The 56,709-nt window shown below is 40.1% G+C and carries 66 protein-coding genes, 1 tRNA gene and 2 pseudogenes (2 of these 69 only partly in view); 56 read left to right on the top strand and 13 right to left on the bottom strand.

The genetic code is table 11. From position 1 onward, the window contains the following. The 6 genes from rlmKL to rmf form a co-directional block, all read left to right on the top strand. Positions 1-440 carry the final stretch of a bifunctional 23S rRNA (guanine(2069)-N(7))-methyltransferase RlmK/23S rRNA (guanine(2445)-N(2))-methyltransferase RlmL gene (gene rlmKL, locus PSF31_RS07540; protein WP_096864219.1) on the top strand. The gene continues 1,669 nt to the left of window position 1, outside the view, so 440 of the gene's 2,109 nt are visible here — the last part of the coding sequence; the start codon falls outside the window, past its left edge; its stop codon occupies positions 438-440. An 11-nt stretch (positions 441-451) separates the two neighbouring features. After that, positions 452-2,359 carry an ABC transporter ATP-binding protein gene (locus PSF31_RS07535; protein ID WP_096864218.1) on the top strand — a complete coding sequence of 636 codons (1,908 nt, stop codon included), beginning with the start codon at positions 452-454 and terminating at the stop codon, positions 2,357-2,359. Between the two features lie 30 nt (positions 2,360-2,389). Beyond that, positions 2,390-3,664 carry a membrane integrity-associated transporter subunit PqiA gene (gene pqiA / locus PSF31_RS07530; protein WP_071585858.1) on the top strand — a complete coding sequence of 425 codons (1,275 nt, stop codon included), beginning with the start codon at positions 2,390-2,392 and terminating at the stop codon, positions 3,662-3,664. After that, positions 3,661-5,310, top strand: a complete 1,650-nt coding sequence (pqiB, locus tag PSF31_RS07525) for an intermembrane transport protein PqiB (protein WP_004256135.1) — start codon at positions 3,661-3,663, stop codon at positions 5,308-5,310. The genes pqiA and pqiB overlap by 4 nt, the downstream gene beginning before the upstream one ends. After that, the gene (gene pqiC, locus PSF31_RS07520; protein ID WP_096864217.1) at positions 5,310-5,864 is read left to right on the top strand and encodes a membrane integrity-associated transporter subunit PqiC; all 555 of its coding nucleotides are present in this window, start codon (positions 5,310-5,312) and stop codon (positions 5,862-5,864) included. Before pqiB ends, pqiC begins: the two co-directional genes overlap by 1 nt. A 350-nt stretch (positions 5,865-6,214) precedes the next feature. Further along, the gene (rmf, locus tag PSF31_RS07515) at positions 6,215-6,385 is read left to right on the top strand and encodes a ribosome modulation factor (protein WP_004256131.1); all 171 of its coding nucleotides are present in this window, start codon (positions 6,215-6,217) and stop codon (positions 6,383-6,385) included. 129 nt (positions 6,386-6,514) lie between these two features. On the opposite strand, the gene fabA is transcribed toward rmf, so the two are convergent. The 3 genes from fabA to PSF31_RS07500 form a co-directional block, all read right to left on the bottom strand. Next, entirely contained in the window at positions 6,515-7,033 is a 519-nt protein-coding gene (gene fabA, locus PSF31_RS07510; RefSeq protein WP_004256129.1) for a bifunctional 3-hydroxydecanoyl-ACP dehydratase/trans-2-decenoyl-ACP isomerase, read from the bottom strand. 96 nt (positions 7,034-7,129) lie between these two features. Further along, on the bottom strand, positions 7,130-8,866 hold the full coding sequence (locus PSF31_RS07505) for an AAA family ATPase (protein ID WP_096864216.1): 1,737 nt from the start codon (positions 8,864-8,866) through the stop codon (positions 7,130-7,132). Between the two features lie 208 nt (positions 8,867-9,074). Continuing rightward, complete coding sequence (locus PSF31_RS07500; RefSeq protein WP_071585857.1) at positions 9,075-9,251, bottom strand: GhoT/OrtT family toxin; 177 nt, start codon at positions 9,249-9,251, stop codon at positions 9,075-9,077. A gap of 173 nt (positions 9,252-9,424) precedes the next feature. Here PSF31_RS07500 and matP point away from each other — a divergent pair, with 173 nt between their 5' ends. Beyond that, positions 9,425-9,892: a macrodomain Ter protein MatP gene (gene matP / locus PSF31_RS07495; RefSeq protein WP_004256123.1), complete on the top strand. Its 468-nt coding sequence runs from the start codon at positions 9,425-9,427 to the stop codon at positions 9,890-9,892. A 171-nt stretch (positions 9,893-10,063) separates the two neighbouring features. Here the strand turns inward: matP and ompA are convergent, their stop codons facing one another. Then, positions 10,064-11,155, bottom strand: a complete 1,092-nt coding sequence (gene ompA / locus PSF31_RS07490; protein WP_004256113.1) for a porin OmpA — start codon at positions 11,153-11,155, stop codon at positions 10,064-10,066. 355 nt (positions 11,156-11,510) lie between these two features. Next, positions 11,511-12,032, bottom strand: coding sequence for an SOS-induced cell division inhibitor SulA (gene sulA, locus PSF31_RS07485; RefSeq protein WP_036957904.1), 522 nt, complete (start codon positions 12,030-12,032; stop codon positions 11,511-11,513). 231 nt (positions 12,033-12,263) lie between these two features. Between sulA and PSF31_RS07480 the strand changes: the two genes are divergently transcribed. After that, complete coding sequence (locus PSF31_RS07480; RefSeq protein ID WP_096864215.1) at positions 12,264-12,878, top strand: TfoX/Sxy family DNA transformation protein; 615 nt, start codon at positions 12,264-12,266, stop codon at positions 12,876-12,878. Between the two features lie 95 nt (positions 12,879-12,973). Here PSF31_RS07480 and yccS read toward each other — a convergent pair whose 3' ends face one another. Next, on the bottom strand, positions 12,974-15,124 hold the full coding sequence (gene yccS, locus PSF31_RS07475; RefSeq protein WP_176489303.1) for a YccS family putative transporter: 2,151 nt from the start codon (positions 15,122-15,124) through the stop codon (positions 12,974-12,976). A gap of 122 nt (positions 15,125-15,246) precedes the next feature. On the opposite strand from yccS, the gene helD reads away from it, so the two are divergent. Further along, entirely contained in the window at positions 15,247-17,298 is a 2,052-nt protein-coding gene (gene helD / locus PSF31_RS07470) for a DNA helicase IV (RefSeq protein WP_094960709.1), read from the top strand. Positions 17,299-17,354: 56 nt separating this feature from the next. Here the strand turns inward: helD and PSF31_RS07465 are convergent, their stop codons facing one another. Further along, on the bottom strand, positions 17,355-17,813 hold the full coding sequence (locus tag PSF31_RS07465; protein WP_004256102.1) for a methylglyoxal synthase: 459 nt from the start codon (positions 17,811-17,813) through the stop codon (positions 17,355-17,357). Between the two features lie 114 nt (positions 17,814-17,927). Here PSF31_RS07465 and PSF31_RS07460 point away from each other — a divergent pair, with 114 nt between their 5' ends. Further along, a complete protein-coding gene (locus PSF31_RS07460; protein ID WP_096864214.1) occupies positions 17,928-18,341 on the top strand; it encodes a CoA-binding protein in 414 nt (137 codons plus the stop codon). Between the two features lie 83 nt (positions 18,342-18,424). Here PSF31_RS07460 and hspQ read toward each other — a convergent pair whose 3' ends face one another. Beyond that, complete coding sequence (hspQ, locus tag PSF31_RS07455) at positions 18,425-18,745, bottom strand: heat shock protein HspQ (RefSeq protein WP_004256095.1); 321 nt, start codon at positions 18,743-18,745, stop codon at positions 18,425-18,427. A gap of 220 nt (positions 18,746-18,965) precedes the next feature. Between hspQ and PSF31_RS07450 the strand changes: the two genes are divergently transcribed. Further along, positions 18,966-19,244: an acylphosphatase gene (locus PSF31_RS07450; protein ID WP_004256093.1), complete on the top strand. Its 279-nt coding sequence runs from the start codon at positions 18,966-18,968 to the stop codon at positions 19,242-19,244. Between the two features lie 7 nt (positions 19,245-19,251). Here the strand turns inward: PSF31_RS07450 and PSF31_RS07445 are convergent, their stop codons facing one another. Next, positions 19,252-19,581 (bottom strand): TusE/DsrC/DsvC family sulfur relay protein, encoded by a 330-nt coding sequence (locus PSF31_RS07445; protein WP_004256090.1) that lies wholly within the window; start codon positions 19,579-19,581, stop codon positions 19,252-19,254. Between the two features lie 182 nt (positions 19,582-19,763). Between PSF31_RS07445 and PSF31_RS07440 the strand changes: the two genes are divergently transcribed. The 27 genes from PSF31_RS07440 to PSF31_RS07305 all read left to right on the top strand — a co-directional run bounded on the left by PSF31_RS07440 (position 19,764) and on the right by PSF31_RS07305 (position 37,928). Further along, a tRNA-Ser gene (locus PSF31_RS07440) sits at positions 19,764-19,851 on the top strand. A gap of 164 nt (positions 19,852-20,015) precedes the next feature. Beyond that, the gene (locus PSF31_RS07435; RefSeq protein ID WP_008915269.1) at positions 20,016-21,227 is read left to right on the top strand and encodes a tyrosine-type recombinase/integrase; all 1,212 of its coding nucleotides are present in this window, start codon (positions 20,016-20,018) and stop codon (positions 21,225-21,227) included. Positions 21,228-21,437: 210 nt separating this feature from the next. Next, the gene (locus tag PSF31_RS07430; protein WP_210844481.1) at positions 21,438-22,184 is read left to right on the top strand and encodes a hypothetical protein; all 747 of its coding nucleotides are present in this window, start codon (positions 21,438-21,440) and stop codon (positions 22,182-22,184) included. Positions 22,185-22,392: 208 nt separating this feature from the next. Continuing rightward, the gene (locus tag PSF31_RS07425) at positions 22,393-22,611 is read left to right on the top strand and encodes a helix-turn-helix transcriptional regulator (RefSeq protein ID WP_210844482.1); all 219 of its coding nucleotides are present in this window, start codon (positions 22,393-22,395) and stop codon (positions 22,609-22,611) included. Continuing rightward, positions 22,611-23,006: a hypothetical protein gene (locus PSF31_RS07420; protein ID WP_210844483.1), complete on the top strand. Its 396-nt coding sequence runs from the start codon at positions 22,611-22,613 to the stop codon at positions 23,004-23,006. The genes PSF31_RS07425 and PSF31_RS07420 overlap by 1 nt, the downstream gene beginning before the upstream one ends. Positions 23,007-23,018: 12 nt before the next feature. Continuing rightward, complete coding sequence (locus PSF31_RS07415) at positions 23,019-23,615, top strand: BRO-N domain-containing protein (RefSeq protein WP_210844484.1); 597 nt, start codon at positions 23,019-23,021, stop codon at positions 23,613-23,615. Further along, entirely contained in the window at positions 23,615-24,793 is a 1,179-nt protein-coding gene (locus PSF31_RS21095; RefSeq protein ID WP_442959848.1) for a host cell division inhibitor Icd-like protein, read from the top strand. Before PSF31_RS07415 ends, PSF31_RS21095 begins: the two co-directional genes overlap by 1 nt. Further along, the gene (locus tag PSF31_RS07400) at positions 24,786-24,959 is read left to right on the top strand and encodes a DUF4222 domain-containing protein (protein ID WP_137019081.1); all 174 of its coding nucleotides are present in this window, start codon (positions 24,786-24,788) and stop codon (positions 24,957-24,959) included. Before PSF31_RS21095 ends, PSF31_RS07400 begins: the two co-directional genes overlap by 8 nt. A gap of 2 nt (positions 24,960-24,961) precedes the next feature. Next, positions 24,962-25,156 carry a hypothetical protein gene (locus tag PSF31_RS07395; protein ID WP_195698535.1) on the top strand — a complete coding sequence of 65 codons (195 nt, stop codon included), beginning with the start codon at positions 24,962-24,964 and terminating at the stop codon, positions 25,154-25,156. Beyond that, positions 25,153-25,314 carry a hypothetical protein gene (locus PSF31_RS07390; protein ID WP_004255433.1) on the top strand — a complete coding sequence of 54 codons (162 nt, stop codon included), beginning with the start codon at positions 25,153-25,155 and terminating at the stop codon, positions 25,312-25,314. The genes PSF31_RS07395 and PSF31_RS07390 overlap by 4 nt, the downstream gene beginning before the upstream one ends. After that, positions 25,311-25,490, top strand: a complete 180-nt coding sequence (locus PSF31_RS07385) for a hypothetical protein (protein ID WP_004255431.1) — start codon at positions 25,311-25,313, stop codon at positions 25,488-25,490. Before PSF31_RS07390 ends, PSF31_RS07385 begins: the two co-directional genes overlap by 4 nt. Continuing rightward, the gene (locus PSF31_RS07380) at positions 25,487-25,696 is read left to right on the top strand and encodes a hypothetical protein (RefSeq protein WP_105880952.1); all 210 of its coding nucleotides are present in this window, start codon (positions 25,487-25,489) and stop codon (positions 25,694-25,696) included. Before PSF31_RS07385 ends, PSF31_RS07380 begins: the two co-directional genes overlap by 4 nt. Beyond that, positions 25,693-26,277 (top strand): ORF6N domain-containing protein, encoded by a 585-nt coding sequence (locus PSF31_RS07375; protein WP_181488334.1) that lies wholly within the window; start codon positions 25,693-25,695, stop codon positions 26,275-26,277. The genes PSF31_RS07380 and PSF31_RS07375 overlap by 4 nt, the downstream gene beginning before the upstream one ends. Beyond that, positions 26,274-26,447: a hypothetical protein gene (locus PSF31_RS07370; RefSeq protein ID WP_004255426.1), complete on the top strand. Its 174-nt coding sequence runs from the start codon at positions 26,274-26,276 to the stop codon at positions 26,445-26,447. Before PSF31_RS07375 ends, PSF31_RS07370 begins: the two co-directional genes overlap by 4 nt. Continuing rightward, on the top strand, positions 26,447-26,641 hold the full coding sequence (locus PSF31_RS07365; RefSeq protein ID WP_267722131.1) for a hypothetical protein: 195 nt from the start codon (positions 26,447-26,449) through the stop codon (positions 26,639-26,641). The genes PSF31_RS07370 and PSF31_RS07365 overlap by 1 nt, the downstream gene beginning before the upstream one ends. Beyond that, the gene (locus PSF31_RS07360; RefSeq protein WP_267722133.1) at positions 26,641-27,255 is read left to right on the top strand and encodes a hypothetical protein; all 615 of its coding nucleotides are present in this window, start codon (positions 26,641-26,643) and stop codon (positions 27,253-27,255) included. The genes PSF31_RS07365 and PSF31_RS07360 overlap by 1 nt, the downstream gene beginning before the upstream one ends. A gap of 58 nt (positions 27,256-27,313) precedes the next feature. Beyond that, on the top strand, positions 27,314-27,688 hold the full coding sequence (locus PSF31_RS07355) for a hypothetical protein (RefSeq protein WP_137021871.1): 375 nt from the start codon (positions 27,314-27,316) through the stop codon (positions 27,686-27,688). Further along, entirely contained in the window at positions 27,675-30,410 is a 2,736-nt protein-coding gene (locus PSF31_RS07350) for a TOPRIM and DUF927 domain-containing protein (RefSeq protein WP_272683188.1), read from the top strand. The genes PSF31_RS07355 and PSF31_RS07350 overlap by 14 nt, the downstream gene beginning before the upstream one ends. A 408-nt stretch (positions 30,411-30,818) precedes the next feature. After that, complete coding sequence (locus tag PSF31_RS07345; RefSeq protein ID WP_272683187.1) at positions 30,819-31,271, top strand: ProQ/FinO family protein; 453 nt, start codon at positions 30,819-30,821, stop codon at positions 31,269-31,271. A gap of 76 nt (positions 31,272-31,347) precedes the next feature. Next, positions 31,348-31,944, top strand: coding sequence for a hypothetical protein (locus PSF31_RS07340; RefSeq protein ID WP_272683186.1), 597 nt, complete (start codon positions 31,348-31,350; stop codon positions 31,942-31,944). Between the two features lie 86 nt (positions 31,945-32,030). After that, positions 32,031-32,540, top strand: coding sequence for a hypothetical protein (locus PSF31_RS07335; protein WP_004906510.1), 510 nt, complete (start codon positions 32,031-32,033; stop codon positions 32,538-32,540). A gap of 181 nt (positions 32,541-32,721) precedes the next feature. Further along, entirely contained in the window at positions 32,722-32,895 is a 174-nt protein-coding gene (locus PSF31_RS07330; RefSeq protein WP_004255410.1) for a hypothetical protein, read from the top strand. After that, positions 32,895-33,233: a hypothetical protein gene (locus PSF31_RS07325; RefSeq protein ID WP_272683185.1), complete on the top strand. Its 339-nt coding sequence runs from the start codon at positions 32,895-32,897 to the stop codon at positions 33,231-33,233. The genes PSF31_RS07330 and PSF31_RS07325 overlap by 1 nt, the downstream gene beginning before the upstream one ends. Positions 33,234-33,246: 13 nt before the next feature. Continuing rightward, entirely contained in the window at positions 33,247-36,573 is a 3,327-nt protein-coding gene (locus PSF31_RS07320) for a hypothetical protein (RefSeq protein ID WP_272683184.1), read from the top strand. A 46-nt stretch (positions 36,574-36,619) separates the two neighbouring features. Next, positions 36,620-36,985, top strand: a complete 366-nt coding sequence (locus PSF31_RS07315) for an HK97 gp10 family phage protein (RefSeq protein WP_172767319.1) — start codon at positions 36,620-36,622, stop codon at positions 36,983-36,985. 39 nt (positions 36,986-37,024) lie between these two features. Further along, the gene (locus PSF31_RS07310) at positions 37,025-37,216 is read left to right on the top strand and encodes a toxin-antitoxin system protein (RefSeq protein WP_137019101.1); all 192 of its coding nucleotides are present in this window, start codon (positions 37,025-37,027) and stop codon (positions 37,214-37,216) included. A gap of 163 nt (positions 37,217-37,379) precedes the next feature. Then, the gene (locus PSF31_RS07305; protein WP_247047443.1) at positions 37,380-37,928 is read left to right on the top strand and encodes a hypothetical protein; all 549 of its coding nucleotides are present in this window, start codon (positions 37,380-37,382) and stop codon (positions 37,926-37,928) included. A gap of 293 nt (positions 37,929-38,221) precedes the next feature. On the opposite strand, the gene PSF31_RS07300 is transcribed toward PSF31_RS07305, so the two are convergent. Together PSF31_RS07300 and PSF31_RS07295 are read right to left on the bottom strand one after the other, a co-directional pair. Then, positions 38,222-38,590: a hypothetical protein gene (locus PSF31_RS07300; RefSeq protein WP_105880965.1), complete on the bottom strand. Its 369-nt coding sequence runs from the start codon at positions 38,588-38,590 to the stop codon at positions 38,222-38,224. Positions 38,591-38,672: 82 nt separating this feature from the next. Next, entirely contained in the window at positions 38,673-39,089 is a 417-nt protein-coding gene (locus PSF31_RS07295) for a hypothetical protein (protein WP_247047441.1), read from the bottom strand. 974 nt (positions 39,090-40,063) lie between these two features. Here PSF31_RS07295 and PSF31_RS07290 point away from each other — a divergent pair. The 4 genes and pseudogenes from PSF31_RS07290 to PSF31_RS07275 form a co-directional block, all read left to right on the top strand. Further along, the gene (locus tag PSF31_RS07290) at positions 40,064-40,252 is read left to right on the top strand and encodes a hypothetical protein (RefSeq protein WP_272683183.1); all 189 of its coding nucleotides are present in this window, start codon (positions 40,064-40,066) and stop codon (positions 40,250-40,252) included. A 409-nt stretch (positions 40,253-40,661) separates the two neighbouring features. Beyond that, entirely contained in the window at positions 40,662-41,234 is a 573-nt protein-coding gene (locus PSF31_RS07285) for a cytochrome b/b6 domain-containing protein (protein WP_272683182.1), read from the top strand. A 664-nt stretch (positions 41,235-41,898) separates the two neighbouring features. Further along, positions 41,899-42,186, top strand: a complete 288-nt coding sequence (locus PSF31_RS07280) for a hypothetical protein (protein ID WP_191901885.1) — start codon at positions 41,899-41,901, stop codon at positions 42,184-42,186. A 695-nt stretch (positions 42,187-42,881) separates the two neighbouring features. Continuing rightward, positions 42,882-43,058: pseudogene (locus PSF31_RS07275) on the top strand (Arm DNA-binding domain-containing protein); the annotation flags it as partial. A 76-nt stretch (positions 43,059-43,134) separates the two neighbouring features. Here the strand turns inward: PSF31_RS07275 and PSF31_RS07270 are convergent. Then, positions 43,135-43,254, bottom strand: coding sequence for a DUF3944 domain-containing protein (locus tag PSF31_RS07270; RefSeq protein ID WP_377145485.1), 120 nt, complete (start codon positions 43,252-43,254; stop codon positions 43,135-43,137). Between the two features lie 299 nt (positions 43,255-43,553). Here PSF31_RS07270 and PSF31_RS07265 point away from each other — a divergent pair, with 299 nt between their 5' ends. From PSF31_RS07265 to PSF31_RS07195, 14 genes and pseudogenes are all read left to right on the top strand, one after another. After that, a complete protein-coding gene (locus PSF31_RS07265) occupies positions 43,554-44,018 on the top strand; it encodes a hypothetical protein (RefSeq protein ID WP_096864213.1) in 465 nt (154 codons plus the stop codon). Positions 44,019-44,223: 205 nt separating this feature from the next. Next, a complete protein-coding gene (locus PSF31_RS07260) occupies positions 44,224-44,799 on the top strand; it encodes a YcxB family protein (protein WP_094960735.1) in 576 nt (191 codons plus the stop codon). A 614-nt stretch (positions 44,800-45,413) separates the two neighbouring features. Next, on the top strand, positions 45,414-45,932 hold the full coding sequence (locus tag PSF31_RS07255; protein WP_004250011.1) for an Hcp family type VI secretion system effector: 519 nt from the start codon (positions 45,414-45,416) through the stop codon (positions 45,930-45,932). An 84-nt stretch (positions 45,933-46,016) separates the two neighbouring features. Then, positions 46,017-48,206 (top strand): type VI secretion system Vgr family protein, encoded by a 2,190-nt coding sequence (locus tag PSF31_RS07250; protein ID WP_096864212.1) that lies wholly within the window; start codon positions 46,017-46,019, stop codon positions 48,204-48,206. 2 nt (positions 48,207-48,208) lie between these two features. Next, positions 48,209-48,739 carry a DUF6484 domain-containing protein gene (locus PSF31_RS07245; RefSeq protein WP_094960737.1) on the top strand — a complete coding sequence of 177 codons (531 nt, stop codon included), beginning with the start codon at positions 48,209-48,211 and terminating at the stop codon, positions 48,737-48,739. 14 nt (positions 48,740-48,753) lie between these two features. Then, on the top strand, positions 48,754-49,806 hold the full coding sequence (locus PSF31_RS07240; RefSeq protein ID WP_096864211.1) for a DUF2169 family type VI secretion system accessory protein: 1,053 nt from the start codon (positions 48,754-48,756) through the stop codon (positions 49,804-49,806). 1 nt (position 49,807) lies between these two features. Further along, on the top strand, positions 49,808-50,827 hold the full coding sequence (locus PSF31_RS07235; protein WP_096864210.1) for a 3-oxoacyl-ACP synthase: 1,020 nt from the start codon (positions 49,808-49,810) through the stop codon (positions 50,825-50,827). Further along, positions 50,828-52,411 carry a PAAR-like domain-containing protein gene (locus PSF31_RS07230; RefSeq protein ID WP_140170760.1) on the top strand — a complete coding sequence of 528 codons (1,584 nt, stop codon included), beginning with the start codon at positions 50,828-50,830 and terminating at the stop codon, positions 52,409-52,411. Continuing rightward, complete coding sequence (locus PSF31_RS07225; protein WP_096864207.1) at positions 52,411-53,373, top strand: hypothetical protein; 963 nt, start codon at positions 52,411-52,413, stop codon at positions 53,371-53,373. The genes PSF31_RS07230 and PSF31_RS07225 overlap by 1 nt, the downstream gene beginning before the upstream one ends. Before the next feature lie 25 nt (positions 53,374-53,398). Continuing rightward, positions 53,399-54,688, top strand: coding sequence for a HEAT repeat domain-containing protein (locus PSF31_RS07220; protein WP_096864296.1), 1,290 nt, complete (start codon positions 53,399-53,401; stop codon positions 54,686-54,688). Continuing rightward, positions 54,681-55,073 (top strand): thioredoxin family protein, encoded by a 393-nt coding sequence (locus tag PSF31_RS07215; protein ID WP_094960742.1) that lies wholly within the window; start codon positions 54,681-54,683, stop codon positions 55,071-55,073. The genes PSF31_RS07220 and PSF31_RS07215 overlap by 8 nt, the downstream gene beginning before the upstream one ends. Positions 55,074-55,167: 94 nt before the next feature. After that, positions 55,168-55,430: pseudogene (locus PSF31_RS07210) on the top strand (GAD-like domain-containing protein); the annotation flags it as partial. Positions 55,431-55,490: 60 nt separating this feature from the next. Continuing rightward, positions 55,491-55,790, top strand: a complete 300-nt coding sequence (locus tag PSF31_RS07200; protein ID WP_232062972.1) for a T6SS immunity protein Tdi1 domain-containing protein — start codon at positions 55,491-55,493, stop codon at positions 55,788-55,790. Between the two features lie 18 nt (positions 55,791-55,808). After that, complete coding sequence (locus tag PSF31_RS07195; RefSeq protein WP_096864206.1) at positions 55,809-55,988, top strand: GAD-like domain-containing protein; 180 nt, start codon at positions 55,809-55,811, stop codon at positions 55,986-55,988. 501 nt (positions 55,989-56,489) lie between these two features. On the opposite strand, the gene PSF31_RS07190 is transcribed toward PSF31_RS07195, so the two are convergent. Continuing rightward, positions 56,490-56,709 carry the 3' end of a type VI secretion system baseplate subunit TssF gene (locus tag PSF31_RS07190; protein ID WP_094960745.1) on the bottom strand. It continues 1,517 nt past the right edge of the window, so the window shows 220 of its 1,737 coding nt (coding positions 1,518-1,737); its start codon lies beyond the right edge, outside the window — the gene reads right to left on this strand; it ends in the stop codon at positions 56,490-56,492.

Here is a 56,709-nt window from a genome sequence, read left to right as displayed (position 1 = left end):
TTGGCGGCGCGAAAAGCACCACTTCCGTAGATATGTCACGCACTTATCTTGAGTGGGCTGAGAAAAACCTACAAGCGAATGGGCTAACAGGTCGTCAGCATCGTTTAATTCAAGCGGATTGCTTGAGTTGGCTGGCGAATAGCCGGGAACAATTTGATTTGATCTTTATTGATCCCCCAACATTTTCAAATTCAAAACGCATGGATGGTACGTTTGACGTACAACGAGATCATATCCAATTGATTACCCACCTAAAGCGGTTATTACGCCGTGGTGGAACCGTAATGTTTTCTAATAACAAACGCGGTTTTAAAATGGATCTTGAAGCAATTAAAGAATTAGGATTACAAGCACAAGAAATCACAGCGAAAACACTGTCAGAAGATTTTGCTCGTAACCGCCAAATACATAACTGCTGGCTAATTAGCCACGCAGAGTAAGGATAGAATCAATGGCTTTAATTAATTTGTCGGGTGCATACCTTTCGTTTAGTGATGCCCCATTACTGGATAATACCGAAATTCATATCGAAGATAACGAACGTGTATGTTTGGTTGGTCGCAATGGTGCGGGTAAATCAACGTTAATGCGTGTGTTAACGAAAGAACAGCCGTTAGATGATGGCCAATTGGTTTATGAGCAAGATTTAGTTGTTGCACGCTTGCAGCAAGACCCACCGCGTAATATTGAAGGCACTATTTTTGATTTTGTGGCTGAAGGTGTTGCAGAACAGGCTCAGTACCTCAAAGATTATCACCATGTTGCAAAAGAGGTCGAAACCGACCCGAGTGAAAAAAATCTAAATAGATTGGCTGAATTGCAAGAGGTGTTAGATAACCGTAATTTATGGTTATTGGACTCTCGTATCAGTGATGTGCTGAAAAAACTCGGTTTACCTGCAGATGCAGAACTGTCTTCACTATCAGGGGGTTGGCTTCGTAAAGCAGCTTTGGGCCGTGCGTTAGTGAGTAATCCACGAGTACTATTTTTAGATGAGCCAACCAACCACTTAGATATAGAAACAATTCTTTGGCTGGAAAACTTCTTAAAAGATTTCCAAGGCAGCATCGTATTTATCTCCCATGACCGTTCGTTTATCCGTAATATGGCAACACGTATTATTGATTTAGACCGTGGGCAGCTGTCTTCTTGGCCGGGTAATTATGATGACTACTTGGTGAATAAAGAAGAAGCATTGCGTGTTGAAGAGATGCAAAATGCAGAATTCGACCGTAAATTAGCCCAAGAAGAGACGTGGATCCGCCAAGGTATTAAAGCGCGACGTACTCGTAACGAAGGTCGTGTTCGTGCGCTGAAAGCGCTACGCGTAGAGCGTTCAGAGCGTCGTGAAGTGATGGGCACAGCGAAAATGCAAGTGGGTGAAGCAGCCCGTTCTGGCAAAATTGTGTTCGAAATGGAAAATGTGAATTACCAGATTGATAATAAAGTACTGGTAAAAGATTTTTCAGCTCAAGTATTACGTGGCGATAAAATCGCGCTAGTTGGGCCAAACGGTTGTGGTAAAACAACATTATTGCGCTTAATGCTAGGGGATTTACAAGCAGATAGCGGACGAGTTCATTGTGGGACCAAGTTGGAAGTTGCTTATTTCGACCAGCACCGTGCGGCATTGGACCCAGATAAAACCGTGATGGATAACTTGGCAGAAGGCAAACAAGAAGTCATGGTCAATGGCAAGCCACGCCATGTTTTAGGCTACTTACAAGATTTTATGTTTCCACCAAAACGTGCGATGACTCCTGTTAGGGCGCTTTCAGGTGGTGAGCGTAACCGCTTGTTGCTTGCACGTTTATTCCTAAAACCAAGTAACTTATTGATCCTCGATGAACCGACTAACGACCTTGATGTCGAAACCTTAGAATTACTCGAAGAGCTAGTTGATGGTTACCAAGGAACGGTTTTATTGGTTAGCCATGACCGAGAGTTTGTTGATAACAGTGTGACAGAATGTTGGATCTTCGAAGGTAATGGGGTTATTAAGCGTTTTGCGGGCGGATATTACGATGCTCAGCAGCAAAAAGCACAAACAGTGAGTTTGAAAGCAGAACAAACGGGTAAAGTGACTGCCCAAGATAAACAGACGAAACCGAAAGAAACGGTAAAACGGTCAAATAAGCTCAGTTATAATTTATTACGTGAATTGGAACAATTGCCAGCAAAATTGGAACAACTTGAAAGTGAAATTGAAACATTGCAAACTCAAGTTGGTGATGCCGATTTTTTCAATCAACCACATGATGTAACAGAAAAAACGCTGAGTCAGCTAGCTGCAAAAGAAGCTGAACTAGAGCAAGCATTTGACCGTTGGCAAGAGCTAGAATTGCTGAAAAATGGCTAATTACGTTTTAATTAAAGGAGCAAATACACTTTGTGCAACCATGCGTCTCATGAACATGTGCTTTGTCCTCAGTGTGACATGTTGGTTGCAGTTCCTGAGTTGGAACAAGGGAGCAAGGCAACGTGTCCACGCTGCGAAACCACATTGGTCTCAAAGTGGCGATATCCGTATAAGCAGCCGGCAGCATATGCATTTAGTGCATTAATTATGCTGTTTGTTGCCTGCTTGTTCCCTTTTGTTAAGATGGGCGCCGCAGGGATTGAAAATGAAATTTCGCTATTCCAAATCATTGAAATTATAGCAACCACGCGTTATAGCGGTCTGGCACTATTTTTTCTATTCTTTTCATTGATTATTCCTGCATTTTGCATGGTCACCATTATCCTTTTAGGGTTGCAAGTTCATATTCCTAAAGGTATTAAAGTGGTGATCACCCGTATACTGTTCCAAATGAAAGCGTGGTGTATGGCTGAGATTTTTCTAGCGGGGGTCTTAGTCAGTTTTGTTAAATTGATAGCTTACGGCGATATTGGCATCGGGTTAAGCTTTTTACCTTATTGCGCGTACTGCATGCTGCAAGTAAGGGCTTTTCAATGCTTAGATCGTCACTGGCTATGGAACAGAATTGAAGCGGCTCCGAAATTAGATAAGCCGTTAATCGTGGGCCAGACGGGTATTAAACAAGATGTACGTTTATGTCTTGTGTGTACGGCGATTTTACCTGCCGAACAATCAAAATGCCCACGTTGTCACTCCCATGGTAGTGTACGGAAAAACCAAAGTTTACAATGGACTTTGGCACTTTTAGTGACATCAATTATGTTGTATATCCCTGCTAACGTACTGCCAATGATGACCACAAATACGTTGGGAACCGCATTAAACTCGACCATTATTGACGGAGTCATTTTGTTGTGGGAAGACGGGTCATATCCTGTTGCCATGGTGATTTTTGTGGCCAGTATCATGGTGCCTACATTGAAAATGATAGGAATTGCATGGCTTTGCCTAGATTCCAAGGGGTACGGTAATCGTGACCCACATCGTATGCATTTTATTTATGAGTTGGTGGAATATGTTGGTCGTTGGTCAATGATAGATGTATTTGTTATCACTATTTTAGCCTCTTTGGTTCAAATGGGGCAGTTGATGAATATTGTCCCTGCGATGGGGATTATTTTCTTTGGTGTGGTTGTTATTCTCACAATGTTTGCAGCGATGACCTTTGACCCTAGATTAACTTGGGATCGCTGTGAAAGAAAAAATGCAGTAAATACTGTTGAACAAGAAGGAGTCATCGGGTGACTGAAAAAGAAACACCGCAGGCCAATGCCAAAATTAGCAAGCTAAAAAGTTGGTCGCCTGTATGGGTGATCCCAATAGTGACGCTCTTGCTTGGTGCTTGGGTTTTATTTTACCACTTTAGCAACCAAGGCCCTGAAGTGACATTAATCACTTACAATGCTGAAGGAATAGAAGCGGGTAAAACGAAAATTAAAAGTCGCAGCGTTGATATTGGCGTTGTAGAAAGCGTGACACTTGATGACAACTTTAGTCGAGTGATTATTAAAGCGCGCTTGAATAATGAAATGAAAGAATTGTTGCGTACCGATTCCGCGTTTTGGATTGTAAAACCGACAATTGGGCGTGATGGCGTCACTGGGCTTGGCACATTACTTTCAGGTGCTTACATTGAGCTTCAACCGGGGTTAGCGGCAAAAGAGCATTTCGAGTTCACCTTATTGGATACTCCGCCTCTTGCATCACCAGATGCTAAGGGAATTCGTGTTGTATTGGTGAGCGATAAGGCAGGGCAACTAAACCCAGGTGACCCAGTTTTATTCCGTGGTTACCGAGTTGGTTCTGTTGAAACTAGTGACTTTGATATGGACAAGCGTGATATGCGCTACCAATTATTTATCAATGCGCCTTATGACAAATTGATTAGTTCAAATGTACGTTTCTGGAAAGACAGCGGTATTGCTTTTGATATGTCATCCCAAGGTGTTCACGTTGAAATGGGCTCAATAGCCACATTACTGACCGGTGGTGTGAGTTTTGATGTTCCAACAGGGTGGGTTCCAGGTGCAAATGTGAAGGAAAATACTGAATTCCAACTGTTTGATAACCAAAGTAGTATTCAAAATTCCTTGTATACGCAGTATCAAGATTTTGTTTTGTTTTTCTCAGACTCAGTGCGAGGCCTGCAACCCGGAGCGCCAGTAGAGTTCCGTGGTATTCGTTTAGGTACCGTTGCACAAGTGCCTTTTTATACGGAAGGTTTAGACCAATCACTGGATAATGACTTTAGAATTCCGGTTTTGATTCACATTGAGCCAGAGCGTTTCTCTAAAGATGTCGGTAAGAATTTTAATTTGAAAAATGAATTAAATTTAGCCTTGAAAGATGGCTTAAGGGCATCATTAAAATCAGGAAACTTGCTAACTGGCGCATTATTTGTTGATTTGGATTTTGTGCAAAATGCAGAGCCTTATAAAGGCCCAACTGTAGTTGCTGGCTATAAAATTATCCCGACAACCAGTGCAGGGTTAGCGCAAATTCAACAAAAAGTCATTGCAGTGTTGGATAAAATTAACAATATGCCAATTGAACCAATGCTTAATCAAACGACACAAACATTGGCAGAAGGGCAGAAAGTTGTTAAAGAAGCTAATGCCATGTTGGCACAGCTTAACAAAGTGATGGCGAGTAAAGAGTTCCAAAATTTACCTCATGACTTGCAAAAAACACTGCAAGAAATGAACCGTGCAATGCAAGGTTTCCAACCTGGTTCACCAGCCTATAATAAAATGGTGGATAACATGCAGCGTTTAGACCAAGTATTGAGAGAAGTTCAGCCACTTTTACGTACTTTAAATAATAAGAGTAACGCATTAGTTTTTGAAGCTGAGCCAACGAAGGATGTTGAGCCTAAAGGAGTGAAAAAATAATGAGATATTTATTATCGATATTTGTTTTATTGTTGGCGGCTTGTAGTAGTACTCCTGAGAAAAAGTACTATCAATTGCCAATGAAAACTCCTCAGACACAATCTGCAGAGGTGATGGATAAAGGCCAAGTATGGTTACAGCGCATCATGTTATCGGATGTATTGACGTCAAATGGTATTACTTACCAAACGACAGATGTCAGTTATACCAATGCGAGTACACACTTATGGGCTAGCCCATTAGAACAACAGCTTGGGCAGTCGATGGTGAGAGAATTATCTGCGGCATTACCTGAAAAACTAGTTTCTTTGCAGCCATTACAGAACTCGCCGGATACGCTCGATATCACTTTAACGGCCTTTAATGGGCGGTATGACGGTAAAGTATTAGTTCAAGGCTTTTGGACTTACTCTCATAATAACAACGTGATCCGCCGTAATTTTGATGTGCAATTAGATCAAAATGAAGATGGTTACCCGGAGTTGGTCCGTACGTTATCGATGGGCTGGCAGCAAGTGGCTGAGAGTATTGCGAAAGAGATAGGTAAATACTAGTTATTACCTAAGTATTTTATATTAAATGCACCTTTAATATATATGGTTTATATATTTTAGGTGCATTATTATTTTTATTAAATATAGATATCTTTTTAATTTATATATTAGTGAATGATAAATTCTTTTGTTCTCTAATATGATGATAAATAAAAGGATATTTTTATTTATGATTAAAATCAATAGATTATATTAATTGCCACATACAAGTCACATTTATGCTATTTATGACAAATATATGAAAATCTTTACTTGATTTTTTTATCAACGGGCGCTATTTCTATAGTGTACCTATTAAAAAATAGTAGGTGCTGTTTTCTTTTCCATTTAAATGATGAGGGAAGTAAGGCATGAAAAGACAGAAGCGAGACCGTTTAGAAAGAGCTTTATCAAGAGGTTATCAAGCAGGTTTAGCAGGGCGCTCTAAAGAACTGTGCCCATATCAAGCAGTAGATGCTCGGTCGCATTGGCTAGGTGGTTGGCGAAAGGCGATGGAGGATCGAACCATAGCGGTAGTGTAACCCCACATTCTTTTAATCTTTTAGGTTAAATAGCCTGTACTCGTTTATTTGAGTATTTTCGGGTTTTTAAGTTAAAGATATCAATCAATTTAAGAACCTCCGCCATTGCGGAGGTTTGCATTTCAAAGCTTAGAATGCGCTCGTGTCTTTAAAAAGACCCACTTTTAAGTCTGTTGCAGTATAAATTAATTTACCATCAACTAAGACTTCACCATCTGCTAACCCCATGATCAGCTTACGGTTGATCACGCGTTTAAAGCTGATGCGGTAAGTGACTTTCTTCGCAGTAGGGAGGACTTGGCCTGTAAATTTAACTTCGCCAACGCCTAAAGCACGTCCTTTTCCTTCACCGCCAAGCCAGCCAAGATAGAAGCCAACTAACTGCCACATTGCATCTAGGCCTAAACAGCCTGGCATGACAGGGTCGTTTGTAAAGTGGCAGCCAAAGAACCAAAGGTCTGGATTAATATCCAGTTCAGCTTCCACATAACCTTTATTAAATGTGCCACCATCTTCAGTCATACTGACGATGCGATCCATCATCAACATGTTTCCTGATGGCAGTGGAGGACCATTTTCTCCAAATAATTCGCCTTTACCAGAAGCAATTAAATCATCTTTTGTGTAGGATCCGCGTTTATCAACCATGTTCTTAAGATAGCCTTTATTATGTGTAGGGCTACAGGATAGCTTACACTTGTACGCTGAACAACTCCGATCTGCTATTTTTTACGCAATCTTTACTTAACTCATCCATTTTAAGAACCAAGGAAGTCTAGCCTTATCCGGTGAATTTGCTTGATTAATGCGTTCTTGAATTAAAGCTAACAGGTGTACATTTTCCTCTTCAGCTTGCTGTTCAAAGTAAGGTTGTTTAGTGAGTAAAGTAATGGCTTGGGCGACATGTTCAACGGGCCAAATATGGAATTGGCCTTCTTTTACGGCTTCAACGACAGCAGATTTGGTGCATAAATGGCGGACATTTGCCATTGGGATGATGACACCTTGGTTGCCAGTTAACCCGCGTTTTTCACAGATATCAAAGAAACCTTCAATTTTCTCATTCACCCCGCCAATAGGTTGGACATAGCCAAATTGGTCAACCGCACCAGTGATAGCAATTTGCTGGTCAATAGGCTGTAGTGCTAATGCACTAATTAAAGCGCACAGCTCTGCGAGTGATGCGCTATCACCATCAACTTCACCATAAGATTGCTCAAAGACGATAGAGGCTGAGAAAGGTTGAGGTTGCTCTAATTTAAGCTCGTAATTTAAATAGGCTTGCATGATCATCATGCCTTTGGCATGGATATTACCACCTAACTCTGCTTTGCGTTCTACGTCAGTGAATTCGCCATCACCTAAATGGGCGACACAGGTAATTCGAGAAGGTTCACCAATAGCGTCAGGGTGCCCCGGGTATTGCAAAACAGATAAACCATTAACTTGGCCGATAACTTCGCCTTCGGTTTTAACAAAGATCTGTTCTTGCAAAATATCATCTTGAGTACGTTCTGCTAGGAAACTATGGCGCCATTGGCGATTTTCGTTAGCTTGGTTAAATGACTCTTTAGTGAGCAAATGGTTGACATGGTAATGGCTGGCATCTACAAGGGAGCGAACTAACCAAAGATTATCAAGAGGAAGATTAAATTTATCCTCACAGTAACGTACAGCTTGTTGGATAAAAGGAAGCCACCCATCAGGGGAAATATTCGGTAATTTATTTGAATCAATAATGGATTTAATATAACGCATCCATAAGGTCAATTGTTCTTCATCTTCGAAGAACATAACAGGCTCATATTCGCCATAAATAGCGCAGCTAAATAGCTCTGGTGATGTAAATTCAAATTCTTCTAGAGCGAGTCGGTCACCAACAATTATGACTTTAAGTTCTAAAGGCTGTGGCTCAATTTCAATGGGTAAAGGTTGATTATCCGAATAAGGTAGCCATTCAAGCTGTTGACGGTTAACCATATTTTTTAGGCGAGCCCACATTAAAGGTTGATTAATTAATGTGCTAGCAGCGATAACTAATATGCCACCATTGATTTGGTGAAGTAAGCCTGGGACTAAATTCAAGGAAGGGGTAACATAGCCAAATAATTGTTCGGGTTCTATCCAATTACGGTAAGCGATTTTATCACGAGAAGAAAAACGGCTTGTAACACCATTTTCCCACTGGAAAACGCGGTTATCTTCAGATAATTGATAGTCACCATCAATAGTATTTATCTCTGCCAGTAATGGGGTAATTGCATTAGCATAAAGGCTAAGATATGTCTCACTTTCATCAGACTTGATAAACATAAAGCGCGTTTGGGCAAATTCATCAACAAAATGTTGTATGCCATCAGATAGCCTAGGCTGAATGTCTGATAAAATTGCAGGGGTCAACGTTTCTGAAGATACAAATTTCGTCTGAAATGACGATAAGTTAGGAATTAGGCCTTGCCATGTTAGTTCTTGACTGATCACTATAATTATCTGCTATTAATAGAGTTATAAATAAAATGCCTGCCAGTAAGCTGGGCGTATATGCCTGAAAAAGGTTTATTGAATAAATTTGCTAAATAGCATTGTTTGTTTTATAAACAAATTTCAGGCTAATTCATTACCCAATGGGCAAGCTTGTTATATTAGCCTTTGATAGGCAATCTTGCAGCAATAATTGTTGAATTATCGACTAGAATAACGAAAACATAAATACAATGGGTAGTGTCATTGGCCAAGTTAAGCCAATAAGTATGGCGCTCAGTAGGCGCATAAAAAAGTTTGGATCTTTTGTTACGAGTAGGGTAAATAGCATTGCGCATACACCGCCAATCCCATAGATGACGAGTATGTATTCAAATGTGGACATGCAGTTTTATTAATTTGTTAACAGATAGGGGCGGATTGTACACTATTTTTACAAGGTAGGCTTACCTTCTTTATTGAAAAAGTGAATATTCCACTAAATCGAATATCTGCATGAGTATTTTGTTTATAATCTTGCTAATATAAAAATAGGTTCAATTTTCTTCAGGAAAAATTATGAAATATCAGCAGCTTGAAAATCTTGAATGTGGCTGGAAATGGGAATACCTCGTCAATAAAGCAAGAGGTGGCGAAGCAATTACCCGCTATATAGAAAGAAGCGCAGAAAAAGAAGCCATAGACTTGCTGCTAAAAATGGAAAATAGACCGGTTGATGTACTAAAGTGGATCACTCAGCATATGAATCCAGAGCTTGATAACCGAATGAAACAGAGTATTCGGGCGAGGCGTAAGCGTCATTTCAATGCCGAGCATCCACATACACGTAAGAAATCAATAGATTTAAATTTTTCAGTATGGCAGCGTTTGTCTAATCTTGCTGTGAAGCGTAATAAAACGTTGTCTGAAACTATTATTCAGTTGATTGAAGATGCGGAACATAAAGATAAATATGAAAGCCAAATGAGCTCATTAAAACAAGATTTGCAAGCGATCCTTGGAACACCAAAGGAAAAAGATAATTAAAGAAGATCTGTGAGGATCCGTGCTGGTAGTTCAAGCTATATGACATGATTGCGGGAAGTTTAATTTTAAAAATGAATTTTTGTATCGTGTCTATTATTTTTAGTAATAAAAAACCCCAATATTAATTGGGGTTTTTGTATTTCAGTTCGAAATTCAAACTAGGGCTAAGAATTAAGCACCTGGCTGAGTTACAACTTCAGTTGTACCTTGGATTTCGATTTCAACGCGACGATCTGGCGCTAAACACTCGATCAGAGCTGCACGGCCTTTAACGTTGTCACATTTGTTACCAGTTACTGGATCTTCTTTACCACGGCCTTCTGCAGCGATTGCGCTAGCTGGAACGCCTTTAGATACTAAGTAGTCAACTACTGACTGAGCACGTTTCTGTGACAGTGGCAGGTTGTAGTTTTGTGAACCGATACGGTCAGTGAAACCAACTACCAGTACGCGACCTTGAGTTGGGTCGATGCTGCTCAGTTCGTTGTACAGTTCATTCAGAGCTTGCTGACCTTCTGGTTTCAGAGATGCTTTGTTGAAGTTAAACAGAACGTCTGAACGCAGTGTGAAACGTTTGTTTTCAACAACTGGAGCTGCTGGCTCAACAACTGGAGCTGGAGCAACAACTGGAGCATCAGCTTGACCGAAACGGTATGCAACACCAACGCTCAGCATGCCGTTGTCTGGACGAGTACCGATGTTGTCTTTATCACCTAAGTTGCTAACCCACTGGTAGTCTAAACGAGTAGCCCACTCTGGAGTGATTGCATACTCAAGACCTAATGCGTATACAGGTGCAACGCCAGTGTCAGTTTCTTTGAAACGTTGGCCATTTTGGTGAGCTTTAGCTTCTGTACGGTAAACCATACCACCTAAACGAGTGTAAACATCTAAGTCATCCATGATTGGATAGCTTAATTTGGTAGTTAATGAAACACCCATAGATTTCAGGTCACCGCTGTTACCAGCGCCTTTGTATTTCATTTTACCGAACCAATCATAGCCAAGCTCGAAGCCTAAGTATTGGTTATATTGGTAACCAGCGTAGGCACCTGCACCGATTGTGTCACGGTCAGTGCTGTTACCAACAGTGCCCCAACCTGCATAGTCTGTACCAGTTTTTGCTGGATTCAGGCTAGTGTCTTCATAGTGAGACCAACCTAATTTAGCACCGGTATACCAAGTGTTATCTTTTGGAGCTGCTTGTGCAACGGTTGCAAAAGCTGCTACTGCCACTGCTACTGCGATAGCTGTTTTTTTCATTTTTACGCCTCGTTATCATCCAATATTGGCTTGGCTTCGCTGAGCCTTATTATATGCCATTGGTTTAATTTACTTGCTAGGTTTCGCAGACATTATCTACAAAAAAATAATAAAAGTAAAAAAATAATGCCATAAGCCGAACAAGCTAAAGTCTACAACGAACTTAAAAAGATACAAGTAGAGTGAGCAATAATCGTTAAAAAAAGTATTTTTTTAGTGTATAAATCAGAGAGATATGTATATTTTCTGTAATGATTATTTTTTATCTATCTGATTGATCTACAATACATTTAATTTAACTTTAGAGGAAAATATTTCTAAAGGTTAAATTTAGTAAGAAAATTCTTAATCTTGGCTAGTGGTAATGATTTGAATGAATTTTTAAGTGGTTTGGCTGTCCTGCTAGTGTATTAATCATATTAAACGTTTTCTGTGGGCGCATAATTAAACCGATAGAACGGCCTTCTTGAGCTGCGTATTGCAAGCGAACAAAATCTTGCTCGCTTATTTCAGGTAGCCACCCTAAAACCACACTGTAATTACCACTTCTTAGTGCTTTTTCCATGGCGCCAATCGTAGTGATATCTTCCATATGGTTTAATTGCATAACCTTATGAGTTGGTATTCCTGATTGTTCTAACCAGTGCTTACTGAGTTTCTTATTAGGGCTTAACCAGAGTAACCAGCGTGATTGAACCCCAAACTGGCGAAGCATTGGCAACAAAATGTAATCCATAATAGGGTGTTTTTCATCGTAAACAAGCTCGCTCACCATACCTTGTTGCATAGAGCTGTTAGTAAGCCCTGTCGCAGGGATTGATTGTGCGTAATTATTAAGAGAATGTTCTGTTGAGTTGTTCCAAGAATAGATGCTCATAATTTACCTCGTTACAATGCTGTATGAACATACAGTAACTGTATATCCATCCAATATCAAGACTATTTTTTCAAAGCGCTTCGCAACTTTGTTGTTTTTTTCTGCATTCTTCTTGGCATTTTTTATGGAAGCTCTCAAAATTAGTTATGCGTAATTATCTGTAAAAAAAGAAGTTATAAAATTATTTTTCTCAAGGATGAAAATTGAGCATACCCAAAAAGGAGTTTGGTAATGTTGTTAGAAGAAGAAAAAATTTTTTATTTATCTCGTTTGTTAAGTCAGTTTGGCGAGCTAAAACGCAAAAATCATTTTGGTGGATTTTGTCTATTAGTCGATGATGCCATTGTAGGATTGGTACTCGACGGTTGTTTTTATTTGCGTGGCTGCTTAGTGGCAAGAAGTCACTTTGAAGCGTCAGGGTTTAATCGGTTAGTTTATAGTAAAAAAGGCATTCCATTGGAAATGCGCTACTATCTACTTTCGGAACAAGTTTGGCATGACGAGTCCTTGTTTCTCCAATATATTGAGTTGGCGTACCGTTCAGCTATCGAGGAATTAAAACAAAAGCAATCAATGACTATGCGTATAAAAGATTTGCCTAATATGAATATGTCGGTTGAGCGCGCACTAGGGAAAATCGGGGTATCGCATGTTGATGAGCTGCGTATGATGGGGGCAAAGGCTTGTTTTATGAAGCTAAAAAAACATGGTAGGAATAACCCAAGTATTAAGTTACTCATTGGCTTAGCCGCTGCAATAGAAGGGTGTCATAGTGCTGTTTTACCCAAGGATATCAAACAAGAGTTAATTGCTTGGTATAATAGTTTTGAGTTGACGTCAGTCTAAACCTGCGGAAAGCGACTGTTATTATAATTAATATTACATTACGCGATATGAAATGGGCGGGTATTTAGGATTTTAATACCCGCTCATCGGTATATTTATGACGCACTAATGGTTCGAATTATCTGTTTTATCTCAGGGATTAATTCGAGTAATAACTTAGTTTGTTCCATGATAAGTAACGTTTTTTCGTCATCACTAGTTGAAATGTTATCTATTCGGTTTAATAAACTATGGCGAAGCTTATCTGATTTTTCATCAATAACGAGTGGGTCAATGGTGGTGATTTGTAACGACGATTCAACATAGCAAATTGCGTCGTTGAGTAATGAAAGGTTACCTTCATTTTGCATTTTTTCACGATGTGCGCCTAATGCAGAAATATAACTGAGTAAGGTATGGTTTAAGCAGAGTAGGCGAAAAGCTTGTTCTTGGGTGATTCGATAAGACTTGGGGTCAGAAGCCATATTGGACACAATAGAAGCGAACTCTGCATCATTATTATGTGCATCTCTACGTGCAATTCGGTACTCAAGGCGGTTGTCTTTACCTTGGTAGTATTGTTGTAAAATAGCATCTAAATAGCGACAGTTGCTGTCCATTGTTTTTTGAATGACTTGGGGAAGTTGGCGGAACTTCCAGTCTGGCCAAATAAAACTCACTGCAAGTAATGCAATAAAACAACCAATTAATGTGTCAATGATCCGTGGAAGTGCAACATCAAACCCCTCGCCCAGTAGGTTAAAACAAAACAAAACGAGAAGTGTGATAAATAATGTTGCTTGGGCATATTGACTACTGCGAAACATAAAAAACAGTAAACCAGAAATAACGATTAGCGTAAGTTGCCCTTCCATTGAAGGGATTAAATTCAGCAAAGGTAAGCCAATAAGAATACCAACGATAGTTCCTATTATGCGAAGGGCTAAGCGCCGTTTAGTGGCACTGTAGTTTGGTTGGCATACAAATAAACTCGTGAGTAATATCCAATATCCTCTTTCCATATCAAATAGTTGTATGATGATATAGCCAGTACAAAGGAGAATTGACATTCTTACTGCATGGCGAAATAAAGAGGATTTTGGTGTTAAATGGTGCTTAACTCGCGAAATAATATCACTAATACCTGATAACGATTCGTCAGATAACTGTTCTATTTGCTTATTATTTTGCTGCCATGAACTCTGCTCAAGGCTTAGGCCTTTCAGTTGGACGTCAATTCCTTTTAAGTTTTTAAGTAAGTTATATAGGGCCTTAATTTCATGAAGCTCAGGCGATTGCTGTTTTAGTAGCTGTAGCGATTTTTCAATGTAAGTGAAAGTACGCTCAAAACGAGGGTTATGTTGGTATTGTTTACGCCATAAAACAGATTGAGCAACTTGCTGGCAGGCTCTCGCTTGCATAGTTAATAGGCGTTGGAAACGAAATAAAATATCACAATGACGTAAAGTACGGCTAAGTTGTTGATATTGAATATGAGACGAACTCGCTCGTTCGTGAATATCTTGGGCAACAAAATAGTATTGTAGCGAATTTCGGGTACCTTTTTGCCCCCGGTCTCCTTTTAACCGACTCAGTAATGCAATTTTTGCTTGGTTCATGGTACTGACCAAATGACTGTTTACTAATGCTAAATCATAAACTGAGCGTTGGTAGTCATCTTCTAAGTCAGGGTCAAATAAGTTGGCTTTTGCATCTAGATAAGCTGAAAGTTGCTGATAGCATTGGGTAATTGCATCTTGTAATGGCCTAACAGGAAATAAGATATGCCCAATCAAGGTTAAAATATTATACCAAATTGCCCCTGTGAGTAATAATGTGGGTTGTTGGTACCAAGTATCAAAAATGGGTACGCCGAGCATGGTATAAATGGCAATTAACAGCGCACCAAATGCGATGGTTGCGTATCGCTGCCCTAAAGCGCCGAGAAGAATAAAGCCACAGGTAGAAAATGCGAGGCCAAAAAAGAAAAATAAAGGATAGGGAAAAAGTAGTTCAATAGAAACTGATGCAATAAAAAAACAAAAAAGTGTAATAATTAAATTTTTTATTCTGCCAGTTAGCCTATCATCTAAGTCAGTTAGTGCTGCAGCAACCACACCCAATGTCAGTGGGATGGTGATTTTAGGCTCTTGGTTTAACAACCACGGCACTAAGGTTGCGCCTGTCAGGGCTATAAATATTCGGATATAATATAAAAAATGGCTGTTATATAGCACACGACGATAACTGGTAAGCAGTGTTAACACAAAGTACCTCAAAGGTAAGACAAGCCCTAATCTATATAGGATAGCTTGTTTGCAAGGAATAAAAAACCGTTTGGAATCAAGCCAACCGTATTTTGTCATTGATTTTCTCAGGTGCAGGACGTATGGAACTGAAATCAACACAGATTGGACAGCGTCTGGCTCAGCATCCCTACAATCGGGTTCGCTTACTCAACGCAGGTATTGAAGTGAGTGGTGAAAACCACCAATATCTTATCCCATTTAATGAACTTATCGATCTTCGTTGTAAGAGAGGGATTGTTTGGGGGGAGTTAGAATTTGAAATTGTGAATGAACAAGTTGTTCGTTTACATGGTACTGAATGGAAGCAAACTCAGCGCTTTTACCATTATTTGAATGAAAAATGGCAACAATGGAGCACTGAAATGAGTCAAGTCAGTGCTAGTGTATTGACTGAATTAGTTAATTCGATTGAACAATTGACACAACAAGACAGGTGGCTAACATTACGTCATCTATCTGAAATAAAAGATAAAATATCACAAAACTTTTCGTCTCTGCCTATGCCTTTGGCGCGCATTTCATTGTATGAAAATTGTGCAGCACAATATCACGAATGTCTGAATTGGCTGAATAGCGGTCAAGAATGCCGAAAACAAATTAACGATCACTGGTGTGAGTCTGTATTAGTTCGTTATCACGATTTTTTCCAGCAAGTAGAAACATCACCACTCAATTATTCACAGTCCTTATCTGTGATTAATGGTGAGGATAATGTATTAGTACTGGCGGGGGCTGGAAGTGGTAAAACATCAGTCCTAGTTGCAAGAGCGGGTTGGCTAATCTTGCGAGGTTTGGCAAAACCAGAACAAATTCTTTTGTTGGCTTTTGGCCGTAAAGCTGCAGATGAAATGAATGAGCGTATTCATTTACGTTTACAACAAGATATTGAAGCTAAAACTTTCCATGCGCTTGCTCTACATATCATTCGTGAAGGTAGCAAAAAATCGCCAGTGATTAGCGAGTTAGAAACAGACACTCAAAAACGACAAACACTGTTATTAAACGAATGGCGAGAACAATGTTCAGCAAAGAAAGCGCAGGCAAAAGGATGGCGAGAATGGCTTTCTGAAGAGTTGCAATGGGAAATTCCAGACGGTGAATTCTGGAAAGACGAAAAAATTAGCACTAAAGTCACTGCCCGTTTAGACCGTTGGCTAAGTTTAATGCGTATGCATGGCGGTAGCCAGAAGGACATGATTGATAATACGTCGGAAGAAATAAGAGATCTTTTTCAAAAACGTATTCGTTTAATGGCGCCGCTATTGAAAGTATGGAAAAGCGCTTTGAAAGATGAAGGTGCAATTGATTTTTCTGGATTAATTCATCAAGCTATTAATATTTTAGAAAAAGGGCGTTTTATTAGCCCATGGAAACATATTTTAGTTGATGAGTTTCAAGATATTTCACCTCTCAGAGCGAAGTTACTGCAAGCACTACGTCAGCAGAATAAGCAAACCACATTATTTGCGGTTGGAGATGATTGGCAAGCCATTTACCGGTTTAGTGGTGCAGAATTAGACTTAACGACATCGTTTGAACATAACTTTGGTATTGGGGAACTTTGCGCTTTAGACACGACTTATCGTTTTAACCAACGCATTGGTGAGGTTGCAAATCAGTTTATTTTACAAAACCCTATGCAGTTAGATAAGCCATTGAATAGTTTAACTAAAGGGAATAAAAAATCTGTTATTCTTCTTTATGAAGATGCCTTGGAACGCTTATTGGATAAAATGAGTGGTTATGTCCTTGATGATGAAACGATATTAGTACTAGCCCGCTACCATTATTTAAAACCTAATATTTTAGATAAAGCCAAAACTCGTTGGCCAAAATTAAATATTCAGTTTATGACTATTCATGCCTCAAAAGGGCAGCAAGCAGATCATGTGATAATTTGTGGTCTGAATAGCGGAAAGGATGGTTTCCCTGCTCCTGCGCGCGAATCAGTTATTGAGCAAGCATTATTGCCTAAGCCCGAAGATTTTGACCATGCAGAAGAAAGGCGTTTGCTATATGTCGCATTAACACGGGCTAAGCAGCAAGTTTGGTTGCTTTATCACCCAGAAAAACCGTCAGAATTTGTCGATGAACTCAAGCAATTGGGCGTTCCAAAACAAAAGAAACCTTAAAGCTATATTATGATCTATTAAGTGCCAGAATACTCTGGCGCTTAATAGAGATAGAATTAGTTAGTTCGTTTGGTTAAATAGCTTTCGTAATCAGGAATAACGACGTCTATCGTATTATCAAAATAGGGTGAGGTGATTAAAAAATCAGCGGTTGCAGAGTTGGTTGCGACAGGAATATTCCAAACGGTGGCTAAACGTAGTAGTGCTTTAACATCTGGGTCATGAGGCACGGCATTAAGAGGGTCCCAGAAGAAAATTAATAGGTCAATTTTTTGCTCCGCAATCATTGAGCCTATTTGTTGGTCTCCCCCCATTGGGCCACTTAGCATACTCGTAACAGGCAACCCAGTGTGCTGGTGGATTAAATTGCCTGTAGTTCCTGTTGCGTATAAATTGTGAGCTTGAAGCCGTTCATTATTTTTCTTAGTCCAAGATAATAATGAAGGTTTACAGTGGTCATGGGCAACCAAAGCAATATTTTTTGAGGCTGTAATTTTACGGGTAGTTGATTCCATGATGTTCCCTTAAATAAGATGCGAGATAGACATCTTTAAAAATTGAATGAGCAAAGATATACAACATATATCATAATGCTAATGAATAGTTTATAGGTTTTGGGAGATATTTTGATGAGAGATCAAGAAATTGCTGAAATTTTAAAGCGTGTCCGGACAATCGCTTTAGTGGGAGCGAGTGATAAGGCAAATAGGCCGAGTTATGAAGTCATGGAATATCTTTTACATCAAGGCTATACCGTTATTCCTGTCAGCCCTAAATTGGCAGGTCAAACCTTGTTAGGGCAGCTAGTATACGAAAAGCTTAGTGATATACCTGTGCCTATTGATATGGTCGATGTGTTTCGTAATGCAGAAGCTGCAGTAGGAGTGGCCAGAGAAGCCGTGGAAATTAAAGCTAAAGTTTTGTGGTTACAAAAAGGAGTGATTAGCGAAGAAGCACAGCAAATCGCTTTGCAGGCTGGTTTGCAGTTTGTTATGGATAAATGTCCGAAACAAGAAATACCCGCTTTAGGCCTTGAAAAATAAAGTATTTCTAGCGTTAAAAAGTAAAGCAGCTAGTGAGCTGCTTTACGGTTGCGTTCATAAATAACAATATAGATAATTGAAGGTTAGTTGCGAAGGCGAGGAGCTTGCAACTGAGACCTTATGGATTCCGCTAGTTCATCCATTGATGGTTGTTCTGGATGGTCTTCTACGGTTTCATAAGTAATTTGAGCTTCAGCCAAATATGTATGAACTGCATCCCCATTGTCATCTTCCATAACAACATGATACCAAGGTAGATCGCGTAGTGTGCTGTTAGCGGCAATATCATCATCATGTGGTTGTTCGAGCGAATACTCAGCGTCAACATCTACAACGACGCCTAAGTAGCCGAGAAGTTTGTGCCTAACTTGTTGCCCGATTCCATATTTACTGGTGATCATCATAGCGACCTCCTAAAAGCCTTGCTTATACTTCAAACTATATATGGGCAGTGCTACGCGTTTTCAAGCTAATATATGGACAATTATTAATAACGCAATACACTGTCTTTATACGCAACTATGAAAAGCAGTGCCTCATTTAGCAGATTATCTGTTCAATGAATAAAAAACAACTGTTAAAAAGAAGGTATCAATACATTATGCTCTGACAACGGAGGCTCACATGACTGCATCAGGTCGATATTTTTATATTTATGGTCGTGTTCAAGGGGTTGGGTTTCGTTACCAAACCTATCATTGGGCTAATCAGAACGGCATAAAAGGTTTTGTGTGTAACCGAGATGATGGCAGTGTTAAGCTAGCCGTTTACGGAACAGAGCAAGATATTGAATTTGTTGATGAGTGGCTAAAAGCTGGGGGACCACCGGGAGCAAAAGTAGACCATTTTTTCACAGAAAACTGGAAGACCGAGCCAATAGCGGACTTTAGTGTCCGCTATTAGTGAAAAATTAAATACATTTCACCGGTTTTGGCAGGCCAGCAAGTTTAGTGGCTTGCTTAGCTGGCCCTTTTGGAAATAGCCGGTATAGATAGCGGCTATTGCCTTTTTCTTCGCCAAATTGTTGAGAAACTGCTTTAACCAACATGCGAATAGCAGGTGAGGTATTAAATTCCAAATAGAAGTTCCTGACGAAACGGATAATCTCTAGGTGTTCATTGGTAATTTCAATATCTTCTTGCTGCGCTAGCAAAGGAATTAATTCTTCGCTCCATTGTTGGCTATCAAGCAGGTAACCTTGCGCGTCTGTTTCTATCTCTTGATTATTAAAAACCAACATACTCTTTTCAACTCAAATAAAATTAGAACGTAAATTTAGCAAAAATCGAGGTATAACCCAAGTAAAGTCGTTAGAATGTCGATATTTTCACCCAACAGTATGAAAAGCGTATATTTTTAAAGCGAATGATCAAATTAGGGGTTTACATCCAATGAGAGGATGTTTATAGTGCACGTCATTGCGGAGGGGTGGCCGAGCGGCTGAAGGCAGCGGTCTTGAAAACCGCCGATGGGAAACCATCCGAGAGTTCGAATCTCTCCTCCTCCGCCATCTTCACTTCTAGTAACGTCTTCCAAAGTCTTCCAATCCCAAGTAAATCAAGCATTCTAACTAAATCCCATTATTCCAACGTCTACTAACGCCTATTGAAAACTACCCCCTTTAGGTGGTACATATGGGGGTACATTTATACCCCATGATTTGAGTACCCCCAAATGAAGCTAACAGTTAAACAAATTGATTCCAGTAAGCCTAAAGAAAAAGACTACAAACTATCTGATGGTGGTGGACTGTATCTATTGGTTAAAACTAATGGCGGAAAGTATTGGCGGTTAAAATACCGAATCGATGGTAAAGAGAAACTTTTAGCTATTGGAATTTATCCAACCGTTACACTAGCTGATGCCAGAAGAAAGCGTGATGATGCAAAGAGATTGCTGGCGGATGGAATTGACCCAAACCAACAACGCAAAGAACAGAAGCAAGCCTCCAAGATTGACAGCGTAAACACCTTTAAAAACATTGCCCTTGAATGGTATGAGGGAAGAAAGGATCGCTGGTCTGTTGGTTATCGTGATGACATGATGGACGCATTTGAGAAAGACGTCTTTCCTTATATAGGCAATCGCCCAATTGCTGAAATCAAACCAATGGAATTACTTGAAGTGCTTTCTATTATGGAAAAACGCGGAGCAACCGAGAAGCTAAAGAAAGTGCGTCAACGTTGTGGCGAGGTGTGGAAGTACGCCATTATTACTGGTAGGGCTGAGTATAACCCTGCGCCAGATTTAGCGAGTGCCTTTGTTCCACATAAGCGTGAGCACTACGCCCACCTTTCAGTAAGTGAATTACCAGAGTTTCTTTCTTCTATAGATAAGTACATGGGAAGCCAGATTGTAAGAGTGGCATTAAGGGTACTTATATTAACTGGAGTTCGACCAGGCGAATTGAGAAAGGCGGAATGGTCAGAAATTAACTTTGATACTGGAGTATGGGAAATACCGGCTGAAAAAATGAAGATGCGCCGCCCTCATATTGTACCACTATCAGAGCAGGTTATTGATTTGTTGAAACAGATACACCCTATCAGTGGCAGTTATCAATATATATTCCCTAGCCGCACTGATTATAGAAAACATATATCAGATATGGCACTGAATACGATGATTAGGCGCATGGGTTACAGTGGTAGAGCCACAGGTCACGGATTCAGGCACACAATGAGTACCATCCTACACGAACAAGGCTATAACACTGCATGGATTGAGACACAGCTAGCGCATGTCGATAAAAACTCTATCCGTGGAACGTATAACCATGCTCAGTACATTGATGGGCGTAGAGAAATGCTTCAATGGTACGCTGATTACATGGGGGCATTAGAGAACGGGGATAATGTTGTACACGGCAACTTTAAACGTGCTTAATCCACCAGCAACCACATACATAACCAGACAATAAAAGGTCTGTTTTTTGTGCCTTAAATAGCCATAACTGGACAAATAGACAGTGATTATAGACTGTAGTAGACTTGCATAGACTATAAAGAATAAAGCTATGCCTAGGCTGATCCCCGAAAACTAGTACACCTCTACTAGCTGGCATAGCTCCTACAGAATGAGGGCGTGAGGTGGCGAGTGAGTTTTTTTAAAGCGATAGAGAGAGAAAAACAGCAGGTAATTTACTTAGAAGAATTTATTAATGAAATTGCAAAAATGCAAGGCGTGAGCGATGTTGATGTTGTGGCTATTTTATATAGAGAAATATATGAAGAAATTCCATTTAATAAGCCATTTAATTTATATTACTACACCGAACTCGACTCTTTTGTGAAGCTATCAAAGCGTGAGGCTACACAGGTATTATCTGAATTTAGTAACGACAGTTGTCCGTTTGCTCCATTTGACATAATGAGACAAGTCTCAGATAGAGAATGGAAATCATATAAGGTGTGCGTTAAAGCTATGGAAGCGGCAGTATTTTTATTAGATGTAAATGTGCCGCTCCCTAGCTGTTTAGAATTTATAAAAGATAAAGCAGAGATACAACTCAGTGATGAGAGAAGGAAGACCCAAAAAGTAGCTGATGAACTAAAAAAGAAATATGAAACAGATAAAAACATACCAGAACTGAAAAAGTGGAATGAGTTTGCTGGTAAAGACACGGCTTTAATGTTCATAGCTGGCTTATGCTTAGCTTTAACCGATAAAAAAGGAGCCGCTTATAAGAATGGATCTAAAATGAACAAAAGTGCTATAGCTGAAGGTGCCATTGCTGCTATAGACAAATATGGGAAAGGTTCAACAATAAGTACAAAATCACTTACTAATTTGATTAATCAAGCGCTAGATGAAAACGAACCAGATGATGGATTTAGCCTATAGAATAAGGATACTTCCAAATATAAATACGAGACTTCCAAACTGTATACAAATTAATCATAAATGGCTTTTCCTATTTCTAAGGACTATTTTTTCACTTCCTACTATTTTGTGTTCACTTCCATACAGCGTGTTGATTATTTGATTCAATAGCCCCTGAATCTAAGGACGTCTATCTAGGCGTACTATTAATCAGATAACAGGGGGCTACATGCCAACAGTAACAACCTTTAAAGAAAATCTCATTCGCTTACCAGAAGTCATGCGTCGTACTGGCTATGGCAAAGCGTGGATTTATCGCCTCATTGAAACAGGTCAATTCCCTAAATCAGTAAAAATCGGTACTCGTTCTATTGCTTTCGTTGAGTCGGAAGTCGATGAATGGATCGCTAATAAGATTGCTGAATCACGCGCTGGTGAGGTGGCTTAATGGAAAAGAAAAACCACCCGTCACAGGTGGCTTCTCAGAATAACGTTGCGTCATCTATTCTACCAAAGAACCCACCGAAAAAACACCGTGCCCGTTTATATATGTTAGGTACAGGTATTAATGGATTTACCGAGAATGAAATATTAATTCATTGTCGCTTATCGTCAGGCCGTAATTATCCGAATGAATTAGAACGTTTATTAAATATTGAACTAGAGCGCATTGGTGAACCTAATCCTGATGGTATTGGGTCACATTACCGTTACCGCTTTAAGACGGCTCAGGATGCGCAGAAGGTTATCAATTTAATTAATGAACGCGCTGAACAGGGTAATTACCAAACACTGGATAAAGCATACGTAAATAATATTTTAAGCCTCTACCCGACAAAATAACGGAATAAGAAAATGAAACTGAAAAATAACAGCTTAAATGCTGGTGGATTCGCTCACCCTAAATTCAGCGACGAGACTATTTTAAATATTAATTCAGATGATATTTCCGTTATTCGATTTGAGGGAATAGAGGTACGGATAGTTAAAATTAATAATGATCCGTGGTTCGTTGCTAAAGATGTTTGTGACGCATTGGAAATATTAAACTCAAGTGATGCTTTAAAATCATTAGATTTGGACGAAAAAAATACTATAGCTTTAAACTATGGTATTCAGGGAAACCCTAACAGACAGGTTATAGCGGAGTCTGGATTCTATAAACTAATTGCCCGTAGCCGCAAGGCAACCACTAAAGGCACATTCGCACATCGTTTCACTAATTGGGTATTCCGTGACGTTATCCCATCTATTCGTAAAACTGGCGCGTATGGTGTGCCATTCTCAGCGTTAAATAACTTTACCAAGCGTCAGCAACAATACCAAATTACAGCCTCACAGCACGGCCGTGACCTGCAATCCTGCAAGCAAAAGAAAGCTGATTTACAGCGTGAAGAACGCGAATTGTGGAAGAAATACCAGCCTGATTTTCTTGATGGAGAAATCCACTAATGGCGGCTATTAACTCAACAATGTTTGATACCCCAAATCGGGGGAATCAAAGTTCAAATACTAATCAATTAACACCCGATTGGGTGAATATTGCCTACCAAGTGAATGATTCCCTACTGGCAGGTGGGGAGTCGGTTAAAGTGGACGCCCTTTTATCCATCTTGAATCTAACTTCAAGTTATAGTCAATCAGACAAATTTTCGTCTGGTTACTCGGCCAATATTTTGGCTCAGCAATCAGCTAAAACTTTAGCCGATGTATTAGCGAAAATTTACGCCAATCAATCACCCAAATTTACGGGAAATAAATCTGGGGAATATTTCTCAGGTTATAAATCCGCTGATATTTTGCACTATCCAAATTCGGATATCTCAAAACGTGGAGAATTTACACCATTTGCTAAAGGTGATTTTTCTCACCTTTCTAACGTCGGGAAATCCCGCTATTTGAATTCGTTCATCTCAAAAAATGGGAAAATTGAGTTTTGTCAGTCCATAAAAAAGGAACGAATTGAGTTTTTGGAGTCCATAAAAAAGGGCAGCCAATCGGCTACCCTTGGAAACGTCGATATTAAATACCGAGCAAGTGAGAATATTAATACTAGCTTACTTCTCTGGTATGGCAAATATCAGTTTTTAGGCTTAACACCTAATCTTTCCAGCTCGTTACGACAGGCTGTCTTAACCCATGAACTAAATGGCTCATTACCAATAACTGAGTCTATTTGTTTGAGCAAATCATCATCAAATCGGATTGTTCTTCTTGTGCTGTTTGCACGGTCGTATGGTTTTTTGTCTTTTTCATCTTGCATTGGTTCGAACCACTATGATAGTTTATATGTATATGGTGCGAACCAGTATAAAGGTAAGTGCTATATAAAAACAATGCCCCGCAGTGGTGGAACACTAACGGGGCATCTAATCACCACCGATAACGAAGCTATCGAGGTAACTATGAGTAAATATAACACACCCGTCATAGGGCGGACTAGTCTCACCCCTAACCAATCGTACAGATGGTTATTCCTCGCGTTAAACCGTAGCGATTACACCGCTAAACCTTGCCGCATTGCTGTTACAGCACCGAACGAAAACAGTGCAAGACTGATGCTTGTACGTGATTACATGCTGATATTCGCTGGTCGCTTACCTGCTATTGGAGGTAAACATCATGCGTAACCCTCAACCTAATGATTTCTACACTCACAAAAATAATGGCGAAACCGTCAGAGTTCTATCGGTTCAATTCAACCGTGTGACCTTTCAGCGAGACGGCTTTGATAGTCCTGTCATTGTTCCATTAAGCCAGTTCAGCAACGAATACACCTATGCAGGGAGGGCTTAATCATGGCAGATATCAATATTCATCAAGCCGCTGAAAAGGCGCATCAGATTGAGTTAATTAACCTGCTCATTGAATCACACCCGCACCAGTTACAAGACAGTGAAATATCCACTTTGGCTTCTCTTATGGCGAAGTTATCAGGTGATGTTTGTGTATTTCTTCAAGAGGAAATTGTGGCACAGGAGGCGAAAGCATGAGTATTTCACGCCTATCTGACGCATTGAACAAAATCCAACGCCTAGCAGAAGCCGCTTTGTCTTTATCGAACCAACGTGATGAAGCAGAACTCAAAATTCAGCTAATTGAAATTATCAGCAAGACAGCAGAAGAAGCCGTATCTGAGGGGGAAGCATGAGCAAGCCTATTCCATTAGACAGAGCCGCATACAAAGCGCAGCAAAATAATTCATTGCTTGCCGTTATCTTGGAGCAAGTGAGTAGCGATTGTTCGCGTGAGTTAATCGACCTCGTTTCTATTGCGTATGACTTCAACGCAGAAATATGCGAATCCCTCGAGGAGGCGACCAAATGAAAACAGTTAAATTAAAAGTTGGTCACTTATCTACCTTAGAAGAAGTCGAACATATTAACGAAGAACTCCAAGCGTTACTAATCCCACTGTTAACCGCTGTAGAGAATGAAGCTGATACCGATACGCATTTTCTTCTGAGAGCAGTTAACCGCCTTGTGTGTGCTCAGCAGAAAGAAATCACTAGGTTAGCGGAGGTGATGAAATGAGACAGGTCACTATCAATGCCACCAGCTTAAGCCCATTTATGTATCAAGGTAAGCGAGTTGTGACCTTTGCCATGATTGACGAGGTACACCAACGCCCGAAAGGTACAGCAAAGCGCACATTTAACACGCATAAAAAACACTTCATTGATGGGGTGGATTACTTTTTGCTCACTAAGTACGTAATACGTACCGAGTTGCCCGAACTAGAAATAGGCGGAAAAGCAAAAGAGCTAATGCTTATCACTGAATCAGGTTATTTGATGGTTGCCAAGCCATTTACTGATGATTTGTCGTGGCAGGTCCAACGCTCAATGGTTAACAGCTACTTTCGTTTGTCTGAGTTTCCCGAAATTAAACACATTCAAATACCCACGCTGGCGGAACTTGAAGCCATGCCAATTGGTGAGGCTCAGAACTTGATTAGCCGCTTAGAGGCTGACTCTTATCAAGGTCACGGTAGGCGCGGAAGTTATGCCATGAACCTACGTCGCAAGGAGAAGAAAGCACTTAAACCAATGGTAATGGCCATTGAACAAGCCTCACAGCTACACATTCAGGATATGGGGGATTATCGCTCATGAGAACGTTTCAAATCGCAGGATATGGCACAACACCGAAAGGCTTAACGCTAGGTATTAGCAAACGTGTGATATCAGCCACCCAGAAAGACGCACAATCGCAAGTGATGCGAGAAGCGCAACGTGACGGTTTAACCGATATCCGAATTAACTATGTGCGTGAGGTGAAGTGATGAATCAGGAACAGAAACGCGAAGTGGAAAGGTTACTAGAGCCGCACAAAGCAAAAGTATTAATGCTAATTACTTTACTTTCTACGTGGCTGGAAGCTGAAGAGTGTGGCGAAACCAGAAACATGATCTGGGCGGTGTTGATTGTTGTTTATTCGATTAGGGATGAAATGAACGAAACGGCAGGGAGCAAATAATGAGCTTATTTATCAAACGTAACGTTGCCAGTTTTGGCTATGGTGCCACAGGTGTATTGGTTGTTTATCGTGAGAATGGTCAGCTTAACAAGGTAATTAGCTACGACGATGCGCTTAAATCCCTTGATGCTGGTGATTTTGACACGGATTTGCTCATGGGGTTTGAGCTTGTATTGGCAATCTCAAAAGGTGAACGAGAACGCTTGTTTAACCCAACATTAGAGCAAACGTTGATTTTATGCCGTTGGGTAGTAGCAGCGTCATTTGTTCAAGAGTTAAGAGATAAACATGGCGTTATTGAACTCGACAATGAGCTAGGCGGCAAAGACATTGCCACGCTGTATTACAGCGATAACGGTTCGGGGATATCGGTTTATCCATCGGGCGAACGTGCGTTGTTAACTACGCATATGGAGGACTTTGTTTGTGAACAATACGGGCAGGAAATGGGGCGGCAGTTAGTTATCAGGGCTTACATGGACTTTATCAATATGCAGCCAGAAGTGGGAAATCGTCTCTCTGAAAAAGGGCGAAAGGGGCTAACCATCTTGCATGATGGCCTTATGAAAATCGCTCGTTCTAGTGAAGTTGGCACTATGCCAGTGTTTCACTGATAGGGGGGATCATGATTAACAATTTAAACCATTTACTGGCGAACAAAGGAGCATTTCAATGAGCAATATTATCCCATTCAAAACCAAAGCGAACTCGCTTGATGATGCGCTGAAAGCCTTTGCCTTTGCTGTATTTAAAAGCCGCCCGAATGACTTTGAGGAATGTTACACCTACACGGAAACATGCCAAGGCCGTACTAACAAGCAACAAATTTCACCGATTGAGTACCTTTGTTTCTTAACTGAGGTTTGTTTTATTGAGCCGTTAATAGACCAGTTTGAAGAATACGAAACGGCCGCACTGGAAGCCTTAACCAAAGCGGTAGATTGTGGGCGTCTTACTCTGGAAGGCGAGGCGTTATATCAATCGATTTTAAGTGTGTCGCATGAAATGGCTGAACCTGCAGGAGGCGAAGAGGATGAAACCAATTGATGTTATCCGTGAGGTGAAGCTGAAAGCTAACGGACAATGGCAAAACATATTATCTAACCTTGGGGCAGAAGTGCCCCTAAATACGCACACGGCTTGTCCTGCTTGTGGTGGTAAAGACCGTTTTAGATTTGACGATAAAGACGGCAACGGCACGTTTATTTGTAACCAGTGCGGTTCTGGTGATGGGTTGGACTTGGTTCAGCGTGTTCTGGGCGGTAGCGTGACAGAAGCCGCTTATGAGGTGGCTGGCATGATTGGTATTGATACCCGTTCAGACAATCCACCAGCTTACCGTAGCCATGAGGTAAAAGCGCAACAGGACGCATTGAAAGCCCAGCAAGCCCAGAACCAAGTTAACGAGCAGATAGAGAAGCATAAACGCTTTACGGAGCGATACAGCCGCACTATTGCCAATGCTAAACAGGGCGAATCTGAATACCTGAAAGCGAAAGGCTTTGAGGGTACCACCGTGACCCTATTAACTGATGGTTCGCTAATTATTCCATTGATAGACACTGACGGCACAATTACAGCCGCGCAGACCATTAAACCCAATGGCGAGAAAAGGCTATTACTCGATAGCGCGAAGAATGGCAGCTATTACCCTATCAATGAACCTGTAAATGTTTCTACGGTAATTATCGCTGAGGGATTAGCAACCGCCATGACGTGCCAGTTAATCCAACCAGAAGCGCACACAGTAGCGGCAATTGATGCGAATAACTTAACTCATGTGGCTAAGGTGATGCGGGCGAAGTACCCAGAGAGCCAAATTATTATTGCTGGAGATAATGACAGTAAAAATGAGGTCAATACGGGCAAGGTGAAAGCAGAAGTCGCAGCGAGAGAAGTTAGCGGCTATGTTTCAATTCCGCCTTGTCAGGGAGATTGGAACGATTACCTGCAATCCAGAGAGAGGGAAGCTACTGCCTCTGCTTTCAGCGAGGGAATATATCAGCCACAAGGAGACGAGGCAATGAGTGAGATTACATTGACTGTAACGGCAAAGGAAAGCGTTACCGAAACAGTAAAACCAAGCGACCCCATGAAAATACGCATTGAATCACGCGACGATGGTGTATTTCTGGTTACACCTAAAGCGGACAAAGAAACAGGGGAAATCATCAATCATGAGCAATGGTTATCTAACGCTATAAAACGTATCACGAAAGGCGTTAATGACCTGAATCAAAAGTATTTGATTTTCGAATGGGGTAATAACAACGTTCAAGCCGTTCCGATGGGGGATATTGGTGAGCGTGAGGGCTGGAAAACGCTTAAAAATGCAGGGCTAATTGTGACAACTAAATCAGGGCTAAGACAGTCTTTATCTGATTGGCTCTTGCGCCAGAAATTCAAAGAGAATTGGAGTATCACCAATAAATCAGGCTGGCATAAAGGCGCGTATATCATGCCTGACGGCTCAATTATTGGTACACCCGAGCAACCGATATTTTTTAACGGGCAAAGCGCAGCCGCTACCGCCTACCAGACAAGCGGAACGGTAGAAAGCTGGCGGAATGATGTTGCGCGATTGGCTAACGGTAACAGTTTTATGATGTTTGCAATTGGCGCAGCATTAGCCGCACCGATGACGAGTATCACAGGGGCGGACAGCTTTGGTATTCACATTTACGCCCAATCGACAGCAGGGAAAAGCACCACCGCAGATATGGCCGTGAGTTTATACGGTGATCCCGATTTACAGCGTTTAACGTGGTATGGCACTGAATACGGTATGACTAACGAGGCTGTAGCGCACAATGACGGGCTTTTGTATTTGGATGAAGTCGGACAAGGAGCAGACCCTAAACACGTCTATAAATCGGCTTACACGCTGTTTAATGGCAAAGGCAAGATACAAGGTGCGAAAGATGGTGGCAATAGGCAGGTTCAAAGCTGGCGGACGGTGGCTATCAGTACAGGGGAAAAGGACATTGAGACCTTTTTATTAAATTCAGGTGTGAAAGTGAACGCAGGGCAATTAGTGCGATTACTGAATATCCCCATTGAACGCGCCACCGAACTACACGAATGTGAAACAGGGAAAGCCCACGCAGATTTAATCAAGGTGAATTGTCGTGATAGCTATGGGGCAGCAGGACGTTATTGGATTGAGTATCTATCGAATCATAAAGACGAAGCTAAAGAAGCCTACAGAGCCGCCCAGCAACGCTGGAATAAGTTAATTCCAAGTAGCTACGGGGAACAGGTACACCGAGCGAGCGACCGATTCGCCACGATTGAAGCCGCTTTGATTATGGGCCGTGTGATTACGGGGTGGAGTGAACAAGATTGTAGGGATGTAGTTCAAGCAATATTTAACGTATGGGTCGCAGAGTTCGGCACGGGAAACAAAGAGTATGAGCAAATCAAAGAACAAGCTGAGGCGTTTTTGAATGCTCACGGATTAAGCCGATTTGCCCCAATTCCTTATGATGTTAGGGATCTACCTATTAGAGACCTTGCAGGATATAGGAAGAAAGGCAGTAATGAGGATGACCCGATAATCTTTTATACCTTCCCGTCCGCCTTTGAGAAAGAAATCGCGGCAGGGTTTAACTACAAACAATTTGCTGAGGCGTTAAAAATGGCTGGCATGTTAACACCACCCACCAGTGGGAGAGGTTATCAACGAAAAAGCCCACGCATAGACGGACGGCAATTTAATGTTTACGTTTTGCAGTTCGCTCCAGAGAGCACAGAAGAAGATAACAGTTGAGCAACAACTAGCGGAGGGATGAAAATCCCATAATGTTTTTTTCATGTGCGTGATTTTATCGTTTTAGTGTCGGTTCAGTTGGTTCAGTAGATAAGTTTTATTGATTTATAAGGAAAAAATAGCATTTATTGAACCAACACTGAACCAACAAGAGGCTGTTTTGAACCGACAAAGTGGCATTTTGAACCAACACACAGAATTAAAGAGTTTTTCCACTGGATGGCATTTTTAAATTCGATGTTGGTTCATACATGGAAAATGTCGGTTCAAATCATGGGTATGTTGGTTCAGTATTTTCAAATAAACACTTTAAAAACAATCATCTTTACAAATTGAACCAACTGAACCGACTGAACCAACACCTGATCGCGTATTTAATAGAAAAGTTTTTTTGAGGAAAAAGAAATCATGACCCGAGTGACTTTATCATTAAGAAAAAATAACAATGATGTAACAAATCTACCAGCGACGAACACACCAAAAAACACACAGGCTAAAACGCCACAGGAAGCCCAACAGCAACCGAAGAAGAAAAATAAGGCAGATGTTCACGCGAAGAAGAAACAACACCGCATCGACCGTATAGCGAAGCATTGGACGCTATTCAGTGAGCCAGATGCCAAGCCGCTAATGATTGGCATCAAGGAAGCTATGATTGCTGAGGCTACAGATAAAGGGCTGGATATCCCAGAGAGCCACATTAAACAGGGATTACGGTCATACATCAGCCGCAAGGCATATTTGAAAGCTCTTACTCTGGGTGGCAATCGGTTTGATATGTACGGGCAACCTAACGGAGAAATCACACCAGAACAGCAAGCCATAGCAGAACAAAAGCTGGCGGAATGGAACAATAAATAATAGGTTGAAATTTGAATTAAGTTACACTCATGTCAGTATGCATCTAATAGATTGAAATTACATAAATGGAGTTTATATGGTTGATATAGCTTTTGGTGCGTTGGGGTTAAAGTTGTTTGAACGAATAATCACAAACTTAGCAAACGATGAGGTATTAAGAGGTAAGTTTGAGGAAAATGGGAAAAGTGTTATGGATTTTCTTCAAGTTAACTTAGGCAAGATAAGTAAACGAAGTGAAAGTGAAGAGATTTTTTTAGCTATTAACTCATCGAATAAACAAGACAAAGAGACTTTGTGTGAAATTGTCGCTGTCATAACAACACTATTTATTACATGTAAGATAGAGAGAGGCGCTCAAGTTGGAGGGACACTTTTAGCTGAGTTTGGAGATAAAGTATACCCACATATAGCTGAAAGAGAATTGAGATATAAATTACCAGTTAATGCTGGAATTAAACGAAAAGCCTACAACATGGCAATGAATGATTTTGATAATATTATGAAAGAAAATGATATTAGCGATATGAGTGAGTTGAGAGAAAAGATGAAAGACATGAGTTTATCATCGGGTTCTTTAAGTGCTGCTAATTCTTCAATAGCCACATGGCCATTAGGGTTCGGATTTTTTTCATCTCTACTTGGCAATGTTCTATCTTTATTTAAAACAAAATAGATATTTAATTATTATGAAAAATGCCGCCAAAGCATAAGCCTAGGCGGTTATGTATAATTGGCCTTATCAACTAAAAGGATCACCAAATGAAAAAAATCATGATAACGGCTTTATTGGCTTTGTTTCTATCGGGATGTGATAACAGTCCACCAGCACCCTACGGCTTTAAGTGGGGGCAGTCGGTGGAGGATATCCAAAAGTTAAACTTAGATGGTGAAGGATGTAAGTTCCCTGTGTGTGAGGTAACCAATACTCCAAGCGGAGTTACAGGATCAACGGTTTTAATATTTAATAAAAAACTAGGGTTGGTTCAAGTATTACGCTCAGAGGCATTGGGTGAAACAAGCCAACAAGAAGTAATGAAGAAATTTAACAATGCGGTTGATGAGGTGAATGTAGCGTATGGTGATCCAACAAATAAAATAATTAAAATTGAGGATGAATCAAACTTTATTGCTTGCCTAAATAAAATAGGGTGTAGCAAGATAAAGGCTGAATACGACAAAGAAGGGTACAAAGTGTTAGTTTCAGTTGGTATTAGAGATAAAGATGGTAAATTAGCTATTCTAACCAACTATGCAAAACCTCTAAACTAGAACCCACCTAAAAAACAAAAGCCGACCTTGAGTCGGTTTTTTTGTTGTCTTAATACCATCAAAACCAAGATAAGTAGAAAATATTTCTATACTTTCGATTATTTATAGCAATATATTGTTGTTTATTTTTTGCTCTGGATTATAATTGTAGTGTATATAACTACAGGGTGGGTAAATAATCATGGATAAGCAAAAAAGAACCTTCAAGGCAGTGTCAATTGAAAGCGACATAGTAGATCGCGTTAAAAAATTTAAAGAAAAACAGGGTGAAAAAGATGTTTTCATTCAACGAGCGCCTATTAGCCAATTGATTCAAGGGCTATTAAGTGATGCCTTACAGCGTGAGGGGTTCTAATGGAAAAGTTACAGCAGTTAGCAAGCACCATAGCTCAGATTTATGTTGATGGGCTAAAAGCGGAAACGGGAACAACATTAGTGACTTATAACGGCATTACAGGCGAGGTGATCCCTGAATTGCTGGCGGCAGGGCTATTTGATAATGCGGTATCAATTGTTAAGTCTCGCGGTGAATCGTTCGACGTTGAGAGCAAGGCATATGATTTATTGTGCCCGTATTTGAATGTATTCACTAAGCCGTATTCCATCACAGATCAGTGTATTTATGTGATTGGCGAAATGACACGCTTTGCATTACGTGACGGTAATGTCAGCGGGTTATCAGCGAAACATTAAAAGAGAGGTCATTATGTTTGAGATTGATGGGGTTGAAATCATCATTAAAGCTGATACTGAGGGCGTTCTTGAGGCGGGGAAAGCGGTTAGAGAAACAAAACGTAAAATGGCTGATATGGGTAAACAGGCCGATGATACGTCAAAAGCCTTTTACCGATTTGATAAAACAGCAATCGCGGTTTCCAGTGCGTTAAAAATGCCTGAAATAAACCGCCTATCACGTCAAATGAGCGAGTTAACGGGGCAAATTGGCGCAGCGTCAGCCGCAACAGTTAGAGCAACTAACGCGAATGCGCGTTTTACAGGGATAATTAGTAATGTCTCTGGGTTATTAGGTGCGGGGTATATTTCTAATATTGGCAGTGCGACCTCCTCACTCTTACAGCACACTCAAGGGGCAATTAACGCCACACAAGCCGAGGTTTCACATACTCGCGCTATTCAAATGAAAGCACAGGCATTACAAGCCGCAGCCTCCCAAGAAGTAATTAACGCTAGAAATCTGACGGTATCAGCACAAGCCGAGTTAAAGGCGGCTAAGGCAGCATTAGACAATGTTCACGCGCTAGATGCCGCAAATGATGCTAAGCAGCGTAGCCTTGAATCATTAAGAGTTAGACAGGTCGCAATGCTCAAAGATGCTGAAATAACTTATCAGATGACAGAGAGTGAAGAAAATTTACAGAAAGTCACTAAAGCCAGCAACGCCTTGCATGCCACAGAAACCAAAATCAAAACGCATTTAGCCACTACAGGTAAAGAAGTTGCTAGAGCCGAGGCTCAAGTCGCTAAAGCGAAAGAAGTTGAAGCCAACGCAACCCATAAATTAAATGCGGCATTAGCATTAGAGCAAAAAGCGAAAGCCACACTAGCGACCACAACGGACGCAGTGACCGCAGCCAATAACCGCGCAGCCCAAGCCGCTAAAACTCAATCTATCGCTATGCAAGGGTTACGGGGAGCGGTTGGGTTATTAGGTGGCCCTACTGGTGTATTCTTTTTAGCTGCCGCAGGTGTTTACGCATTGTATAACGCCATGAACGATGACACCGCAACTAAAGAGTTTAACGACAGGGTAGATCAGTGGATTGATAAAATTGACGAACTGTCAGCAAAACAGGCGCGCGTTGTGGCTAACCGCTTAGGCGAGAAAATAGCGGAAACAACCACAGAGTTAGACGGACAGAAAAAAAGCCTTGAAGCCGTAAATGTGGATCTCAGAGCCCATAGAGAAGAACTTGGCAGAATTGAAAAGGCAGTTAATAAACTTAAAGAACAAGATGGAGAAATAGGCTCTACTTATGCGCTAGACAGCTATGTTGACGCAATCAAGGAGCTGACTAAAAAACAGCAGCAATATGAGCTACTTATTTCTGAAGGTGAGCAAAATATTCGACGCTGGACGGTATCGCAAGGAAAAGCCGCTGATATTGCTAAGGTTAGAGCGCAACAAACGGATGAACTGACCAGAGCCGATTTAATTTACCAACGCCAAGCTAAAGGCGTGATTGATGCTAACCAGCAAGTAGCCCGATCACTGGAGTTAGGCAGCGAGGCAGCAGTTAAGAAAGAACAGGCTATCAAAGAACTAGAAAAGGCGTTAATTGCTGACGGATTTGTTAAAGACTCTGAAATATTTAAACAGAAAATCCAAGAGTTAACGGATGAGTTTGATAAAACGGTCAGTTTGAACCTTGCTAACTCGCTTACTGAGATTGAGCAACGCACCCAAGCCCTCACTATTGGTATGAAAGACGGTAAGCCGGCACTGGATGAATACAACGCCTCGTTGCTCCTTATGCAAATGGGATTACAACAAGGTTCAGCGGCTTACAATACCGAACTCCCGAAAGCTATTGAAGCCATACGCAAGTTACGTGAAGCCCAAGAAGCCGCACTTAGCAGTAAATCAAATGGTAATAAATCAGCTAAAGCCGCCAACCAAGCGAATGAAGCGATAAAACGCCAGAGTGAGCAATTGGCTACGCTGAAAAAACGTTATGGATTATTGGAAAGTGGCGCAGCCGATGTTAACCGCGAAATGGCAATCTATGAAGCTGTTCAGCGACTAGGGGCACAGGCAACAGAGAAACAAAAAGCGGCTATTTCGAAAGAGGCTGCGGAACTGTTTGACCTCAATCAGCGCGTGAATGATTTTATTGCGGCTCAAGAAGTCACCCCAGAATTAAAACTGGCGCATACCTTTGGCGAGGAAGTGAAAACCCTCAAACGTTTGTTAGATGAGGGCTTCATCAACAAGGAAGATTTTGAGCGCATGGGGCGTGAGGCGATGGTGTCATTTAATCAGGGAATGACCGATATCAAAATCAATGCCTCAGTGAATTACATTGAGGAGAACCGCGCTAAATTTGACCCGATTCAGGCATTGGCTAATGAGCATACTCAGAAGTTGTCCATGATGAAAGAATACAAAGCGCAAGAGTTACAAATACTCAATGAAGCCTATGCAAAACAGCAGATTAGCCATGACCAGTTCACCGCATCGAAAGCGGCAACCGATGCGCAATACCAGCTACTCAGAACCGCAGCAGAGAAAGAGTATCAACAGCAGCAGTTAGCGGCACAATGGGAGCTAATGAGGCAGCAGAACCTAGGCTATGAAATGTTGGCTTCAGCGGTTGATTCTCTGGCGGGTAATGCTTCAAACGTCCTGACAGGGTTAATTACTGGTTCAATGGATGCGTCAGAGGCGTTACGTTCGTTAGGTAATACGATGCTGAACAGTGTTGTAAATTCCATTGCTCAGGTTGGTGTGGAGATGCTTAAAAACTTCATTCTGACCAAAACAATTGGCGTTGCTTCACAGGCAGCGAACGCAGCGGCAGCAACAGCAGGAGGTGCGGCAGCATTAGCGGCATGGACACCAGCAGCAATCGCGGCATCAATCGCAACTGGTGGAGCGGCATCAGGAACGGGATTATCAGCGTATACAACCGCTCAAACCGCAGGGCAAGCCATGTCTATGGTTGGTTTTGGCGGAGGGCGTAAGAATGGCGGAGTAGTTGATGCGAGTAAATACTATCGTGTCGGTGAAAATGGTAAGCCTGAGATATTCCAAGCGAGTACGGGGAAGCAATATATGATCCCTGGTGACAATGGGCGAGTTATATCAAACAAAGATTTACAGGGCGGGCGTGGCAGTAGTGTTAATTTCAGTGTAGTAATTGAAAACCATGTGGCAAATGCCGCCATCGAACCAAGAATGGAAAAAGGGCTTACTGGCGAAGATGTGGCAAGGATCATTATCACTGATATGAATGAGAAAGGGCCCATACACCGTTCAGTAATCAACAACACAACAGCAGGCCCCAAAATATAATAAATATGGGCAGATTTCTGCCCTTTAGTTTTATTGGAGTACAGCAATGATAAAAGTAAAAGTTGTCAGTAAAAAAGGAAATGGTAGCTTTGACCGCTATGTTAGCCATGTTCAGCAAAGAGTGTCTTTAGCTATGCAGCGGTTTCTTATCGATGCTGGAGCACAGGCCGCAGTCTATACGCCTATCGATACCTCAACATTGATCAATAGCCAGTTTCGCACAGTCACCATTAACGGTACGCGAGTAACGGGGCGTATTGGTTATTCCGCCAGCTATGCCGCGTATGTGCATGACCCGAAAGTTAAGCAGAACTTTAAGCGTCCAACGGCTAAAAAAGAGTTCCTGAAAAAAGGTGTAGAGGAAACGTTACCCAATTTAGCTAAGTATATTCAGGAAGAATTGAAGCGTTAACTTTGATGATTTAGATACCAGTACGCGCGAGGGGGAAATATGCAGAAAACAACCAAAAAGAAAACCAATCGTTATTTTAATGATGTGCCGACAACGCGCCTAATCGTGACGTGTGAGCAGTCAGTCATTGATATGGTAGATATTCACATTAGAGCCGATAGAGTGACTAGGGGCAATCGTGCGGAGTTTGTGAGGCAAGCAATCATTGAGAAGCTACAACGTGAACTTTGATGATTAACGGAGCAGTACGCGCACGCGTGAGGCTGTGAACCTTTGACGATTTAGTGACACGTTAGGAATGATGATTTTCGGGCACGTTAGGAATGATGATTTATGTACATCGTAGAGAGTGCTAATGTAGATAGAATTATTTGATTTTAGAGTGATAAATAAAATGGAAAATGTAAATTTCTATCCTTGGGTTGGCGCTAATTATGAAAACAATATGTTTGATATCAAAATACTCATACTTGGTGAGTCACATTACGCTGAAAATGATGATGAGCCAGATAGTGATTGGACTCAACATGTTGTAAAACATAACGCCCAAGAACATCCTAATGCGTTTTTTACTAAAATTACTAAAGCTGTGTTAGGGCTATATAGTGAAGATGAACTATCAGAAGATACACGCTCTAATTTCTGGGAGCATGTGGCGTTTTACAACTACGTACAGGGTATTGTTGGGGAGTCAGGGCGAATTAGGCCAACAACTGAAATGTGGGAAGCAGCAGAAAAACCGTTTTTAGCCGTTGTAGAATTATTGAAACCCGATGTAGTTATAGTGTTAGGCTCTATGTTAGGTGAATGGGTTCCTGTGTTAAATGATAATGTTAAAGTGGCCTATTTGTATCATCCATCTAGCGGCTATTTTAATTATGAAAGCGCAATACCAGCAATTAAGAAAGCAATGGGCGATGTTAAACGCGAAAGTAATTCTTAACGTTTTTCTAATGCCAAAATCTTAAGAAATCCTAAGATTATTATTGGTGAGATGCTAACATTTGCTAACGTATTTCAGTTAATACCGACTCGAAGCCTCATACATAAATCTTAACAAATCTTAAGGTTTCTTAAGGGTAAATGCTGCCATGTTGATAACATTACAGATAATAAGGATTGGTAAGGTGGTTGCATGGCTTAAGGTGTGGTGAGGTTATTATTGACAGAGTGAAAAATAGTCATACGATACCTTTCACTCCTTTCTAATTAGCACTACATTCTGGAATTAGACGATTATTTGCTTAAAATTGTAATGCCAATTAATGCGATGAATAAAAACAGACTGAGAAAAAACCATCGGGCTGTTTTTTTTGTAATTGAAGTAATAATCTTAACTACTTCATCACAAAAATAAAAAACAAACCAATCCATATCAAGTTCAAGATCGGGATGAACCCTCTCAGCCTCAACAAATTTAACTCTGGCAACAGCTTTCATAACATCTCTGCTTGAATTCAAATCTAATTGGTCACTTAAAAAAGCATCCCAAGCAGCTTCTCTAGCAATCCTGCTGTTTAGATCGCTAATACCTTCAATTGCTACTTGTCGTATTCTTTGAGCTTTTAATACTCGCTCAAAACCATATTTATTAATATTAATCATTATTCACCTTAAATGAGTTCTCATAATCCCTTTATGTTAAACGGGCGAGTTGGTTTACTAAAACCGCCCGTTGATACCTTATTTAATTTAGCTTCCCAGCAATATCTTTGTGACGCTTCCACGCTGAATAAATATCCTTATCCCATGCTTTACCGCCTTTAGTTTGATAACCAGCTTCATTTATCCGTTCAGCGATAATTCGCCCGTTATCTATGCCCTCTGATAGCGCCAAATTAACCACAGAAACGATAGCAGACTCATTATAGGTATAAGGTGGAATATCTGCCTTACCAGCAATCAAAGACGCGACAGACGATTCTAGGCGTTCCACCAGCGACAGCATACGAGCATCAGGATTGCTGTCTGGTCGGTTTAACTTCTCTTTGATAGCCGAGACTATCCACGCTGTTTTGTCAGTACCAGAGTTCGCTACAGCATCATTAAACAGGGCTTGCAGTTCAGCAGGTAGGCGAAAGGCAATAAGATTAGATTTACTCATGATAATAGTCCGTTATCAGCTCAATGAGTGCTTATTATATCAGCGTATAACATTGTTATACAGATTAGAAAATATAAAATTGCTGGTGGATTTAACGAGTAATTGTATAACTTAATATAACAAAGTCAGGGTAACTTACTGTAAAACAAGCAAAGCGTATTATTGCGCCTTGTAACTAACTGAATGCATGGCAAAGCTCAAACTTGAGCGCAGTCTAATTTTATCAATAGAATCAATCGGCTCATTTTTGAGCCTGTATTTATCAATAGAAACAATGCCCTCAAAATTGAGGAGGGTTAACGATTGTGATTATGGTCATAGTCGGAAAGGGTGACAGTTGAAATGCTACCCTTGGTGCTGAGGACGGCTTGAAATGAAGCTCTCATATCAAAACCACAAATTAGTGCCTTTAGCCATAGTAGCTAAATATTAGCCAGTACAGCTAACCTATAAAAACACGGTGTAGCTATTTTGGCATCAAAAAGAATCACGGTAATAACGTACCGAAATGGTACTAATATAAACCACGGTGGTACTATGGTGTTGTTATAGTGATTGTAAGGTATCCGTTTTGGTATCCACCGAAAAGGCTATATTTTACTGGATACTCTATCCGCTGAATGTTGATAATTGTTGACATCAGAACCAGACAAAACCAGACATGAGAACCTGACAAAACCAGACATGAGAACAAAGTAAATGTTGTTAATTGTTGTGGTCGAAAACTTGTCAAAACTTGTCATCACGCCAAACAAATTTATAAGTCCGTCCAAAATTAAATAGGTACGCAGTAGGTATGCGTTTAATTCTCGCATTTCGTTATAATCAAATAAAATCATGATGTTGTGGGAAAGTACGCAGAATGGTACGCAGCAAAACAGCATGTTTTATGCTAGTGGAATGATGGGCTTTGATTGTTCCAATTCAGCACAATCAAGGTATAGCGATAATCACAACACCTTTGAGGTAAAGCCATGTTACAACATGAAGCAATAGAAGCCGTTATGATGGAGTTAGCTCACCAGCAAGGGCAATCACTCAACGGACGCGATAGGTTAGCCATTAGAACAGGTGTAGCACAGACAATACAGGCTAAAGAGCGTCACAGACGGAGAATGACAGCACCAACCTACCAATGGACTAAGCCAGCACCAAAACGATAATAGGTTGCCTTGATATCAAGGGTACTTAAGGCGGTTAAATAGGACTCCTTGAGATTAAGGAGTCATGAGGCTCTGAAATTGGAGGCTCGTCACTGGCTGGCAATATTCTAATCATGGCCATGAGATAAAAGTAACCACTTTGGTAACCACCAAAAGTAACCACAATGCAAATAAGCATTGCGATACCCACAGGACAATTTTGTCCTCTGAATATTAATTTCATACTGATAATAAAAACATCTCATAACGATAAATGTAATCATCTTAAAAGGATGGTCGTAATTAATTGGTAGATGTGAACTATATTTCATATAAAATATTCTACGCTTAGGACTTAAAGCCATAAACAAGAGTGTTATAAGCTATTAAATTGTGTCTGTGAGAAATATTATAAAAAAGGTGAAGCATTGTGAGCATATTAAAATCGATTTGGGATTTTTTTGGGCTTTATCAGACTAAAAAAATAAGAATTTTACATGCGTTAATTCTACTTTTGGTAATATCACAAATCATTGTGAGTAATTGGATGACGGGAACTAAGTCAGTAGTTGTTCCGTTTTTTGACGAGACTTATTTATTCACTTGGATTCATATCGTTTCAGGTTTTGTGCTTTTTTTCTTAACGTTCTTTTTAGTCGTGTTATGTTTTAACCGGCGAGGGTTTAGATATTTTTATCCCTATCTCTGGGGGGACTTTAAGCAAATCAAAGAAGATATAAACTCTCTTTTAGCTAAAAAGCTACCAGACAGCTCACCTAAAGGGCTTGCCGCGACAGTTCAAGGGTTAGGGTTAGGTGCTTTATCAATTGTTATTTTGTCTGGTATTGCATGGTTTATTCTATGGTTACAGCAGTCACCACTTGCTTTAGAGGCTAGAAGTATTCATAAATCACTCACAATTTTAATTGAGATTTATATTTATGGTCACGGTGGTTTAGGGATTATTCATTTTATAATTTGGAAAAAAAGTAAAAATAAATAGGTTTGCTTGATACCTCATTGGCAATATGGGTGATTAGTCGCCCATATTCATTAAATGATATTTTGTTGCAATCTGTAGATGCTAATAAGTTACCGTGACGCAAATATGCGTTACTTAGTAAATCAATAGGTTATCTACTCTGAACATGAATGACTAAAGCTAAAATAACGGTCCTATTACGGCCCGTATAATGTGATTGAACGGTAAGGTTACGGTAAGGTTAAACGGGGATGTTACGGGGAGGATTAAGCCGATAACGGTGAGATTACGGTGAGGTTTCCACAATGGTTTCCAGTGAAAACGCACTTTAGGAAATGGAAACTAACACTAAGGTTACTACAAGGTTTCAGGCGGTCAATTTAACCGTTAGTAATGAAAACAATGCATTGCCACCTCTTACCATTGGTCACTGAAACGATGACCAATGAGCGTTAATCTGGTTTTGTGACAGAATTAAGCGTTATCAATCAATTATATTTTGATTCCGTCGATTTAACGGAATTAAGCATAATCAATAGCTTATAGATACATACGGGATTATCCCGTATCATCATGGATAAATTAACGTTTAGATCACCCCTAGAAATTAGAATTATTATCCGATCTTCCAGCGTCCCACTAGCATTATATTTTAACCACTAGCTTATATTGTGATGGTATCAAGATGAATAAACCAGAAATGAGAAAAGCAAAATCAATCAGGATCACCACATCAGGAAAGGTAATAAAAGCCCCTGAGCGAGTTAAAACAGCGTCAGGTAAAGTTATGGCCACAATGACTATTCAGGCTGAGAGTGACAAGCGTAGCCCGTACCCATTAAAGATAGTGGCATTCGATATTAACGCACTTGAGCTTATGACCTGCCAGAAAGGAAACAAAGTAACTGCTACAGGTCGTTACGAATGGTTTAATGGTTATCAGCTAACAGGGGCGCAGATAGTTACTGGTTAGTAAAAGTTAGTATCAACAAGCTGATTTGAAATCGGGAAATCTAAACAGGCTATTTCTCCTCTTTAAACTAACCCACAATTAGTTGCCTACCTTTAACTGACCCTCTTTAAGATGACCAGTTTAGCTAACCCGAAAATATCGGGGCAGTTCGAATAAGTCCACCAGCCTACCTATTCTATTTTGTACACCTCATATTGAGGTGCGCAAATTAACCACTGCCGTCATTTGAAATCGCACAAGTGTTAATTTTACAGTTCCGTTTGAAACGGAGTCGTGAAAAGACGAGCAGGGTTATTTCTGGTTGGTATTTCACTATATGCAATAAAATCACCATTGATGATATTTATGCAATGATGTTACTGGAAAGTGTAAGGCTAACATTGAGATTAAAAATCACCTCAAAACAGGCAAGACAAAAATATTAGGGGGTACATTTGGGGGTATATATAAAGTTAGAATTTAAATAATCATTTAATATCAATGAAGTGAATGCTATGTACGGCTCTCTCCTCCGCCATCTTCACTTCTAGCAACATTTTCTAAAGTCTTCCAATCCCCTTAAGTTATAAAAATAAGCAATCAAGTATTTCAACTAAATCCCATTATCCCAATATCTACTAACGTCTATTGAAAACTCTCCCCTTTAGGTGGCACATATGGGGTACATTTATACCCCATGATTTGAGTACCCCCAAATGAAGCTAACCGTTAAGCAAATTGATTCCAGTAAGCCTAAAGAAAAAGACTAAAAACTATCTGATGGTGGTGGGCTGTATCTATCGGTTCAAACTAATGACGGAAAATATTGGCGGTTAATATACCGAATCGATGGTAAAGAGAAACTTTTAGCTATTGGAATTTATCCAACAGTTAAACGCCGTTTCACAATAGCTTGTGTGAGGACATAAAAGCCCCGAACAGCGAGGGACGCTGCTCTGGTGGCGTATGTTAGACAATGAACGGTGAATCAATACTGTCATGAGTCAGTACAGACACAAGCAAGCCCAGTTTTTCATTACTGCATTCACGTAAAAACGCTAAATCGGTATCTAATCGGTAAGTTGCCATCAGTGTTATTCCCTAGCTTGAAAAAGAGAACACCACGATAACAACCTCACCAGGCAGGTTATGTCCGGCTATTTGGCTTTTTTTCGAGAGAAAAATGAAGGGAAATGACAGGGGTGTCATGGATTTAATTTAACTGATTGATATTAATTTTAATTATTGGGTTTCGTGTCAGTGATATATATTTGAAAAATCGTTGAGTATCAATAGGCATAAAAATACGCAAGAAGCGACATTGAACAAAACAATGACACTTGACTTAAGTTAAATTAACATAACGACCTTTGACACAGGAGGTCGTTATGAAAATGCCCGCTTCTCTATGGGTTATATTAATTGTTTTTTCCCTTTTCATGCTTATACATATAACTGGCGCTTTTTTTTACGTTTCTAGCATGTTGAGATTAAGTTCATCAGTTGATGTCTGGAGTAGCTCTGATGGGGCGTTCTTAATTATTGGGTTGACATTGTATCAACTTGTATTACCGACAGTAGAAGTTTTAACTGTGGTTTTAGTTTTAATGAAGAAAAAAATTGGAGCAGCTTTATTGAAAATTCTATGGTCAATCATAACGCTAATGTCAATTTTTTCTGCATTTAAAGGGATTAATAACGCACTCGAAGGAAATGGGTTTTCAAGCATGGCAGAGAAAACAGGCGGTGTTATAGGTGTATTATTATTACCAATCATAATGATTTTCTTGACTTATATTCTTTTTAAATCCTCTAGAGTTAAAGATTATTTTCAGTCAGTATCAGCAAAGTAATAAAAACAAATGAGCCAACTACTCAAGTTGGCTCATTTTGATCACCTATCAAAATATTCCACTTCGGCTTCTTCGGTTTCAGAAAGACAGCCACCGGACTTACCGATTAACGGAATACCTTGACCATAGCTAATGCATGAATACGAAGAGAGGTATAGTCAACTCTGGTATTCATTCTTCATGATAAATTAAGGAATTAAAGTTGATGAAAAGCCGTTATCAAATTCAATTTTCACCATCAAGATTGGAAGCAGAGAAAATACGAAAACTCATTCAAATGCCAGTTACTGTAGATAAGGAAAAAATGCCATACAGATTATTTACTAATCTATGGAATTTATTAGCTATAGCATCGATTGTATCGGGGATCGCCTTATTGATGATTGGGTATAAGGCTTATTCAGTTGTAGATGGTTTTTCTGGCTTAAAAAACTTAGGTCTTTTTTCTTTTTGTGGCTTAGTCAGCTCGTTAGCATGCTTGTATATAACCTTTCGAATAGAAATGCATTACTTATATAGAAATGAAGAAAAAGAACATAGCGATCCTGATTCTCTAGTCAAAGTTAAAATTAACAGGAAATACATAGACAATATGACGAGGGGCACCTTAGTCAGGGTATTTTGGCAAAATATAGAAGAATGTTATATCAGGGAAGAGTATCTGTTTATTTTTGCTTCTGATGGTGAAGGCACTGTTATCCCTGCGAGGGTTTTAGCTGATGGCGAGTTTGATAAATTATATCAGTTTGTTATGGAACAGATTGATAACCATAAACCATGATAGATACTCAAAGTACAGTCTAGTTATTTATTATTGGACTTGTACGCCTTGACCGTAACTAATATACGTACACGATACAGATGATGTAATTATTATCGCTATGAAAAAATGATTCTATCAGAGCTAAATGAAATTAGTTTGATTTTATATGAATTTATCCACCAAGAAAATAGATATGTGCAGATTAATACACTATTAAAATAAGGAGGAAAAATTAAACTTACAAGACTTGTATGGTGATTGTGGAACTATTTTAATAAAATCAATTTGTTGTAATTACTTTTTCGATTGAAATATTTGGTTACATAGTTTATTTCTATGTACATTAGAACTTACTGGGCTTATCGCAGTTTGGTCTATTTTTTGTTCGATGATAATTCGGTTATGATTCATTTTTAGTGTTTTTCTGAAATTATATAGCGATATTTCAACCAGTTTACGCTAAGTCACTTATCCTAGGGAGATACAAAAAGGCCGCTAGGTTTACAGTCTATCCATAAGCTTTTATTATCCTTAACTCAAATCTTACCGTGCGCACTGGCTGAGATGACGGAAATTAACAGTTAATTATATTTACTTAACTCAATTTGTCATTCTTGATAAAGGATATCGCTATGCCAACTCCATGCTATATTTCCATTGAAGGAAAAACCCAAGGCAACATCACTGCCGGTGCATTTACTGCGGATTCTGTGGGTAACATCTATGTACAAGGTCATGAAGACCAAATGCTGGTGCAAGAATTTTCTCACGTTGTGACTGTACCGACAGACCCGCAATCCGGCCAGCCTTCAGGCCAACGTGCGCACAAGCCGTTCCGTTTCACCGTGGCGTTAAATAAAGCGGTTCCACTGCTGTATAACGCCTTAGCCTCTGGCGAAATGCTGCCGAAAGTGGAACTAAAATGGTACCGCACCTCAGTTGAAGGTAAACAAGAGCATTTCTTCACCACCACGTTAACCGATGCGACTATCGTCAATATTGACTGCCAAATGCCACACTGCCAAGACCCGGCAAAAGCCGATTTCACGCAGTTAATCGAAGTCTCTCTGTCTTACCGCAAAGTGGACTGGGAGCACACGGTTGCAGGCACATCGGGTGCTGATGACTGGCGCGCACCGCTCGAAGCGTAATACCTTTTTGACGGGCTCTTTTGGGCTCGTCATCGCTTTTATTTCGTTCCCCGCTTCTTATCCATTTTGTCATGGAGACTAGTGATGTTTAGCAAAGACCCCAAAAAAACCACCATTGACCCCGTTTCTATTGTCAAAGATGAAGCGGTAAATCAAGTTAAAAATAAAGTGCAATCTAAAGTCAATGAGTTGGTGTCCAGTAAAGTACAAAAAGCGGCAGCATTAGCCCAGCAAGGGGGGGTTTTGGTATCAACAGCGGCATCTATGGCAACTCAGGCGACATCCCAATTGAACAGTGTAGCCAATAACCCGCTTATCCATGGCGGTGGATTTGGTGGTGGATTAAAACTTGGTGGTGGACAAACTTTTTCAGAAAGTCAGGCATTACAAGCCGCTCACGGGGCATTGTTAGATGCACTAGGCATGGGAAGTCTGGAAAGTGGCTTGGTGTTTACATGCTCAATTGCTGGGCTACCCGATGAAACTTTTCAAGTTACCGAATTTAATTTAACGGAAGGGTTGTCTTCGTTATTTTCCCTTTCGATTAGTGCTGTTAGTGCCTTACCGTTTATTGATTTTCAGAAACACCTTGGCGTCGCCTCTTTTTTAACCGTCAAGCGTGATGGTGTCCAAGTCCGTAAAGTGAATGGCATTTTAGCCGGGGCGGTTCAAGGGAATACGGATGGCGTAAAGACGTGGTATCACTTTGATATTCGTCCAGAAATGTGGGTAATGACCCTTAATCAAGATAGCCGTATTTTTCAAAATCAAAACGTACCGACCATATTAAAAACCTTGCTGGATGAAGCGCATGTGAAGTCGGACTGCAAGTTTTACCGTGATGACTTACATCCCAAACGTATTTACACCACCCAAAAGCGAGAATCCGCCTTTGATTTTTGGTGTCGTCTCGCCTTTGAGGAAGGGATTAACTTTTGGTTTGAAGAAAACCAATTGTTTTACAGTGACGAACATATGGGGATGACGGCGGGAATTAACCTGATGTATAACCCGCAAGCGGATACGGATATCAGCGACAGTACCGCCATGACATGGCAGTACGGTGAATACCTGTGTGTGGATGAAACCATTCATAAAGACAATAATTTCATTCGTCCTTCCTACCCGCTTAGACATGAAAATAAATTGGAAAAGGGTGGGCAACACAGCGTCTTTGAAAGTTACGGTCGCTTTCAATTAGATGAAGAGGGCAAACCACTCACCCAAATTCGTTTTGAACAGTTACGTAATGGGAGCAAGGTGGGTAGTGCCACAACAAACTGCTTTGCGCTGATGCCCGGTAAAATCTTCACCTTATCAAATCATCCTTACCTCCCAATGAATAACAGTTGGCAAGTTATTAGCGTGAATCATCATGGTGTTCAACCTCTGGCAGACAATGGCGGAGGGGATGGTACTCAGTTGTCGAACAGCGTTTCTTTTATCCCTGGTACGCAAGAGTGGCGGCCACCTTATCGTTATAAACCAACCGCGGATGGTGATGAAGTTGCGACTGTCGTGGGCCCTCCGGGTGAAGAAATCTATGTCAATGAACATGGTGCGGTGAAAGTCCATTTTCACTGGGACAGACGTGGAGAGCCTGACCATAGTGCTTCGTGTTGGGTGCGTGTTGCGATGGGCTGGAGTGGCGGCGGCTATGGTTTTTCTGCGGTTCCACGCATCGGAACGGTCGTTCAGATTAGTTACCTCAATGGGGATATTGATAGGCCGATTATCACGGGCTGTACTTATGATGGTCGCAATGCGACTCCAATCAGTTTTCCTGAAAATAAAACCCGTACCACGTTTCGGACGAAAACCCATAAAGGGGAAGGGTTTAACGAGCTGCGCTTTGAGGATGAAAACGGCAAACAGGAAGTGTTTATACATGCCCAGAAGGATATGAATACCAAAGTGTTGAATAATCGGACTACGCATGTGTTGGCTGATCATTTAGAGGTGGTTGAAAAAAATCAAATGGTCAAAGTGACCCTAAACCAAGATGAAGAAGTGGGTGAAAGTAAAAAATTGCACGTCAATGAAAATTATCAACAAAGGGTTGGTGCGAATAAGACGTCGATAGTCAAGGAAAATATCCAATATGTTGCGGGCGATTCATTTGAAATAGTGTGTGGAAAATCGATATTGCGAATGGATAAAGACGGATATATTCGTATTCAGGGTCATGAAGTTATTATTGAAACGTCAGGTGATCAGTTCCTTAAAGCTAATGGCGATATTACATTTAAAGCTAAAACTATTTTAGGTAATTAGTCATGACAAAATTATCCATAACCAATGAAATACGACCAAATGATCCATCACTTCTAGATGAAATCATTGAACAAACAGAACCTCTTTCTTTGGCTGAAGAGCAAGCAAGACTTCCATCGATTCAATTAGCTCGGCTTGTTAGCTACAGTGAGAAAAGTGTATTTATTGCATTAAATGAGATTGATACACCTATTTTAGCGTTGAGTTTAGCGCCGATAGTGGAGTCAGACATAGGTAAAATTTGTGCAATTCAATTTATCAATGGTAATAAGCAGAACCCACTAATCATGGGGCTGATCCAACAAAACAATCATTCGATGATATTGCCAGAAACTCCGTTAAATAACATGATGTTTTCGTCTCCAGAGCATGGGCAGTTACATATTCAAGCAAGTGAATCTATTACATTACAGTGTGGTGAGTCGAGTTTAACTCTTACTGCGGATGGTTTTGTGCAAATAAAAGCGCTTTATATTGATAACTATGCTTCAGCAACGAACCGTATTAAGGGCGGTTCAGTGCAAGTTAATTGAAGGGGACTAGGAATATGGAGTTGATAAATAACGCTAAACATACGACGGCTAAAGCGACAGTGATGATTGATAAAGCGGGATTTGAATATCTGGTTGTGGTGATGAAAGCTAGCTACCATTTACCTGATGATAATCAACTTGCACGTCCAATTATTCCTCCTAAAGCACTGGCTTATACGGATACATATACTGGTGAAGTGGGAACTTCTGTTCCTCTTTATGATGCTGACTTTGTCTTAAGAAAGCATAAGTGTGATGTGATCTTTAATGCTAACGCGTTTGCACCGAATGCCGAACCGACTCAGCATTTAATGGTATCGGTACAGGTCGGTGAAATGAAAAAAAGTCTCTCTGTCATTGGTTACCGACAGTGGCAACAGGGAACTGAACATTATACGGCAGGTGATGTGACTCCGTTTACAACCGTTCCTTTACATTATGGTTTTGCTTTTGGTGGGCAGTATCATTTCCAAGATGAGATGATCTCTCACTCTATTAATCCATTAGGAAGAGGTTATTTTTCTTTAGAAAAACCGAATGGGGAGATGATGATGCCCCAATTAGAAAACCCAAAAGAACTAGTCGATGCACCTGATAATGATGTTAAGCCTATTGCCCTCTCAGTATTACCCCGCCATTACGGGGAGCGTGTGAAATACGCGGGAACTTTCGATGATAAATGGCGTAATGAAACGGCACCGTTTCTACCGGATGATTTTGATGAATGTTATTTCCAATCTGTACCAGATGACCAACAGATTGATTTTCCTGTCGGTAATGAAGTGATTACGTTAACCAATATACATCCGACTCGTCCAGAAATTCATTTCAAGCTTCCAAGGTTAAATAATATCCCCGTACGATTATATCAGCGTGATGGCGAGGTAGTATTGCTAACACCTAAGGTAGATACCCTCTATTTTGAACCCGAAAAGAATTGTTTCTCTGTTATTTGGCGTTGTCATCATCAGATCCGTACTATTCAAGATGTTGAACAAGTGCTTGTAGGGCCATTATTAGATAGTTACGTATCTCGCCAAGCACCAGTGTCGACATGTCGGGGGTAAGATGAAAGATAAACCATATTTGTCAATTATTTCTGCTGGACTATGTACCCCTGTGGGAACGGACCTATTTTCTGCTACCGCGGCTATTCGAGCGGGGCTAGACCATTTCCGGGAAACTCATTTTCGAGACACACTAAATCACCCAATCATTGGCTCTCTGTTATATGACTGCCAAATATGGGGACCTGCACGATTTATTGCTTTAATTAACGATGTCATTGAGCAATCACTAAAAACCATCACGGTAGATAAAGAACACATTGTAGTGTGTTTATTATTACCGGAAGAAGATAGGCCAGGAATGTTCCCTCAATGGCTTAAGATGATTTCAGAGACAGTCTTACAGCCTTTTCATACTAACTCGATAGCATTTAACCGAGGTAAAGCCGGGATCGGTGAAGCCCTGCCTTTTGTACAGGAAATATTGTCAACTCAAACAGCTGACGTGGCATTACTAATTGGGTGCGATAGCTATTTTAACGCAGAAACTATTCGCCATTATATGGACACACATCGGTTATTACACTCAGAAAACAGAGATGGTTTTATTCCTGGGGAAGGTGCAGCCTCAGTCGCCTTGACATTAGCAGACAATAAGCACAGTCATGTAAATATTCTTGGTTTTGATACTCAGCTAGAAGCGGCACATATTCTTCAAACTAAATTACCCTTAAGAGTAAAAAGTTTATCAGAGGCAATTGAGCATGCTTGCCAAGGCTCATATCTTTCATTAAGTGATACTCAATTTCACATTAGCGACGCTAATGGCGAATCTTTTTATTTTAAAGAAATATCGTTGGCAACAACTCGTACGTTAAAAGAAAAAGTTGCACATTATCCTCATTATTTAATTGCTAAAAGCCTAGGTGAAACAGGAGCAGCAAGCAGTGTGATGATGTTGGCAACCTTGTTTGAATGGATGAAACATCCAGAAGGACCCGGAGATAGCGGATTGGTGATATCTAGCGCAGATAGCGGGGAAAGAACGGCGATTATTTTACAATATCAAGAGGTTAAATAGATGGATACACGTGTCTATGTTAATGATCGAGAAGCATGCTCTAAGGCATCTGATGGCGTATCAACGGCCGCATTTCCAGACCCTTGCTGGTCTCCAGGGCCAAGTGTAGTTCCTTATCCAAATACGTCAAAAGCGGATGCGTTATCAAATGGCACCGCAACGGTGTTTATTCAAAATACCATGGTAGCCCAGGAAGATCGTTCATTTTTTTCTACTAGTACTGGCGATGAACCTGCCACTTATGGGTTAGCTAAAGGGGTGATGACGGGAGTAATCAAAGGTAAGGCTTATTTCCGTTCATGGTCATTGAATGTGAAATTTGAAGGATATGGCGTTGCCCGCCATCAAGATTTAATGACACACAACCATGGTTCTTTTCCGTCTAATACACCGACTTTTCCTTATGTTTCCCGCGGTGTTTTTGGGGGATTAAAAGCGTGTGATAAAGAAAATACGCAAGTTGAAAAACGTTGTGAGCCGGATAAAGATAATTCAGAGACACAGCAAACGCTCAAAAAAGAGAGCAAGCTCAGAAAAGCTTTAGCAAAAAAAAAGCAACGACAAAATAAAAAGAACAGCAAAAAATGGCATTGGACGGATGACCATTGTGCTGGGCTTGAAATAAAAGTATCAGGAAATACCCCTGAAGAAATGCAGGAAATGGCGAAAGAATACATGGATGATATGTCTGAGTCGATACAGACATTAAAGAGTGAGTTGGATTACGTTAATGCATTAAAAAGTAAGCTAACGGACATGGCTGAAAATGCAGCAATGAAAGCCTTGGGGAAAGTAGGGGCGAAAGCAGTTGCAAAACAAGCTGTGGGTAGTGCTGTTCCAGCGTGGGGAAATGCGGCAATGGCCATTTGGACATTGGGCGACCTTGCTTATTCTGGCTTTGAGATTAGTTCTATTAAATCAGCGGCTGAAGAAGGGCTTGAGCAAATCAAAGTGTTATCCGAAAAAGCCGAAGACATCAAGAAATTGATGAAAGAAGCGGAGAGTTATAAAAATCTGTCACCTGAAGAACAAATAAAAAGAGCCCAAAAGTTAGCCGAAGACACGCAAGAAATATTAGCCTCATTAAATGCATGCGCACGGGCAAGAAAATGCAATTTAGTGCCCTATTCTGTAAAAAATGCCATTAAGGGGGCTAGAGGGAGTAAAACGGAGCCGGCCAACAACGGCGGGTGTTGCAAAGGGCAAACGGGGCATCATTTAATTTATTCCAATATGATAAAAGACGCCTGTCCAAATTATGATGCGTCAATTGCCCCAACTGTTTGTGTCGAAGGAACTTCTTGGCATGGTGGAAGCCATGGGCGTATTCATACGGCGATGGATGATGAACTTAGCCGCTTAGTTAAAAATAATAAATTAGATAATAATACACTGAGTATGGATCAGGCGATTGATGCGGCGGTACGTTCCCACAAAAAAACATTTCCATATGCCAACTGTTCTAATCATTGCATAAGAGAACAACTTAAGGGCTACTACTTGCCGATGTGTAAGAATGCACGATTGCCTGCCAAAGACTCTCGAGGTAATCCAATAACAGTTGAAAAAGAGAGAGAAAGATAATGAGTTATGTTACTAAAGAACATTGGGCTAAATATATCAAAGGGTATATTTTTACTGGATGTGCAATCCGAGATAAAAATATCGTGTATTTTTGCTTACGCAAAGATGTTCCCTATGAAAAATCCAGAAATCTCTGGAATAGTGAAATACCTTCACAGTTGTTATGTATTTATTTAGATACACCAGATGACCCGATTGATTATATTAGATTTGAGGGGTTTGATAGTCCTAAAGTGGGAGTTTGTTTCAAACCAAAAGAACAAGGGATGCTTGCTTCTAGAGGGGATGATGGGTTTGTAAAATCTATGGGTAGTGGTTCTAAGTTTCCCTTAGAAAAGGTCATGGAAGGTGATTTTGCAAATCCTAAAAATATCAAATGCATTGAAGGTTATGCCTATTATGTCGGCTCTGCACGTGAAATTTATAAACGTGTCGACATTGGAAAATGGGTGCGACTTCAAAAAGGTATTCCAGGTGGAGAAACAGATACCGATATGGGATTCACGGATCTTGATGGTTTTTCAGAGCAAGATATGTATGCCGTTGGCGGTGAAGGGGATGTCTGGCACTATGATGGTGAACAATGGATCCCCTGTGGCTTTCCCTCCAATGAACAATTAAGCGCAGTGCTGTGCGCCCCAGATGGTTATGTGTATATCGGTGGTGAAGGCGGCAGCCTATGGCGTGGCCGTCAATTCCAATGGGAAAAATTGTACCACGGGGGCTCGACGATTTTACTGAATCAACTGCGCTGGTTTGAAGATAAAGTCTGGGCTTGTGATGACTATCGTTTACAGTGTTGGGACGGCAATGAAATGGTACGCCCGATGGATGGTGATGAATCTGTTCTTCTGTCTGGCCATATGGATGTGCGTGACGGCATTTTAGTGGTAGCGGGTGATTATAGTGTAGACCTGTATGATGGAACGGTATGGCATAAGATTGTTAGGCCTTATAGTTAATAAAACATGTTTAGTAGATAAAAATATGTCAACAGTAATCTCTATTGATTTTCTAAATCCAACTCCGATTATTCGGCAGCATCTGAATAATGCGACGTTTTATTATAAAACGCTACATGAAAGCCGTTATTCTTCATTAATTAATGTAGAGCGATTTAATCACTTTAATGCACTATTAAACGCGAACCTTGACGGTTTATATCATGCCGGGCAGCTTGGTTTACATGAAGCATTGTCCGCATTAAAACGTTGGAAAGGTTATGAGGATGCCTTTATTTATGCTTCGCTTTTTAATGAGTTAGATAATGAGAAAGACGTTGATAATTTTTGGCGAACGATAAAAACATTAGGCTTTGATGCATTTATTGGTGCTATAGATGCTCTAGTTCGGGTGGAAATCACATCTAGAAATGCGCAATTAGCAATACTTAAAGATATTGATTTATTTATGTTTTATATCGCGCTATTGAAAATAAAAGCATATGATGCTGAGGTTATTCAATACGAAACGTTTTTACAGTATTTAAGTTCCCCATCAAAAGAGGTCAAAATAGCGCTATGTGACTATACGAAAAATATGGGACTAAATAGCGTATCTGAAGACCTATGGCAGCTCTTTAATCATGAAACAGACCTTACAATAAAATATGCCGCTATAGAGGCAATTAGTTGGCTTTCAGATGACTATAATCGTATTTATTCCGCATTAATTCAACTCATTCAGTTGTATTTAAATGAAAATAGCTTAAAAGGAAGTAAAGGTTTAATTCATTCACAAATAATAGAGAATATCGCTAGATTGATGGGTTATACATCTTCTATGCTTGATGGAGTTGTATTATCAGAACAAATACAATTACTGCCTGATTACTTAAAGATTGTTTATTATGCTAATTCCGGTAATACCGCTTATCTTCAAAACCTTATTGGTTATCTTGATGTCCCTGAATTATCGCGCTTAGCATTTAAAGGTATTTGTTTGATTACAGGCATTGATGTGAATTCACCTGAATTGACATTTGCCTCTGTAGAACAGGCCGAATTAGCGGTTGATAGCCGAGTTCGTTTTCTTTCATCAAGTGTTAATCAAGTTAATCAAGAAGCAGTAAAAAGGACAGTACTATCACTGAATTTTAAAGGGAAAGTACTTTTAGGTAAAACTATTTCTATTTCTCATTGTGAGGCGGTTATTCAAAATGGTTGTCAGCTTGAAAGACATATAGCAAATTGGCACTTATTTCATCTGAGTAATAAAATTAAATACAATAATATTTGTTACTTTAATCGAATAAATATAAGGAGTAGAGGTGATTAATTATCCAGATTTAAATAAAGATAATATTCGTTATCAATCAGCCTTTGGAAAAAAACTGGTGATAAGCTTTTGTGCTTCTTGGTGCCATAATTGTGAATCATGGAAAGACACTTTCACACTTTTGTCTGAAAGATTTGTTGATGATTGTTTTATTTGGATTGATATCGATGAATATCCTGAATTAGTGAGTGAAATTGATCTAGATGTAATTCCGGTGGTACTGATACAAAAGAAACAAAATATTCATTTTTTAGGTCCCATTAGGCCAGGACTAGACGCCATCATAAGTATCTTAAACTCAGATAAAGTGATGGATGTTGAGTTTGATCCTGGCGTAAGAGAGTATTTAAGTGCACCTGATTTCCAACAGAGAACACCGTATTAATATGGTTATCAGGATACCTTGCCTTACTGTAAATCAAACAATTTAATAAAAGTAACGATAGAATTAGAAGTCTGCCGAGGAAAAGGAAAATAAGATGCGCGATGAAGCTTTTGAATTATTTGTTGAAAAATTTGGCGAAGCCTCAACATCACGTTATGTTTCTGAAGAGAAAATTGAAAAGTGGCGAGGCAAGTTACCTGAATTACTCTTAACTATTGGCACAATGAAGGATGGAGTAGTTATTATAATGGATTATTTACAATTGTAGATCCTGATGACTATGAGGATATTGTCGATGAGTGGCTGGAAAACACCTATTTAGAGGAAATTGATAGTTTTCATGCAATTGCCATTAATGGATTTGGGAATATCTATTTATGTGGTGAAAAAACAGGGCAGTGTGTAGTTATTAGTTCAATGTACAATACAATTTTCGTTCAAAAAAAAGAGCTAAAAGGAAAACACTCAGAGAAAAGTATTAGTATAAGAACATTATTTGGATTCACCGACATAGATAGCCATAATAAAAGTGGCCTATTTGAAAAAGCGGTAAAAAAACTTGGGCCTCTTGGTGATAATGAAATATTTGGTTTTGAACCTGCGATTATTTTAGGTGGGGAACCTGATATTAAATACATACAAAAAGTTGATGCGCGTATTCATTTGTCTATTTTAGCCCAATTGGCTGAACCAGAAATTAATGAAATTAATTTTTAGATTCAAAGAGAAAATATAATGAGAGATTCTTATTTTTCATCAATAATTGAAAGTCTTGGTGAAGCAACAGCCTCTCGTTATGTTTCACTTGAGTATATTGCAAAGTGGAAAACAATTTTACCCGATAATTTACTTAATTGTTGGGTAAATGAAGGCTGGAGTCGTTATCAATATGGTCTTTTTTCTTTTTTTAGTTGAAAAACATGGGGCATTAAATGAAAATGAAATTTATTGCTTTGATCCCATTATCCAAAAAGTAGAAACATTAAATTTTAATGCGTCTAACAAAGTAAATGCTATTGATTATTTATTAGAATTAAGGAAAATAATTACACCCGCAGTCAAATTTATTTAAAATAACATTTCTATTTACAATAATATATTCACTGAAATAATATAAATTAAATAATAGACTGAGTTCTTGTGATTGCGAGCTGAACAATGAGTTTGGGCAAGAATACCTTCGCTGTAGTGAGATGGGCTTTATGAATTCTAGCCATTAAACAGAGATAGGATTATTAGCACGTTACAACAGCAAGTCACTGCAACCTTGAAACTTTAAAAGCAGGCAACGCTGCCTCATAGGTTCATGGGGTGGGGATGCAATTGAAGCGTTTTTGCGCCACACTTTTTATGCTCCCCTTTACTATATTGAGGTAGTCTTTGGGATACTTTAATTAGTTACTCATTAAGAGATAGTTAAATCATCGACTTATGTCCTTTTAGGGGGGATGGGGATAAATGCCACCTTGTTTTTTTCTCGTTATTCAGTGTCACCGACATCTCTAATAACATATTCGCGGATAGGCAAAATGGGAAAAAGTGATAGAGGTGAGTGGTAAATACAAAGGCTTCACCTTCGCTTTCATATTGAGCGTTATCAAGTAGTAGAGATAAAGATAAGCACCGGTAGGGTTTA

Origin of the sequence: Providencia sp. PROV156, from assembly GCF_028480905.1 — a bacterium.
GTDB lineage: Bacteria > Pseudomonadota > Gammaproteobacteria > Enterobacterales > Enterobacteriaceae > Providencia > Providencia hangzhouensis.
This window is presented reverse-complemented; position numbering and strand designations above follow the sequence as displayed.

Coding starts and splice junctions, on each gene's coding strand:
- PSF31_RS07225 (WP_096864207.1), top strand. CDS start 52,411: ATGAGTTATGTTACTAAAGAACATTGGGCTAAATATATCAAAGGGTAT.
- PSF31_RS07395 (WP_195698535.1), top strand. CDS start 24,962: ATGGCAGATATCAATATTCATCAAGCCGCTGAAAAGGCGCATCAGATT.
- PSF31_RS07235 (WP_096864210.1), top strand. CDS start 49,808: ATGAAAGATAAACCATATTTGTCAATTATTTCTGCTGGACTATGTACC.
- PSF31_RS07390 (WP_004255433.1), top strand. CDS start 25,153: ATGAGTATTTCACGCCTATCTGACGCATTGAACAAAATCCAACGCCTA.
- sulA (WP_036957904.1), bottom strand. CDS start 12,032: ATGAGCATCTATTCTTGGAACAACTCAACAGAACATTCTCTTAATAAT.
- PSF31_RS07500 (WP_071585857.1), bottom strand. CDS start 9,251: ATGTCCACATTTGAATACATACTCGTCATCTATGGGATTGGCGGTGTA.
- PSF31_RS07415 (WP_210844484.1), top strand. CDS start 23,019: ATGAAACTGAAAAATAACAGCTTAAATGCTGGTGGATTCGCTCACCCT.
- PSF31_RS07255 (WP_004250011.1), top strand. CDS start 45,414: ATGCCAACTCCATGCTATATTTCCATTGAAGGAAAAACCCAAGGCAAC.
- PSF31_RS07365 (WP_267722131.1), top strand. CDS start 26,447: ATGAATCAGGAACAGAAACGCGAAGTGGAAAGGTTACTAGAGCCGCAC.
- PSF31_RS07425 (WP_210844482.1), top strand. CDS start 22,393: ATGCCAACAGTAACAACCTTTAAAGAAAATCTCATTCGCTTACCAGAA.
- PSF31_RS07305 (WP_247047443.1), top strand. CDS start 37,380: ATGGAAAATGTAAATTTCTATCCTTGGGTTGGCGCTAATTATGAAAAC.
- PSF31_RS07375 (WP_181488334.1), top strand. CDS start 25,693: ATGAGACAGGTCACTATCAATGCCACCAGCTTAAGCCCATTTATGTAT.
- PSF31_RS07335 (WP_004906510.1), top strand. CDS start 32,031: ATGAAAAAAATCATGATAACGGCTTTATTGGCTTTGTTTCTATCGGGA.
- fabA (WP_004256129.1), bottom strand. CDS start 7,033: ATGGTTGATAAACGCGGATCCTACACAAAAGATGATTTAATTGCTTCT.
- PSF31_RS07340 (WP_272683186.1), top strand. CDS start 31,348: ATGGTTGATATAGCTTTTGGTGCGTTGGGGTTAAAGTTGTTTGAACGA.
- PSF31_RS07400 (WP_137019081.1), top strand. CDS start 24,786: ATGCGTAACCCTCAACCTAATGATTTCTACACTCACAAAAATAATGGC.
- PSF31_RS07200 (WP_232062972.1), top strand. CDS start 55,491: ATGTACAATACAATTTTCGTTCAAAAAAAAGAGCTAAAAGGAAAACAC.
- helD (WP_094960709.1), top strand. CDS start 15,247: ATGGAACTGAAATCAACACAGATTGGACAGCGTCTGGCTCAGCATCCC.
- PSF31_RS07220 (WP_096864296.1), top strand. CDS start 53,399: ATGTCAACAGTAATCTCTATTGATTTTCTAAATCCAACTCCGATTATT.
- PSF31_RS07420 (WP_210844483.1), top strand. CDS start 22,611: ATGGAAAAGAAAAACCACCCGTCACAGGTGGCTTCTCAGAATAACGTT.
- PSF31_RS07310 (WP_137019101.1), top strand. CDS start 37,025: ATGCAGAAAACAACCAAAAAGAAAACCAATCGTTATTTTAATGATGTG.
- PSF31_RS21095 (WP_442959848.1), top strand. CDS start 23,615: ATGGCGGCTATTAACTCAACAATGTTTGATACCCCAAATCGGGGGAAT.
- PSF31_RS07195 (WP_096864206.1), top strand. CDS start 55,809: ATGAGAGATTCTTATTTTTCATCAATAATTGAAAGTCTTGGTGAAGCA.
- PSF31_RS07320 (WP_272683184.1), top strand. CDS start 33,247: ATGTTTGAGATTGATGGGGTTGAAATCATCATTAAAGCTGATACTGAG.
- PSF31_RS07315 (WP_172767319.1), top strand. CDS start 36,620: ATGATAAAAGTAAAAGTTGTCAGTAAAAAAGGAAATGGTAGCTTTGAC.
- PSF31_RS07345 (WP_272683187.1), top strand. CDS start 30,819: ATGACCCGAGTGACTTTATCATTAAGAAAAAATAACAATGATGTAACA.
- PSF31_RS07260 (WP_094960735.1), top strand. CDS start 44,224: ATGAAAAGCCGTTATCAAATTCAATTTTCACCATCAAGATTGGAAGCA.
- PSF31_RS07280 (WP_191901885.1), top strand. CDS start 41,899: ATGAATAAACCAGAAATGAGAAAAGCAAAATCAATCAGGATCACCACA.
- PSF31_RS07300 (WP_105880965.1), bottom strand. CDS start 38,590: ATGATTAATATTAATAAATATGGTTTTGAGCGAGTATTAAAAGCTCAA.
- PSF31_RS07460 (WP_096864214.1), top strand. CDS start 17,928: ATGAGAGATCAAGAAATTGCTGAAATTTTAAAGCGTGTCCGGACAATC.
- PSF31_RS07445 (WP_004256090.1), bottom strand. CDS start 19,581: ATGTTGGTTTTTAATAATCAAGAGATAGAAACAGACGCGCAAGGTTAC.
- PSF31_RS07360 (WP_267722133.1), top strand. CDS start 26,641: ATGAGCTTATTTATCAAACGTAACGTTGCCAGTTTTGGCTATGGTGCC.
- PSF31_RS07385 (WP_004255431.1), top strand. CDS start 25,311: ATGAGCAAGCCTATTCCATTAGACAGAGCCGCATACAAAGCGCAGCAA.
- PSF31_RS07480 (WP_096864215.1), top strand. CDS start 12,264: ATGTTGTTAGAAGAAGAAAAAATTTTTTATTTATCTCGTTTGTTAAGT.
- PSF31_RS07265 (WP_096864213.1), top strand. CDS start 43,554: ATGAAAATGCCCGCTTCTCTATGGGTTATATTAATTGTTTTTTCCCTT.
- PSF31_RS07450 (WP_004256093.1), top strand. CDS start 18,966: ATGACTGCATCAGGTCGATATTTTTATATTTATGGTCGTGTTCAAGGG.
- PSF31_RS07230 (WP_140170760.1), top strand. CDS start 50,828: ATGGATACACGTGTCTATGTTAATGATCGAGAAGCATGCTCTAAGGCA.
- PSF31_RS07535 (WP_096864218.1), top strand. CDS start 452: ATGGCTTTAATTAATTTGTCGGGTGCATACCTTTCGTTTAGTGATGCC.
- PSF31_RS07250 (WP_096864212.1), top strand. CDS start 46,017: ATGTTTAGCAAAGACCCCAAAAAAACCACCATTGACCCCGTTTCTATT.
- matP (WP_004256123.1), top strand. CDS start 9,425: ATGAAATATCAGCAGCTTGAAAATCTTGAATGTGGCTGGAAATGGGAA.
- PSF31_RS07435 (WP_008915269.1), top strand. CDS start 20,016: ATGAAGCTAACAGTTAAACAAATTGATTCCAGTAAGCCTAAAGAAAAA.
- PSF31_RS07330 (WP_004255410.1), top strand. CDS start 32,722: ATGGATAAGCAAAAAAGAACCTTCAAGGCAGTGTCAATTGAAAGCGAC.
- rmf (WP_004256131.1), top strand. CDS start 6,215: ATGAAAAGACAGAAGCGAGACCGTTTAGAAAGAGCTTTATCAAGAGGT.
- ompA (WP_004256113.1), bottom strand. CDS start 11,155: ATGAAAAAAACAGCTATCGCAGTAGCAGTGGCAGTAGCAGCTTTTGCA.
- PSF31_RS07325 (WP_272683185.1), top strand. CDS start 32,895: ATGGAAAAGTTACAGCAGTTAGCAAGCACCATAGCTCAGATTTATGTT.
- PSF31_RS07245 (WP_094960737.1), top strand. CDS start 48,209: ATGACAAAATTATCCATAACCAATGAAATACGACCAAATGATCCATCA.
- PSF31_RS07295 (WP_247047441.1), bottom strand. CDS start 39,089: ATGAGTAAATCTAATCTTATTGCCTTTCGCCTACCTGCTGAACTGCAA.
- PSF31_RS07465 (WP_004256102.1), bottom strand. CDS start 17,813: ATGGAATCAACTACCCGTAAAATTACAGCCTCAAAAAATATTGCTTTG.
- PSF31_RS07350 (WP_272683188.1), top strand. CDS start 27,675: ATGAAACCAATTGATGTTATCCGTGAGGTGAAGCTGAAAGCTAACGGA.
- hspQ (WP_004256095.1), bottom strand. CDS start 18,745: ATGATGATCACCAGTAAATATGGAATCGGGCAACAAGTTAGGCACAAA.
- PSF31_RS07355 (WP_137021871.1), top strand. CDS start 27,314: ATGAGCAATATTATCCCATTCAAAACCAAAGCGAACTCGCTTGATGAT.
- PSF31_RS07240 (WP_096864211.1), top strand. CDS start 48,754: ATGGAGTTGATAAATAACGCTAAACATACGACGGCTAAAGCGACAGTG.
- PSF31_RS07270 (WP_377145485.1), bottom strand. CDS start 43,254: ATGGCAACTTACCGATTAGATACCGATTTAGCGTTTTTACGTGAATGC.
- PSF31_RS07290 (WP_272683183.1), top strand. CDS start 40,064: ATGTTACAACATGAAGCAATAGAAGCCGTTATGATGGAGTTAGCTCAC.
- PSF31_RS07370 (WP_004255426.1), top strand. CDS start 26,274: ATGAGAACGTTTCAAATCGCAGGATATGGCACAACACCGAAAGGCTTA.
- pqiC (WP_096864217.1), top strand. CDS start 5,310: ATGAGATATTTATTATCGATATTTGTTTTATTGTTGGCGGCTTGTAGT.
- PSF31_RS07380 (WP_105880952.1), top strand. CDS start 25,487: ATGAAAACAGTTAAATTAAAAGTTGGTCACTTATCTACCTTAGAAGAA.